Raw genomic sequence first — 42530 nt, 5'->3', positions numbered from 1 at the left:
AATCAAGATGTCGTCAGTTCGAGTCTGACAGCCGGAGCGAGCAGAGAGGAAAGAGAACCTGCGGGTTCTCTTTTTTTTTCTATTTATTAAGCATAAAGTGTTAGTCTTAGTATATTAGAAAAATGTTAGGCAATGGTTAGAAAATGTGACACAGAGCCTGTTTCACGGTACAATATTAACGGATACATTTTATCTAAAGGAGGAAATCTCATGGTAGGAATTGTTTTAGCCAGCCATGGTGGATTTGCCGATGGAATTGCGCAGTCTGCGCAAATGCTGTTTGGCGAACAAGACAATTTTGCTCATGTCATTTTGAAGCCCGATGAAGGGCCTGATGATATAAGAAGCAAAATGGAAACAGCAATTACTTCATTTGGAAATCAAGATGAAGTTCTGTTAATAGTTGATTTATGGGGAGGTACGCCATTTAATCAAGCAAATGCTTTGCTTGAAAAACATCCAAATTGGGCGGTTGTTACTGGTATGAATTTACCAATGGTTGTAGAAGCACTAACTCAGAGGATGACAAATCCTGACATTACCGCTCATCAAATTGCCACGGCGATTGTTGAGCCAGCTAAGGCTGGAATTAAAACTAAACCTGCAGAATTAATGCCAAAAGATTCTACAGAAACAAAAAAGGAATCAAATTCCGAAAATAAAGAGAGTAAGAAATCTATTCCTGAAGGTACTGTTGTTGGTGATGGTCATATTAAGTTTGTTTTAGCTCGGATTGATTCCCGATTGCTACACGGACAAGTGGCAACTGGCTGGATACCAACCATGCACCCTGACCGAGTTATCGTTGTTTCTGACAGTGTAGCAAAAGACGAAATGCGTAAAAGCATGATTCGTGAAGCTGCTCCTGCTGGTGTCAAAGCGCATACTGTTCCGTTGAAAAAGATGGTAGAGATCGCTAAGGATCCCCGTTTTGGTAACACCCATGCCTTACTGCTTTTTGAAAATCCAGAAGATGTTTTAAAAGTCATAAAAGCAGGCGTTGACATTAAGACAGTCAATGTTGGCTCAATGTCCTATAAAGTAGGCGATGTCAATGCTAACAATGTATTGTCCATGAATCAAGAAGATGTTGATACTTTCCACGAACTTGCAAAAATGGGAATCAAGTATGATGTGCGTAAAGTTCCAACTGATAAAGAGGGCAATATGGAAGCTATTTTAAATAAAGCTCAAAGTTTGCTTGATGAACAAAACAAGTAAGAGAATAGGAGTAAAAAATGAACGCTATTCAAATGATTTTAGTTGTCATAGTTGCCTTTCTTGCAGGTATGGAGGGCATCTTGGACCAATGGGAATTCCACCAACCATTGGTTGCTTGTACACTAATCGGCCTGGTAACCGGTAATCTGGTTTTAGGTGTTATCTTAGGTGGATATTTACAAATGATTGCCTTAGGCTGGGCTAACATTGGTGCTGCTGTTGCTCCTGATGCCGCTTTAGCTTCAGTAGCTTCGGCTATTATTTTGGTGCAAAGTGGACAAGGAACAAAGGGTATTGGTATGGCTACAGGTATTGCGATGCCATTAGCTGTTGCCGGACTCTTTTTGACCATGATTGTGCGGACTATTTCTACTGGTATTGTGCACATTATGGACGCAGATGCCAAAAAAGGTAATTGGCGTAAAATTAATATGTGGCAATGGATTGATGTTTGCCTGCAAGGATTGAGAATCGCTATTCCGGCTGCCTTGCTGTTAGCTATTCCAGCATCGACTGTTAAATATTGGCTGGGCTTAATGCCGGCATGGCTTAGTGATGGTATGTCAATAGGTGGTGCCATGGTTGTTGCCGTTGGTTACGCAATGGTAATCAACATGATGGCTAGTCGTGAAGTTTGGCCGTTCTTTGCTATCGGTTTTGCTTTGGCAGCTATTAAAGATCTAACTTTGATTGCTTTGGGTGCAATTGGTTTAGCAATGGCTCTCATGTACTTAGCTTTAGAGTCAAAAGGTGGCAATAACGGCAGTTCAAGTTCTGATAATGAGGGTACCGGCGATCCACTCGGCGATATCATAGATGACTATTAGAGTGATATTTAAGAGGAGGATTTTATAATGGCTAATAAAAAAATAAAATTAACTAAAGCCGACCGCTTCAAAGTTATGTGGCACTCACAATTTTTGCAAGCTTCATGGAACTACGAAAGAATGCAGAACGGTGGGTACGCATATTCACTTATTCCTGCTTTGAGAAAACTTTATCCTAAAAAAGAAGATATGGCAGCTGCTTTGCAGAGACACCTGGTCTTCTTTAACGTTCACCCTTATCTAGTATCACCAATTCTAGGTGTTACTTTAGCCTTAGAAGAGGATAAGGCTAACGGAGCTAAAATTGAAGATGAAGCTATTCAAGGTGTTAAGGTTGGAATGATGGGACCTTTAGCAGGTGTCGGTGACCCTGTATTCTGGTACACTGTACGACCAATTGTTGGTGCCTTAGGTGCCTCAATGGCTATTCAAGGCAACATTTTAGGACCAATTTTGTTCTTCGTTATTTGGAACGTAATTAGGTTAGCTTTCATGTGGTACACACAAGAATTTGGCTACAAAGCCGGTTCTGCAATTACTAATGATATGTCTGGTGGTCTGTTGCAAAAGGTAACCCGTGGAGCTTCCATGATGGGTATGTTTGTTTTAGGTTCCTTGATTGAGCGCTGGGTTAACATTAAGTTCACTCCGATTGTTTCAAAGACACCTGTGCAAAAGGGTGGCTATATTGATTGGGGTTCACTTCCAGCCGGTGCTAAAGGGATTCAGCAGGCACTAATTGACCAAGCTAATGGCTTATCTTTAACCAAGTTTAAAATTACTACTTTGCAAAACAACTTGGATAGTTTAATCCCTGGTTTAGCTGGACTGCTTTTGACTTTCCTATGTATGTGGCTGTTAAAGAAGAAAGTTTCACCAATTGTAATTATTATTGCCATCTTCGTTGTTGGTGTAGTTTTGCATGTTCTGCATGTGCTTTAATCTAAAATGGTTGAATCAAGAAATACTAAAGTTGATTTAACGGCAAATGCGACTTGGTTTCGTTCGTTTTCAACATATGGTAAAGTAATGGTCGGAGATAAAGCATTTGAATTTTATAATGATCGCAATATCTCTGATTATGTCCAAATCCCGTGGCAAGAAGTTACCTATGTAGTTGCGGATGTTTATTTTCACGGACGTTATATACCACGTTTTGAAATTCGCACCCGTGCAAATGGAAAATTTATTTTCACAACACGAAATAATAAAAAAACTTTGCGCGCTATTCGTGAATATGTTCCTGCTAATAGAATGCGGCAGGCGCTGGGATTATGGCAAAAAATTAAAAGAAGAACAATGCATAAATAAAAAAGTTCCTAGACAAAATTAATTGTCTAGGAATTTTTTTACTTAATTCTGGGTTTTAATACTTATTTCTCCGACAACACCTAATTCACCAGCAACTTTCTTTTGTAAAGCTTGAATTGCTTGATCAGCTCGTTCTTTTTGATCATCAGTTACTGCTTCCATGATTAAAATCGCATTAGTAGTATCTTCGGTCAACATGGTTCTCTTGCCATCGCGCCAGTTAAGTGAACGGCACACTGCACCACTATCATCATAATAAATCACTTCGCCTGGTCTAGGAGGATCGCTTTTTTCAGCACCAAGTGGGTAAAAGTCTTCATTTCCTGTTGCTACGCCCAGGTGCATTTGACCTGCAATTTGATCAAGATCTTCACCACCACACGGAACAGCATATTCTAAAGAGACACTATTATAAATATCAACCAAAGGATTTATAGGATCAAAAGTCTTGCCCTGAGAAACTCGCTTCAAAAGAGCCTCAATTGATGCTCGTGCACCTTTTTTCTTCTTAAATTTGGTGAGCACATCTCGCCATTCGGCAACAACAGTATTGTCTTTAAATTCTTTTTCTGTTAAATATTGTTTAGCTTCTTCTTCAGCTTGATTGAGCATTATTTGATACTTTTCCGATTTGTCAGGGATGTGGTTATTAATGCCACTAACAACTAATGTGTAAATTTTTGCCTGTGGAAAAATTGACCAAAAATAGTTATCAATAATTAGTTCCTGCATGAGTTATCTCCAAAAATAAAAACACCTAGCAAACTCTACTAAGACCTAAAGAGTTCGCTAAGTGCTCTCGCCCGGTGGCGATATTTCTTAATTTTTTAAAATTTTAATATAAAAAGCCAGCAAATGCAAATACAATTATGCCATTTTTTCCTTGTGCCAAATTTTAGACAAGGTTGACAAGACTATAAAGATTAACAGTGCTGAAATCATAGAAATCCTGTTTTCAGGTAAGATTAACAACAATATGATCATTAAAATAAAAAAGATCAGTGTTATGTAGTCCAAAAAAGGGAAACCAGGCATTTTAAAATCTGTTAATTCTTGTGCTGGCGTTTTTTTGCGGTAGGAAATGTGGGTTAAAAGCATCAGACACCAGATAATTAAAAACATACTGGTAGATGTAGATGAAATAAAATTAAATGCCTCATTCCCAATAATTATAATAACTAAGGGAGCCAAAGCCATTAGGCAAGCGGATAAAGTCAAGGCATTCTGTGGCAGCTGTCTTCTCAGGTGACCAAATGTCTGGTTAAATTTTCCCTTACCGTTAAAAGTAACAGAAAATAGCAATCTGCCTGCACTGTATAAAATACTGTTAGTCGAGGAAACAGCAGCAGAAATAACCACAAAATTGATAATTGAGCCGGCATTGCGGATGCCAGTTGCAGCTAATGTCTGTACAAAAGGACTAGAGTTAGTTGCTACCTTATTCCATGGAATCACCACTAAAATAGCGATGATAGCAAGCACATAAAATAAAATTATTCGTAGTGGAACCTCATTAATAGCCTTTCTAATTGTTACCTTGGGGTTTTGCGCCTCTGCAGCAGTTAATCCGACTAGTTCAACTCCAACAAAGCTAAAGATAACCATCTGAAAACCGGAAAAGAACCCGGTGCTGCCTTTAGCAAAAAAGCCGCCATGTGTGGATAAGTTAGCAAGAGTAACGGGTCCAAAAGAGGTTTTTCCACCAGTTATTAACAAATAGGCTACTAAAATCACGAATGCAATAACGGTCACAATTTTAATTATGGCAAAACTAAACTCCAGATTGCCAAAAAGCCGTGCAGAAAGCAAATTGATAAATAATAGAATTGCTATGGTGACTAAGCCAGGTACCCATGTAGGCAAATGGGGAAACCAGTATTGAAAATATATTCCCAAGGCTGTCATTTCTGCCATACCCAGAGTTACCCAGCTGATCCAGTAGAGATAACCTGAAATAAATCCAGTGTTTTTACCCAAGTACTTTTCAATAAAATCAATATAGGTATGCTTGGATAAGTCAGAAACTATGAGCTCACCTAAAGCCCGCATTAGTAGAAATAAGAAAATACCGACAACGACATAAATTAAAATGACACTGGGACCGGCTCGTCTAATACTATTACCTACGCCTAGAAATAAACCAGTACCAATTGTCCCACCCAGGGCAATCAATTGAATATGCGCGTTAGTCAAGGTTCGTTCGTAACCAGAACCGTTATTTTCCTCTTCTTCGCTCATTAAATCACTCCAAATACTTAAAAATTAGTTACATTATTAAATTATAGCATTATACATAAGCGTATGTTTTTAACAAAACCAAAATTTCGCTAAATTGTAAATTTTGTTATGTTAAAAAGGGCTTTATTTAAAGACAAATTGTAGTATCATATATTTTATTAAAAATAAATTAAGGAGGAAGATTTAATGTTTACCATTGGCCAATTTACTGTTAATAACTTGGATATTAGTTTGGTATTACCGGAAGTCAGTCATGCGGAAGCTTTATACAAAATTATTGTCCATGACCGTGATCAGCTGGCACATTTTTTACCTTGGGCAGGTAAGATTGCGAATGTCAAAGATGAAGTTGATTTTATTAAGGCAATGCGAGTTGACACCGCTAATTATAAGAAACTGGTACTAGTTATTCTTGTCAATGGCAAACCAGCGGGAATGGTTGACCTGCACAATATTAAGTTAAAAAATGAAAGCGGCGAAATTGGCTATTGGCTGGGGCAAAAATATCAGGGTAACGGAATTATGACTCAGGCCGTTAAAAAGTTAGTAGACGTATCATTCAACCAGTTTGGATTACACAGTATTAAATTACTGGCAGATCATAATAATAAACCTAGTAGAGCCATTGCAGAGAGGCTACACTTTGAATATGTGGCCAGGCTTAAAGATGAAGTTAAGTATCACGGTAAGTTCTGTGATATGGAGTTATATATCACATTTAATTCTAAAAACTAATCAAAAAAATTGCTGGTAAAATTTACCAGCAATTTTGTTATTTGTCTTCGTATCCTTGAGGATGAGTTTGGTGCCATTTCCATGCACTTGCCATTACATCTTCAGCGCTCTCGTGTTGTGGCTGCCAGCCTAAAATAGTTCTGGCTTTGGTTGAATCGGCAACTAAACTGTCAGGGTCACCTGCACGGCGTGGTCCCATAGTATATGGAATTTCAATATTGGTAACTTTACGAGCCGCCTGTAAGATCTCTAAGTTGGAGTAGCCGTGAGCAGTTCCGAGGTTGAACACATCGGATTTATTGGTTTTAACTAAGTACTCTAAAGACAGCAAGTGCGAGTCGATGAGATCTTCGATTTGAACGTAATCTCTGACATTAGTGCCATCTTTAGTGTCGTAGTCATTACCAAAAATGGTAAATCTACCATCACCACTGACAGCACTTTTTAAAATATTAGGAATTAAATGCGTTTCCGGAGAATGATCTTCTCCGATTGACCCATCACTTGCAGCACCAGCAACGTTGAAATAGCGCAGAGCAATTGATTTGATACCATCAGCTTTATCTGCCCAACGCATGATTTCTTCCATCATTACTTTGGTTTCGCCATAAGGGCTGATCGGATTAAGCGGTGAATCTTCAGTAATTGGCAATTTCTTAGGAATGCCGTATGTGGCAGCGCTGGAAGAAAAGACGAGGTATTTTACATCGGCATCTTTCATGGCCTCTAGGAGTGCGATCATACCCGAAACGTTATTATCATAGTATTTCAGTGGTTTTTCCACAGATTCAGGCACTAAAGAATATGCAGCAAAGTGCATAACTGCCTCAATTTTTTCTTGACGCAATATTTGGCTAACTAAAAACTTGTTCTCAATATCTCCTTGGTAAAACTTGGCTTTAGAGTTGACTGCTTTTCTGTGTCCAGTGTACAAAGCGTCAAGGACAACAACATCATTATTTTGTTCAATTAATTTTTTAACAGCTACCGAGCCAATATACCCAGCACCGCCGATAACTAAAACGCGCATAAATTCCTCCAATTATTATATGGTAATGATCTTCTGTCTAAATTTTAGCACAGTCTGTTAATTTAAAAGACAATTATTGACAGTAAAATCATTTTGCAATACAGTTACTTTTAGTAAGATAGTTAGAAAGAAGTATCAAAATGATTCATAATTCCACAATTAACCAGCAAATTAATCATCGCTCTATCAGAAAATTTAAAGATCAAACACTAAGTGCAGAACAATTAAATACTTTGTACACCGTTTTTCAACATACAGCGACCAGCATGTTTATGCAAAATGCGACAATGCTTCATATTACTGATGAAAGTAAAAGGGCAAAAATCAGGGAATTGTGCGGACAAAAATATGTTGGTGCTGAAGGAGATTTGTTTATCTTTGTAGTGGATTTATACCGCAACCAACAAATTCGCCGCCAGTTAGGTAAAGATAACGGACGTGTTCATACCACTGACATTTTCTTTCAGGGGATGGATGACACATTACTTGCTTGGCAAAATGTGGCTAATGCTGTTGAAAGCATGGATCTAGGCTATGTGCCTTTAGGCACCATTAATGATCACCCGTTAAAAATGCTAGACGTATTAGACTTGCCTAAGCTGACATTTCCAGCGTTAGGGATGCAAGTGGGTATTCCTGATCAAGAGCCGCAATTGAAACCGCGCTTGCCACTAGCATTTACAACTTTTGAAAATGAGTATCCGCGTGATTTTAAAGTGGTAAACTTGAAAGACTATGACCAAGTCGTTACCACTTACTATGACTTGCGGGATGCTAATAGACGTATTGATTCTTTTACCAAGCAAATAACTGGTGACAAGTTAAACGATAAGAGAATTGATCGTGACGAGTTGCCAGAATTGTTGCACAAGCAAGAGCTTTGCCTAGATTGGAAATAAAATAAAAGTCGCGCATTCGATTGCACGACTTTTTTTGTTTTGGTATAATTTAAACGTTGTGAAAGTTGCTGATTTAGCTCAGTTGGTAGAGCGTTTCCCTCGTAAAGAAAAGGTCGCCAGTTCGATTCTGGCAATCAGCATAACAAAGGCAAATATAGCATTAAAGCCCGTTGTATCAATCTTGATATGACGGGCTTTTGCTTGTTATGAAGTGTTTTAAATAGTTGTAAATTAATGTGAAATGTTGTGGTCAGTCACACTGCTAGTCACACAATGTGAAATAAGTTGAAAATTTGTCGTTATTAATTTTTCAGGAATGAACATAACTCTTGATGTAGCAGGCTTAATTGCTTGCTTTTTTGTGTGACTGAGTGTGACTAAGGAGATATATTACTTTTTCTTTAATAATTTATCTGTTTTAGCTCGATCGCAATTTTATGTTTCTCACAAAATTAGCAGCAATTAAAGTTGTTGTAGTAATAACTAAGTAAAAAATTATTAAATCGCTAAGAATAAGGATCGCTGCTTTCCAAATATTTTTTATTTATTATGGATTCCACTAGCCTTATTTTTTGACTAAGTTATAGAGTTATACCCATGTTATGTTTATTTAATAGATTTTGATGAGCATCGTGTTCAACAATATTAAGTTAGTTATGCAACAAGTTGCTAATGAGGCTGAATTAAGTTCTAAGATAAATAGTTGGAAGAGATTTACGGAATCTCTCTAAAGATTCTTAATGTATAAACAAAATAAAAAGAGAGAGCATCATAATAAATGAATTAGTTTGATATAAAATAAAATTATAGTTTTAGCTATCTCTTAGTTCCTATGAGTAATATGAGTGTATAAAATAAATTTTGTATTTTGACCATATCAGTGAATTCTAGATCACTATTCAATGTGATAGTTTTTATACTGTCTTGATTTTTATCAATTTATTTGTGAAATTTTTTAAACAATAGCACAGTAGTTGCTAACATATTTGTACTTTTTATGATTATAAAAGCAGGCAAGTATTCCGTACTCATAGAATAGGTATATGTCACCAAAATGTTTCATTCAAATCTAAGATATATCTTTATTTTTTTGAAAATAGTTTTAGATGTTACCAGTATTTAAATTAAGCTTTATAAAATTTGTTTTCTGAAATATTAGCAATTGAGCTTCGTATGTGTTATCAGTTGTTAATAATTTCATTACAAATAATTATAAAAATGGTAAATTATATTTTATAAAAATATGAAAGTTATCATTTACTTTTTAATTAATTTAATTTATACTCTGTTAAGTATTTACTAAGGAGAAATAGATGAAAAAGAAAACAAATATAGAAAAAGCAAACATAATAAACTTATTGATAAGTGGACAAACAAATAGTTTTGGTACACAAATTTTTGATTACGCTAATCAACTTGTAATTTCAGGATTAAGTAATAACACAAATCTTTATATGGGATTGTATCAAGGGGGGGGAAGCAATAGCTGGTCTGCTATTCAATTTAGTGGGTGGCGTTTTTGCAGATAAAAAAAACAGAAAGAAATTATTAATTTATACAGATATCCTTTCAGGAATTGTAACATTGATAGTCTACTTAAACTATTCATCTAAAAAAGCTTGGAATTTAATAGTTGTAAACATAATTCTTGCAATTCTTTATTCTTTTAACAGTCCTGCATATAAAGCAATTATTAAAGATCTATTATCCAAAAAAAACATTTATAAATATAATTCGTATTCTTAATCAGTTTCTGAAGTAATAAATGTCTTGTCTCCTATACTAGGAATGATAATTATTAATGGATTTGGCTTTAAAATTGGAATGCTTATAAATTCGCTTAGTTTTTTTGTGTCAGCTTTAATTGAATGTAGATTAACACTTATAGTAAATGATAGAGCTATTGATTTAAAAAAACGAGATAACTTAATAGGTTCTTTTATAGAAGGAAGCCAATATATATGGAACAATAAAAAGTTACTGATTATCATAATTTCCAGTAGCTTAATAAATTTTTTCTTGGCAGGTTATAACTTTACATTGCCTTTTATTAATAAAATAAGTAACAGCAAAAATTTATACGCTTATGTATTGGTTGCCTCTTCAGTAGGTAATATCTTGGGTGCTTTATTGAATGGTATATCTAAAAAAAGTCTGACACCTGAAAGATATAGTAATTTCCTATTAGGTATGTCGTTAGCAACTTTACTTGTATCTATTTTCAAATTTAGTAATATATTAATTTTACTACTGATTTCATTAGCTATGCTTTGCCTTACATTTTTTAATATTCAAATGATTTCAGGTATTCAATCTGAAATACCTGATGAATTTATGGGTAGGGTTTTTGGTGCTGTTTTTACAATATCCACACTTTTTGCACCAATAGGTACATATACTTTTTCAATTTTAAATATTTTAGATTGGTCGGCTTTTATTATAATCGGTTTTGGAGAGTTTATTGTTTTTGTGCTGATGAAGTTTGGTCTTATATTTTTTAACTCACATCATTTAGATTAAGTGAAAGGATAAATAATGTTATTTTCAAATACAGTAAATGATAATTATAAAATTATTAATCACAGAAATGTGGACAAAATGATAGATGTGGAATTTTTACAAGATCTGTACAGTCAAGTTGATTTAGAAATTAATCCAGTACGGTTTAGAAATACTATTTCAATTTACAGAGATGGAATTTTTCAAGCTTATGCACCGGAAAAAGAGTGGAACTTTCTCCAGGAATATGTAGGTAATAAATTTCTTGAAAAAGATAGATCTTTTTTAATACGAAAAAATTTATTGATAAGATAACTTTTGTGGAAATTGGGCATACGGTTAGAGAAAGTCTTGATATTGAAACAATGCACAAAATAGAAGGATTTTTGAGAGTTGTTTTCAATAGACTTGGAATTGAAAGTGGAATTACACATACCGAATTTAAATTGGTAAACGATAAAATATTTCTAATTGAAACTCATATTCGTATGGGAGGAGATAATATTTCTGAAGCAATTAGTCTTGCAACTGGTGTAAATGTTGATGATTTAATTATAGATGAAAGTATTGATAAGCAATTGCCTAATTTCTGTCCTCAAAAAAATATACCAGTTTCGATTTGGTTTGCTCTACCCAAAAAAGTCGGTTATCTTAAGAAAGCAGAGTTTAAATGTTCTAAAACTGCTAATATACTGGATGAAGATATATTAATCTCTTCGGGCACCTTTTTACCTAAATTGCATAGTTCTTTTGAAAGAGTAGCTGTAGTACTAGCTACCGGAACTAATAGAGAAGATTCGTTAGACAATGCCCGAAAAAGAGTTAAAGAGTTAGTAACGACTATTGAAAAGAAATAGTATGAAAGTTTTAGAAAAAATATGCATTAAATCTATAATTTGTATAGGAATAATTATTTGTCTTGTATGTATGAAACAAGGGGATTACTTAAAGAAAGAGCAAAAAGTTATCACTATAGGTTATCAGATACCAACATCTGTAACTTGGGGTGCAACTATTATGAAAAGAAAATATTTGGTAGAAAAAGAATTAGAGAAGGAGGGGTTTAAGAATTATAAAGTTGAGTGGAAAAGTACACAAAGTGGTTCCCCATTAGTTAATCTAATGAAATCAGGTAAATTGGATATTGCTTTTTTGGGAGATATGCCAGCAATAATAGCTTTGAGTAAAAGCCAAAAGACAAAGTCGTATGATCCAAAGCTAATTGGGATAGATGGCTTTGGCAAAAACGGGGTTGGTCAATGTATAGTTGTAAGAAAAAAAGATAAAATAAACTCAGTAAAACAGCTTGGAAATAAAAGAGTAGCAACATCGTTTGGTTCAAGTGCAGATAGATTGTTGAGAGAAGCATTTACTTTTTCGAAAATTAAGCATAAAAAGCCAATAGAATATATGGACTTAAATGTTGCAAAATTATCTTTGGACAAAGGTAATGTTGATGCAATTTCTGTTTGGGCTCCATATACGGTTTTAACAGCGTCAAGAGAATATAAAGATATTTTTGATGGCAAAAAAACTAAAAGAAACTATATAAGTTTAGTTGTAGCTAATAAGAGTACGTTACAAAATTATCGAGTCTTAAATGCCGTTAAAAAGGCATTAATGAGGTCTCATAAAATTATTAATAAGAAAAAAAGCAATGCAATTAAATGTAGTGCATATGAAACGGGATTTAACAGAAAAATTGTGAATAAGGTTTTTAAGATAATATCATATAAAAGTATAAAGCCCGAAGACTATATCAATACTATAAAGTCAGACTTTATGTTTATAAATCGAACAAAACTTGTTAAGCAAAATTATACATGGGAAGAATTTAAAAATGAAAAAATTATATTTTAAAGTTATTGATTTAATTCTTACTGTTTTAATTTGCTATTTAATTATTTATTTTATGGCGAAATATTTATTTAATTTTTTTTGTTTGAATAATTTTCCAAATTTTATGAGAATAATTGAAGCATTTAAAGAACTTAGTTTTCATAATTCTTTGTATAAAGATCTTTTAAGTACGTTTACAAGAATTTTAATTGGTGGTAGCGTTGGCGAAATATTTAGCATTTTTTTTCATTATTAGCAGTTAAATTAAAGGCTTTTGGAAAGGTATTAAAAGGAATCGTAGGAATCTTTGCACATGCTCCAATTATTGCTTTAATTCCTTTAGTAATCTTAATTACTCCTGATACAGAATCGAGTATTTTATTGATAATATCTATATCTAGCTTTCTTGGAACGTTTGATTATAATATATCAATTATCCGAAAAATATCTTCTTGGAATAAATATTATATTGCATTATTTTATAAAAGAAATATAATAAGCGATTTTGTAGTTTCGATACCTTATTTTTTACATTATCTCCCGACTTCAATATCGTATAGCTTTTCATCTAGTTGGACTACTGTTGTAACTGCTGAGGTTCTGTCAGGAACAACTGGTGTTGGATTCAGATTGTGGCAATCCTTTTCAATTTTAGACTTTCCCCAAATGATTGTTTATTTGATAATAATAATAGGTTGCGGTGAAATAGGAAGAGCTTTCATAGACAGTATTGGATATTTAGTAAAGAAATTAAAAAATGTATAAATATAAGAAAAAAGAGATAATAATAAACGACTTAAAAAAATATGTGGGTAATGAAGTTTTATTTGAATGCGAGCAATTTCGTATTAAGTATAGGGACAGAATGGGTATTGTAGGAAACTCTGGAATTGGCAAAACGACGTTCTTAAATATGCTAGCTGGTTTAGATAAAAAATTCGATGGAATAATAGAAAACAATTTTAATAGAACGTTTTTTGTTCCACAATTTGATGAATTCCCAAATTGGCTTGGGGTTAATTATATAATTAGAAGAGCTAAACATTTATCTAAAATCAGTGATATACAAGGAAATTTCATAATTGATCAATTAGGTTTAAACAGTTTATTCCAGCAGAAATATGGCACTCTTTCGGGAGGACAAAGAAAAGTAGTTTTAGTAGGTGTCGCATTACTAAGTTTACCAGATCTTTTAATATTAGATGAAGCTTTTAATGGAATAGATGACAATAAGAGAAGAGAACTGTTTACTTTTCTTAATAAATGGATAGAAAATAATAAAATTACACTTATATTTGTTAGTCATAATAAAAACGATTTGGCATTGCTAACAAATAAAGTTATAAAAATTAAAAATAAGAGGATAACTTTCTAATATGAAAATAAAAATCGGTCAATATGATATACCTGAGATAAAATTTTGTGATCTAAATAAAGAAAATGAAATTAAAGATGAAATGTTCCTTGGTGGACGACTAGGAATAATTAAGTTAGGAAATCAAAAACACAGAGGAATTATTGCAATAGACAAGCTGCATCCCCATACTTTATTTGATATTATGTTAGCCTTTTCAAGCTTAGATGGGATTGATGAAATTATTAATAATAAAAAAGAATTTAAAACTATTTTGCAGACAGGGATTGATATTCAAAAAAAAATAGAGAATTTTAAGTTAGAAAAGAAATTTAAAATATATCCTGAAACCACAAAACTAATTTATAATATTTCATCAAATATTTCTAATAAATCAGCAATGTCGCTACCAGCTTTTCACCTACATATTAACACTTTTTCTAGCTATGAACTGAATAAATTGAAAATTAAAGAGATTAATCTAAGTGAATTTGATAAAAAACTAGAGGAGGCGTGTGTTTATTTCAAATATTTGTTTAATAAACGATCTATAGGAATCAAAAAAAGCAAAAAATATGGCTTAGGGGTTGGTATTAATGTAATTACAGAATGGAAGCAGTTTTGTGAAATTGATTTAGAAAAATTAGTTTTTATTCTTCAAGAAATTCATTTTGCAATGCTTGATGTAGCAAATAAGTATTACAATTGCTTCTGCAATTATGGTGTAAGCATTTATAAGCAAAAAAAGATAATTATTTTAATTCAACCTAAGTATGGGACCTCTATTGGAGCAGCTGGAGCAATGCAATGGAAAGGAAAAGTAGATTTTTCTATTCCTCAGAGAAGCTCAGGTGTATTTGATAAAGAGACTTTACAGCGAAGAAAAAGATTTCAAGACTATGTACTTTCGAATTTTTAAGGAGAAAAAATGATAATATTAATTCATGAATTTGGCTATCAAAGTGTTAAGACGTTTGTAGAAACTATACGAAAAAATGAGAATCTTAAGGTTATAATTCATACATATAAGAAAAAAACTTTTCCAAGTTATATCGACACAATTGAACTTGATGATTTTTCTATAGAAAATATTGTTGAAGCGGTTGAAAATATTTCGAAAAATATAAGTAATGAGAATGTTGGATGTGTGACCTTTGACGAAAATTTAGTAGAATTATGTGGCATACTAAATGACAGAAATTCTAGATCAAATAAAAAATGTTTGTCTGCAGTTACTTCATATTTGTTGACAGACAAACTATTAATGAGGTCATTTCTTGGAAATATTGTACCAGAACCTAATTTTTCAGAATATACAGGAAAAGAAAATGCAAAGAAGTTTTTAAAAACAAACCCGAATGGTATAGTGTTAAAGCCGAGAGCCTTATATTCAAGCCGTGGGCAATACTATGTCAATAAAGAGTCAGATCTTAATCATATTCCAATCTCGTTAAATAATTATTTGATGGAGGAAAAAGTAAATTATACCAGCATGTATACAAGCGACGGCTTGTATACTAATGGCAATATTTTTGTTACTATTCATCAGTATGGTGAAAAAATCTCTGATTCTGAAAAAAATACTGCTCCTTTAAAAGTTAAAACAGCTGATTTGTATGAGAAAGATCCAAAATTAATAAAAAAAATAGAAAAGATGGCAAAAAACATTTTAATCAATGTTTCAACTAATGCAGAGGTTATTCCTTTTCACTTTGAATGGTTTGTTGATACTAAAAAACGAACAATTAAATTTTGTGAGGGAGCAGCAAGATTTGGAGGAGCATATATTCCTGAACTGATTATGGCAGAATATAATGTAGATGTTAAACAAATGTATGCTAAATTGTTGACTAGTTCAACAGACGCTATAATATTGGGTAATTTAAAACTACGTAATAGACTGACTTCAATTTCGTTTTCACCACGTTTTTCTTCACTAAATCAAAAAAAATTAATAAATAATATGTTAGATTTTCCTAATTGGATACTATTTAAAAAATCCTATCTCGATAATCGGAAAGTAATCATAACAGAAGAAAATTGGATGACTATTCAGGCTTATACTGTTGTTTTTAATTATTCTTCTCAATTAGATCTTGAAAAGAAAGAAAAAATATTGTTGAATTTGTTAAAGCCAAATAAGATATAACGATTTAAATAAAAAGGCGATGTTTTAATTTTAGTAATGTCGTTAAGTTAAGAAATACTTTTTCTTATAGAGTTACAATTTTGATCAATTGTAACTCTTTTTAATTGAAGCTTGTTAAATTCAAATAGTTATTTAGCTTTTAGGCAGTTTAGCGTACAGCCTAAAAAAGTATACATTTCTATAATTACATTGTTATTAATACACTATTATAGTATTTTGATCTGAACCCTAAAATTAGGACAAATTAATTTCAGGGTTCAGATCATTTTTTATTGGGGTAGTGCATTTTATTTTATGTGTGTTGGGTTTGTGTATTAAAAAAAGAATTTTGGAATTTATTTATCAGAATTATAATTTCTTCATCTGTCTCTTTAATTGAGGAATTTAAGAGTGTTTTTCCTACAATGATATGTGCAGATGTGATTGAAGTAATTGGTGGAATAGCGTAGCCAGAATTGTTTATTATTTCCATATTTTCAACCCCAATTTTAGCTATTTTACTTATTAAGGATTTAATTAGTCCGATAACAGAATTAATGATTGCTTTAGTTTCTTTTCTAGGCATCGTGTTTAACTGATTTATTTCTTTACTTAAACTTTTGTATAAGTTCTTGTATCTTAAGAATTTAAAGTTTTTGTCCAGTGAATTGGATTGGTTTTCGTCAAAGATATTTCTTAATAGAAGAGATTCAATTTTTTTGATTGCTAATATTAAGAAATTATATATTGACTCATTGTCTATGTAACTTTTGTTTAGTAACTCTATTGGTACTTTTGTGTTAAAAGCATAGAATTTTGGAAAAATTGCTTCCCCACTATTGATTGTGTTAAATAATTCAGGTGTTAGTAATCCAGCTCTACCTATAGAAGTGTCATAATTGATTTTTAGCCACGTCACAACTGAAGTTAATTGAATGTTACTTAATATCCTGTCTGTTTCAAACATTATAAAATTTCTTGCTATTTCATAAGTACATATTGGATCAATTAGCGTAGCTATCTGTTCATAACCGCGTCTAATTAAATCTTCTTTTAAAGTCTCTTGGTTAAGAGATTTAAACTCTGGAAATTTACGTTTTTTTGGTGTATCGCGAATTTTTGTCAAAACATCGCAGATATATGAAAAGACTTTATCCATAAATGGAATAATTTCTGCTCCATTAGCGAAAATTGTTTCAATATAATCTTTGTTTAATAAATTTGCGATAGCTTGTCGCTGAACACCATTTATAGGACGTTTAGGATTTTTGGAGGTTAAATTAGTCCAATCTGAAAAAGTTGAAGGAATCAATATCTTTGCTTTTCCCAATTTTTGAAATCTATCTACTTTGTATTGAATCTTATCATTTTCGTTTTCAATTAGACTGTTGATTTTTTTAATAACTTGAATATCACTAATATGTTTTTCTTTTTTATAACTATTGATTAATTCGGCTAATGTACTTGGAATTCTTGGTAGTTTAGGCATTTTTTACTCCGTTTTTTTCTGAATTTTTTCGGGAACCTTTTTCTTGATTAAAAGGCATATACTCAATTGTGAAGATTAAATCTGATTGCAATCAAAGACATCTTCAGTATTTGATATGGGTGTAAATAAAATTTTACACCTAATTATGTAAGCGCATGTAAAAAAGCGATTAGATTGGAGATAAGTATGACAATCAAAATAAATTTAACAGCAAAACAAGTATTAACTGGTATCACCGCAATTATTACAGGTATAAGCGAACGTAAAGCCAGTGAAAAGTATGATAATGCCAAAGATGTTGCTGAATATCCTTATCTAGTAAGAATGGCAATCACGGTTGATAAAAATAATGTTAATAATGGCCAAATGCTAAACTTTAAGCTTAAAAAAGTTGGTGATTTGAAAGCTGGTAAAATGATCGATTTTGATAAGAGTTCTATTAAGAATGATCAAGTCAATCTGTGGGCTAATCAACGGGGCTATGTTCAGGTTTCCATTAAAGGAGATGAGATCATTGCAGGGTAAGCATACAACTATCTGTAATTACATTGAAAATGTGCTTGATAGTGTCTTATCTGATGAAGCAAGTACAATTAAGCAATCTTATCTGGTCTTAGAAGTAATTAAGGAGCCGTATGGTTTCTTGTTTATTCCGCGCTACCCAACAAATTTGGTATTAAATACTGATACTTATTATCGTATTTACGATATTATTTCGGCAGCTGTTTTCCCTGAATATACCTGTGTTAGACCTACTTCCATGCAATTAGTAGAAGTGGACGGTGAACAATTAGCAACAGCTAGGGGTTTTTATTTTCCAGGTTACAAGGGTAAGAAACAACGTTTCGTCGGCACAATTACTAAAATTGTGGCTGACTATGATTTAAATAAGGAAATACCGTTGATGCGGGGATTAACTGTTGGCAGGAATGCCACCACTTGGATTATTAGCGGTAATACAGGTAGCGGTAAAAGCTATGCCTTACGTTATTTAGAAGAAATAATTAGTCGTTTAACTAATCAAAATGGTGATGAACCAGCACAAGTTATTATGATTGATCCCAAAAAGTCTGATGGTGCGAGATATGCTAAAAAACACTCTGAAATTAAATTATTAATTCCAGAAGATAGCGATCGACCAGAAGATTTTCTAACTAGGGTGAATGCGGAATTGGCTGCTGTGGTTAATGAAATGCAGTTAAGGCAAAGTAAGCTTTATGAAGTTTCAAATAAGATTAGCACTGACGCTAACGAAATCAATGTGCCACCAATTTTTGTTGTTTTGGAAGAAATGGCCAGCTTAACTTTGGGTTTAGCGTCAACTTCAAGACAAGTTAAAGATTTATACCGCGAATTAGAATTAATTGCCTTACTTGGCAGAGAAAGCTTAATTAATTTAATTATTACTAGTCAAATTGCTAGAAATGATATTGTGCCTATTCCAATTCGCTCACAGATGAACGTTAGAATTTTGCTAGGACGAATAGATAAGGCAACCGTTCAGTATTTGTTCCCGTCAATGATTGATGGCTTGTCTATCCCTATTGGCGGCTTAGGAACGGGAATAATTGAGATTAATGATGGTAAACATTACGGGATTGAACCACTTGCCATGCCGACAATAACCAAAGGAGAAGAATCATGAAGGGAATAGACTTAATTAATAAGTTATTTGATAAATTAATTGCTTTGCTTGGCAAGATCAGCGTAATTTTGCTGATTATTCTAGTAATTCTGTTAATCGTACATTATTTTCTGAAATTTTATGGTAAATCAATTTCTAAAACCATTGCTTTAGAACAAACATTGAAGCTCATGGAACCAGAAAAACCAGATAAAATAATTTCTGCTGTTAACAAAGTGGTTTGTTGGGCTAGTGTTAAATACCTTGATAATAAGGGGCGTGTGCAGATAATAGTTCCAACTAAACGCTGGTTTCAATTATCATCACAATTAGAAGTTAAAAAGCGAATTAGGGAAATGCTTAGTTCAGAAGATTTTAGATTATTTTTAATGGATAATTTAGACAATTATCGTTTTGTAAGTAGACCAGACTATTATCATGATCAGTTTGTTTTAACCGGTACAAGAATTTAATAGAAGCAAGGTGCCAGCTTTGTCCTCAAGACAAAAAGAATGGCACCTTGCATAATTTATAAATATTCTACTGTGTAAGTGTGCTAAGCACTGATGTGACAACATTTGCTGGGCTTGTTATGGCAAATGTTAAAAGTGTGCAAACTGTGCAGAAGGGAATTATATGGCAGAGATTAGAGCTAGACAGTTTATGTATATGCAAGATTTTGCCCATTTAAAGATAGATTTTACTGAACTAACCAATATTTTAACTAAGGCTAATATTCAAGAGTGGGCTTATATCATTCATGACCAAGATTTGGATCAAGGTAATAGGCTAATTAGGAAACATCTACATGTGGTCTTAAAATATGCTAATCCGCAAATACTTTCTCATGTTGTAAGGCTTTTTAATGATAAACCGCAATATTTAGAAGTTTGGCAAGGAAGAATCAGTAATGCTTATAGCTATCTAATTCATGCAACATTGGAAGCTAAAGATAAGTATCAATACGATCCTAATAGTGTGGTGGCTTCATTTGATTTTCCCGCAAGGATTACTGAAATACAAAGCAGTGTTAACCAAAGCAGGTTAAATTCTAAAGTAGTGGCTAATTTCTTAACGCAATATGCTAATGAAGAAATTGATTATCAAGAATTAGCGGATATTATTGGTTTAGCTGAAGTTGCTAAAAGAAAAAGCGTGATTGACAATATTACTAAATTAATTGCGGATAAAAAGCATGAGGAATGGTTACATGAATATCATGATCGCAAAGCAGAAACAATTTGGTTATGGGGCGAAGCTGGAGTTGGTAAAACACGTTATGCAAATAAGCTAGTTCGTGGTGAAAAAGTTGCTATCTTAGGCAGCAGTCGGGATTACTTTCAAGATTATCATGGTGAACATTATGTAATTCTGAATGATTTGCGTCCCAATGATTTTAGATATGCCGACTTATTAAGGCTACTAGATCCTTATGAGCATGATAAAGTAGCACCAAGACGCTACCATGATGTGAAATTAAATGTTGAAATGTTGATTATTACTACTCCTTATAGTCCGTTTGAATTTTATCAACATGTGAAAATTGCTGATGAAAAAACAGATACCTTTGAACAGCTTAAAAGGCGGGTTCATGCAATTCATATTACACCAAAATTTATTGCGGAAGTTTTTCAAGATAATGAATCTGAATTTGAAGAGTTATTTGGTGGTAGATAAAACAATGAAAGAAGATGTAAAAATGTTTGGCAATGAGTTATTAAATGCCCGACAAATAGCAAAAAAGTTAGAAATTTCTAATACTTATTTTTTCAAATTAACTAAATTAGGTATGCCGTTTCACCGCATAACGCCAGGGGGTAGGAAATTTTATAACTATGATGAAGTAGTAAATTGGATCAGAAAGCGGTGATTATTGTGGTAAAATTTAAAGTAATCAAGGGTATGTTCTTCCTAAAAGTAAAAGGAGAATAAACATGCCAATTAGTAAAATTAATAAAGGAAAGAAAGCTGGTAAGTATCGAGTAAGAATACAACCAAGAGATGAGCATACTGGGAAAGTTATTCCTGTTCCTAGTCAAGTTGCCGACAATTATCGGGCAGCTAAGGCTTTATATGAAAAAATGTGGGTAGATTTCCGTTCTAATCCGCACGGCAATTACCAAGAACTGAGTCAACCGCTAGTGCAATCATATAAAAGTTTTATCGAAAGCGAGCATAAGTTAGGTAGATGGCAATCGGCAACTACTTATAAAGCATGGACTTATACAATTAGGCTATTAAAAGACTATTTTGGTGATAAAAAAGTAAAAGATATTACTGAAACTGATATTCGACAGTTTGCCCGTAATTATGTGCAAAAACATCATGCCAGTGTAGCACCACATACAACAATTGACCGCCAATTACAAAATATTAGATGTTACTTTAGTTCACTGGACAAGATAGTAAAAAATCCTGTTCCTATAAAAGCCTTGTATAAATTCTTTCGTAATGATGAAATGACTGTACCAGATGAAAAATATGTTTTTTCTGATAAAGAAATTATTGCCATTATCACTGATATTAAGGAGCGGTTGAAGTCAATAAAACCTAATTATTGGTGTAGTCGCTTGGCAATCTGGATTGCTTTAGAGACAGGAATGCGACCGCAAGAAATTCAAGCTTTGAAATGGGCTAATTTGACTAAAGATCATGGTAAAGTAGTGTTTGAAATTAACGATTCTTGGAATAGCAAGGCAAAGAAGCTAAATGGTCATTTGAAAACTAGACCTAAAGGGGCTAAAAGATTAACTTTGCCAATATCTGAAAACTTATATCAAATATTAATGATTTTTAAAGAAAAGCAAACAGATGTATTGCAAGAATATGGTTTAGATAATGAACAGGATTATATTTTATTAGCATTAACTACTTATAATTTATGTTCGTTAGGGATGCCAATAGATCAACGTGGCTTAAATGACATGATGCGTAAAATCTGTAAAAAGATAGGCGTTAATAATCGTGGCTTGCGTGTTAGTATGTATACTTGTCGTCATACTATAGCAACTAAATTAGCTAATATTCCAAGTATGAGTTACCCTTGGGCAGCTTATCGGTTAGGACATTCACTAAAAACGTTTATGAAAGTTTATGTTCATGTTGACCAAGATAAGAACGAAGATATGTTAAATGTCGTTAGCTCACAGTTAGTCACACAAAATTAGATACAATAGTTGTAAATGCTAGATTAGCAAGGCTTAAAAGGTTAATGCTACACTGGCAATCAGCATTCAGAAGTTTATGTTAGATTAAATATCCTTGATATATCAGCGTTTTCTGTTGGTAAGTTAAGGTGATTTTTTGTTTATTAAAGATAATTATGCACACAATACGGAACACGATTTTGAAATGAAATTGCAAAGTATTTCCCTGTTATGCCAAAAGAATGTTTAGATCACTTACTTTAAAAAATTAATTGAGCAAGAAAGAAAGTCGGAGTTATTAGCTTTGACTTTTTTGATTTTTATGAGAATTATTTCTGGAATTGTCTCAACTGTTGCTAATATAACAACTTTAGTATCTTACCAAACTTTGTTAATAGCGAACGTAACCAATAGAGCTGCATTAATTTTCACTGACTCTAACATACTTTTAACTTTTGATAAAAAACAAAAACCATTGGCAAGAGTTCATTACATCCCAATGTTGGTTACAGGTTTAGAACTTAGTCCAAAAGCGTAGGACCAATCCTTTATTTTAATTCAAAATCTTAAAAAAATTAGCATTGCTACGAACGTATGTACTATAATTTGCTTATATAATTATGTAACTTTATATGATAGCAGGCATTTATGAAACAAAAACAAACTTTTTCAGATAAAGTTTTTCAATTTGATCAGGAATTAGGTAATATAAAATTTAATTTACCTGAACCATATAAAATAATTAATCCTTATAGTGGCAGAAATAAAAAACAAGTTTTACCAATGATTCAAATTTTCTATCACAAATATTTCAATGACACTAGCAAGCGATGCTTAATACTGGGCAGTTCTCCAGCGAGAAGAGGATCGGCAATAACAGGAGTTCCCTTTGAAGATGCTTCCAATCTCCTAAAAGAAACAGGAATTTCAATAGCAAATTTTCATGTTAATAATGCAGCTTCTAATTTTTTAAATGAAGTCATAGATAAATACGGTGGAAGGGTCAAGTTTTATCATAATTTTTATCTCAATTTTGTTTGTCCCGTGGGTATTTGCAAGACCAATTCCAAAGGTAACCAAGTAAATTGCAATTATTATGAAAACAAACAAGTTGAAGAAATGTTAACTCCTCTTATAATTTCTGCACTTAAAACGCAAATTAGCTTTGGAATTGATACTTCCGTTTGTTACTGCATAGGCAGTGGTCAAAATTATCAAGAACTAAGCAAAATTAATAAAAAATGGGGGTTTTTTCAAAAAATAGTTCCGCTTGAACATCCACGTTTTATTACACAATATCATCCAGAAGATGAAAAGAAATATTTGCATAAATATCTGAATGCTTTGATGGGTAAATAATAAGCGTTAGTCCGAAAAATAAGTGAGGTTATCAATTTATGTCCGAAGTAATTCTTAAAAAAGCAAGAAAAATTTATCAAATGTACCAAAATGGTGATTTAGGTGATACTACTTTACCTGAAGATAGCAACCCGCACCTAGATCCAAGTACCAATGAAAATGCGCTCTATTTCACGTTGCCAATGGCTTTAAATTATCAGAGAAATTCCTATACTTTGTGGGAAAGTGCCTTGAAGACATATGGAGATCCCGAAACTAGTTTTGTTTTTATACCGGCAAAAGCGATCACTGCTGGGTATGAATCAGTACAAAAAGCTTTGACTAAGTATCGGCTTGCTTTGCAAAAGAACAAGCAAACAGATATTTGGCTTAAATTATGTCAAACGTTTATAGAGCTTTCTGATGGTAGTGTTATTAAATTCACTAACAGCTTGGATAATGATGTGAATAAAATAAGGCATTTTATGCAAAAAGATGCCAAGAAAAAGTTCCCGTATTTGTCTGGTAATAAGCTTTGTAACTATTGGCTGTATGTCCTCAGTAAATACACTGCAATTCCCTTAAAAAACACTAATAATATTTATATTGCTGCAGACAGGCATGTAATCAGAGCAAGTTACAAATTAGGCTTAATTACTAAAGAACAAATGGAAAGTTCTAAAGTGCAGACCTTTGTGATTAGTGCTTGGGCAAAAGAACTGCAGGGCACTGAATTTGTGCCAACCGACCTGCAAAATCCATTGTGGTTATGGAGCCGGAATGATTTTAAAGATTTGGATTCTTGCAATTTAGAGTAAAACTAGATACGAAATAATTGGCTTTATGTCTTTTCTTATTGAAAATAAATGCATAAAAGATCTAAAATTAGTTATGGTTAAAGAAATAGTTTTTTATGAAGGAAAGAAAAAATGAAAGTTAATCATAATATCAAAAAATTCACCAGTAAGTTGCTAGTTAGTTCTGTAATTGCAGGCATTTTGGGTGGAGTTTCTATTAATGTGATTCCTGAAAAGACAGATCTTGTCCAAAATGTTCAAGCCAAAAAGAAGAAACGCGCAAAAGCAAAGAAGAAGGTCAAGAAGGCGGTAACTAGCCATAAAACTGCCAATGTTAACAAAAAAGTTGATATTAGTAATTATTCATATGGTAATGATTGTATTTTGAAGTTTGATCCTAGTACTAAAACTTTGCATATTAAAGAAGGTGTAAATAGTAATAAATTAGGTAGTACTCCGATTTATGATGCCGTTTATAATGCTAAGAAACATGTTTCAAAGAAAAATATGTTTAAACCTTCTGATATTGAACACATAAGTATTGATAGCAACATTTCTTTATCTGATGACAGCTCTTATTTATTTGCCAGGTTGTATAATTTACAGGATATTACTGGCCTTGATAAGGTAGATACGGGTAAAACTGAATATGTGGATCATATGTTTTTTAAGGATAAAAAACTGATTCAACTTGACTTAAGTCAGTGGGACGCAAGTTCTTTTGCTTATTATAGTATGGAAAATATGTTTTCAGGTGATACATCTTTAAAAGAAATTAATCTGACAGGCTGGGGAATAAAACTATCTGATGATATCTTTAATGGCCTTGACACTACAAAAGTCAAAATTATTGGTTTTGATGATGAAGATGAAGATGACGATTAAATCGCAGGTAAAGTTGTTTTACATATAAATAAATTACTAAAACAAAAACCTTTCAAAACAATTCTTAACGAATCTGTATTTGAAAGGTTTTATTTTGCAACTAGTTTTATATAAATTAAAGACCTTCACGCATAGTAGTCAATGATTGCTTTCAATATTCTCGCAGCGTCAGGGTTGTCTGTGGCTTCTTCATAATATTTGCTAAAACGTAGGTCACACACATACATTTGGGCGAGATTCTTGTGCGCCACTGCCGAATATTGGCCTTTAGGCCAAATTGTCAGTAAATATTCTTTATGTAAGTCGAAAAGGTGCTTGGCAGCATCTTGTTTGACACCAGCAGTATTATCAAAGTTCTTTAGTTCAGTTAAAATTTCAGCACTTAGTTTTTTGAAATGTGATAATTCATCTGCAGATAAAGAATTGAACTTTTCATTACTAAGATCTATTTGAGCGTCACCATATTTTTTCCTAATTTCCCTACCGTATTGTTTTTCATTTTTGCTAATTATTTCTGTTTTTAATGTGGCAAATTTTTCCGTATCAGTCATTTGTGCTTCTCCCTTCATTGTTGCAAGTGTCTTGTCTAAATTCCTAATCAAATTATCTAGATATTGTTGCTGAGCGACTATTTTGTCCCGCTGGTTTCGTAAAACTTGATATTGAGTTTCCGGTGAAGTCTGCATCACCTGTTTTATTTGTTCCAGTGGCAAGTCAAATAGCTTTAAAAATAGAATTTTTTGCAATTGGTCAACTTCGCTTTTCTCATAATAGCGATAATTGTTTTCGGGATTCCTACGCGCTTTTAAAAGTCCCTGTTTATCGTAATATCTTAAAGTTCGTGATGAAATGCCAGCTAGTTTTGCTAGTTCATTGATAGAATACGACATGTTTAAAATCTCCTCACTTGCAAAATTAAGTATATTGGTTGACGCAGCGTTAAGGTCAAGCACGGAAAATGATTTTTGAGAATAAAAAAGCCAGTAACTCAATCAAGATTACTGGCTTTTGACTATGATATTTAATTTACGACATTTAATTTTTCACCATTTAGAAAAGCCTGCAGATTTTCAACAACAATTCCTAGCAAACGATTGCGGGTTTCGCGTGGTGCCCAGGCAATATGAGGAGTAATGTAACAGTTCTTAGCAGAAAGAAGTGGACTGTCAGCAGGAATTGGCTCTTTTTGTGCAACATCAATTCCGGCTGCAGCAATCTTTCCTTCATTTAAAGCATCGGCAACATCTTTTTCATTAATTAAACCACCGCGAGCCGTATTAATTAAAATGACGCCATCTTTCATTTGACTAATCGCTTCTTGGTTTATCATTTCAGTTGTTGCCGGTGTTTGTGGTACATGTAGACTAATAATATCTGCTTCCTGATAAAGTTGATCAAGTTCAACCTGTTTAACGTAATCAGGTAAATCTGATTTAGGACGATGGTTCCAAAAAATCACATTCATAGAAAAGGCATGACCAATTTCTGCCATTTTTTTTGCTATATGACCGAAACCAATAAGTCCTAATGTTTTACCCTTCAATTCCATTAACGGTTTTGCCCAAAAAGTAAAATCAGGATTGCTGTTCCAGCGACCTTCATGGACTAATTTGTTATGTAAGCCAACTTGACTGGTAATTTCAAGTAGCAATGCAAAAGTAAATTGGGCAACTGCATCAGTACCATAAGTAGGAATATTAGTGACAGGGATGCCAGCTTCACGAGCTGCAGTCGTATCGACAATATTGTAACCGGTAGCAGTCACGCCAATATATTTGATGTTGGGCACAGTCTTAAGGACTTTTTCGTCAAGGGGCGTTTTGTTAGTCAAAACAATTTCAGCATCCCCAATCCGCTTTAAAATTTCATCATCATCGTCCACTGGGGTACGGTCGTAAAACGTGCATTCACCTAATTTTTCAAGCGCTGACCAATCTAAATCACCAGGATTTAGAGCATAACTATCTAAATTAACAATTTTCATAATTTAACCTCACATACAATATATCTATACCTTATAGTTTACTACATATTACTGGCGTAACTATATATTATAAGATTGCAATAAGATGGTGATTAAAAGAGTATTTGACAGTGTTTATAAATAATTCTAAAATTCCTCTGTATTATGCGTTTTAGTAAAATCTCACTATTACTATCAATGAACAAATTTAATAGTGGGAGTATGTTATTTCTTTATGGATTTTATGCTATGCAATAATCCATAAATAGTGGTATAAAATTAAAGTAGTAAATAAATATATAAAAATAGTGGAATTAAGAAGGAGTTATCAATGAAAAAATGTCCTCAATGTGGCGCCATAATGGGAAAAGACGTCAATTTTTGTACGTCTTGCGGTTATGATTTGCGTAATGTTAGTATACAAAAAGTAGAAGAGGCGCCTACTAATCCAGTTGAAAATACTGCCCAAGTAGAGCCAAAACAGACCGAACCTCAGCCTCCAGCTGCCAGTGAGCCAGTTAATTACGGAGATCAATTTCAAAATTACTGGCAATGGTGTGTTGATTCCTGGCGCAATCCAGGTACTAGTAGTCCTAATGTGGCAAGTTGGTACGGTTGGTTGACCATTTTGATTGAAGATGCCTTTGTGGAGTTGGGTCTATATTATTGTGCCAATACTATTGTTAGTACTTTGATTAACTGGGCTAACCGCATGGGAGCCAACATTAATAGCTGGGAGAATTTTCATGTTCCCTTTAACATTATGCTGGAAATATTTGTGGTGCTGGTGATATTTGAAGCAATAGTCATTGGCGGCTTTTATGCTGGTTATCGGTATGTCTATGACAGACAGCTGGGCTTTTTTGAGTTTATTAATCGTGGTGCTCATGCGTTCAACTTCAATCTGCTTATTTCTGCCGCATTCTTTTTACTAATGCTTTTAGGACTAAATAGTATTAAATTCGTAATTGCCGTATTTATCATAATGCTAGCTTTATTCTTTGCAAGCCAGCATATTATATTATTTGGCGATCAGGGAGCAGTGCATGATAAGATTTTTGGCTTCTTAATTGCTTTTGCCATTATCTTTGTATGTCTGATGATTTTAGATTCAATTATTTATAGTTCCATGGTCCATTCAATCATCAATCAAATTATGTCAATGCAAAATGGTTCAATGTAGATAGAGTGAAGGAAATGAATGATAAAAAATTTTGTCCTAATTGTGGTAAAGAGGTAAAACCGAATGCGGAATTTTGCCCTAACTGTGGTCAAAAATTACCTCAGACCCTGCATAGTAGAAAAGAATATCGCAGTCAGCGGAAAAATACTGCCGCGCAGCCAGTTGTCAATCAGCCACAAGCCACGGCGAGCTCAGTCCATCATCCCATGAAAAAAAGAAATAAGGTCTTGCTAATCTGCTTGGGAGTTTTGATTGTCGCATTTGCGGCATTTTATGCTTGGGGTTCTAATCATTATCAAAGAAATAATCAGATTAATCAGATTGCAGCCAGTTTGAAAAATCCTCATTCTGATTTATCCCAATTCGTAGTTTCTGAAAATCCTAATGCTCGTGTGACAACGGCAGCTCTAAAGCCAACTCAGGAATATTATGCGGAACACTACGTTGAAGCAGATAAAATGGCTGATGCTTTTAAATACGGTAATGAATATGAAAATGTCAGCTTGGTTCAAAGCGGCCGTTACTTACTTTTATTCCCCAAATATTGTTTGCAATTAAAGACTTATACACCGCAGATTAAAACCAATCACGCCAATTCTACTATTTATGTCAACAATAAAAAATTTGGTGGTGTTGACGGAAGTGGTGAGGACTATTATAAAAAAATTGCTCCTTTATTTCCGGGTAAATACCACATTGAAGTAAAATCAGTTGCGTCTGGCCACCAGTTGTCTGCCGATAAAAGTACCACTATTTTTTCTAATAAAGAAATTAACATGAATATTAAAACTGTTAATTTCATGATTAAAAGTATCCCTTCTGCCACGATTTACATTAATGATAAAAAAGTGGGCAATCTTGATAAAAAGGGCACGAAAGTGTTTAAAGATTACCCTGTAACTGATGATATGAAGATCTATGTGGTTACTAAAGTTGATGGTAAATCTATCAAATCAGAAACTGTTGATTATGATGAAATGGGCTTTGAAGATGACGATGATAGCAGCAGTAATGTCATTAAGCCCGAATGGCCTGGCTTAATTAGTAAAGATGATGCTGAAGAGCTTTTAGAAAATGATTTTACTTCCCCAGATGAAGATGACTTTGTTGGTGGTGCTGAAAATAAAGGCTATCAGGAACTACATTCTCAAAATTCCGGTTTTGATAAGGATGACGATATCAATGAATATAATATGGAATGCTCTGTAGTTTCGATTACTCCAGCGCCAAATAATTGTAGCAGCGTAACTTACAAGATTACTTACACTTTTGAACACGATGATTTTGAACATAAGCAAGTGATGCTATACACTGGCGGACTTTTCAAACAAACTGGCGACAGCGATGACAGCAGTCAAAAGATTAAATCAATTGGCAACGGCAAAATAATTAGTGATAAAAAATACGATAATTAACGGTTTATAAAAAGTAAATACTTTAAGCTTGTTTTTTTATTGGATAAGAGAAATATATTAATATTTTATTAATCTTTATTATAAACGGAAGGTGACATTTTTATAAGCACTGCGAATTAAAGTATAGCTGGAATGGCATATCACGATGATAGCGGAACAATTTCAAGAATTTAGGATCTTAACTGTAAAGTTGAATTAAATTATTAACAATTATAAAAGCGCTTTCTAAATTAAAATGAATAAAAGAACAATTTTTGATAATGAAACTACTGTAATAACTCTCAATATTGTGCTATTATTTTCTTAGACTAAGAAAGAGAGGCAGATTTCTCCATATGCATGTATTAACTCAAAATTATGAGCAACTTGTTATGGGGAAAGTGCGGCTTTCTTATCTAAACAACAAGTTGTTGCTGTTTTTTAATATGATCATGAACAGACCTGGCATTATCACCTTATGTGAAATGCCGGGTCTTTTTGATTGCAATATTTCCAGTTTAGGAGGAAATCATGCCAAAATTTAAAAAGTTTTTAGTAGGCGCTATTGCAGTTTTGGGTACTGCTTTTCTTGCTGGGTGCTCTAACTCAACTAAAAAGCAGGCTGATAGCGGAACGCCAAAGTCTCTCAATGTGCAGTTCGTACCTAGCGTTTCTGCCAATACGCTCGAAACCAAGGCCAAGCCATTAGAAAAAATGCTGTCAAAACGGCTGGGTATTCCAGTTCACGTTTCAGTTTCAACAAGTGGCAATGCATTGGTAGAAGCAATGAAATCTAAAAAAGTCGATGTCGGTTTTTTGCCGGGTGATGACTACGTGCAAGCACATAAACAGCATGCAGCTGATGTTTTATTACAGTCAGAGCGGTTTGGTTTGACTAGACCAGATGGCAACTGGACTAAAAAATTAGTTCATACTTTCCATTCTGAAATCTTAGTCAGAAAAGATTCTGGTATTAAGAGCTGGAAGGATCTTAAAGGTAAGAAAATTTCCATTCAAAGCCCAACCTCAACGTCTGGTTATATTTTTCCAGTAGCTGAATTAAAGGAAAAAGGACTAGATGTCCCTCGTAGCTGTAAACTAGTTACTACAACTGGACACGATCAAGCAGTTTTAAACGTTTTAAATAAAGATACAGATGCAGCTTTTGTCTTTGAAGATGCCCGTAATAACGTTATTAAGGACAACCCTAAGATTAAGTCCCAAGTAGTACCAATTTATTACACAACTGAAATTCCTAATGATACTATTTCTGTCATTCCAAGTTTGTCTAAATCATTCCGGGAAAAGTTAGCTAATGCGTTTATTGCAATTGGTAAATCTAAAGAAGGTAAAAAAGTTATAGAGCGGGTTTATTCTCATGAAGGATATGTCAAAGCCAAAGATAGTGACTATGACACTGTTCGCAAGTATGAAAAAATCGCTGAGTCAATTAAAAAGTAATTAAGCTTATAAATAATTACTAAAAAGTGCATCTTTTGTTGTTTGAACAGGAAAAGATGCATTTTTTGTACTTAAAATATAGAATTAATATGGTTAATAATAAGTTTTTATAATAATTTGCAATTATTGCTTTAGCAAATAAAAAAAGATTGTTTTAATGATTTTAATTAAAAAGCAACTTTTTAAGTTTATATCAAGTTATCGAACAGTTTCAAACATTGACAAACAAAAAGGAACAGCTATAATTAAAATGAACTAAGTTAGTTGCTTAATCTAGTTTAAGAAGTAGGGTACTAATGTTAAAAAGTGAAAGACTGAAAACTATTTTACAAGTAGTAAAAACCCAGAAATTTGTCACAGTTGATGAATTGGCACAGGCTTTAAAAGTGTCTGACATGACAATTAGACGAGATCTTAATGAACTGCATAAAGCAAATAAAATTTTGCGTATTCACGGTGGTGCACAGTTATTGTCTGATCAAATCAGGACTGAAAAAAGTTATCAGCAAAAACGTGAAATTCATAGTAAAGAAAAATATGAAGTAGCAAAAAGGGCTTGTAATTTGATTCATGAAAATGATTCAATTTACGTTGGTCCTGGAACAACTTTAGAACTGTTGGTTGCTAATTTAAAAGTTAAGCATCTTAGGATTGTTACTAATTCATTGCCTGTATTTGAAGCTGCCAAAAATAATATGAATGATTACGATTTAATTATGGTTGGTGGCTCATACCGAAGAATTAGTGGTGCTTTTGTAGGTGCTTTGGCCAAGAATGAACTGAAAACTATGTCATTTTCTGTGGGTTTTGTTGGTGTTAATGGCATTAAAGATACTTCCTTGACAACTGCTAACTTAGAGGAGGGTCAAACCGAAGGTATTGGATTAGATCATTCACAAATAAAATTTGTGGCGGCTGATTATACTAAATTGGATCATAGTGATTTTCACCAATTTTATGATTTGCGTAACGTGGATGGTTTAATTACTAATCGGGGAATTGAGCCCGAGTTGGAAAAGCATTACAGTCAATTAACGACTATTTATAAATAGTTTTGTTTGAGAGGAGATTTGACTATGAAGGTTGTCATTGGTAGTGACGAGGCAGGTTTTACCTTAAAAGAAAAAGTAAAAGATTACCTGAAGGCACATCACTATGATGTTTTGGATGTTACTCCGGAACCCGCTGAGGATTTTGTTGAATCTAGTTTAAAGGTAACTCATGAAGTATTAGACAATGGCATTAAAAAAGCCATTATGTTTGACGAATACGGCGTAGGGTCTGCCATGGCGTCAAATAAGGTTAAAGGCATGGTTACCGCAAATGTTAATGAAGAAAGAACTGCACATATGACTGCTATGCACAATGGTGCAAAAGCTATTGCTTTAGGTAGCGGTATTGTAGGTGAAAAACTGGCTTATTCAATCGTGCAACATTATTTGGATACTGAATATGCTGGCGGTCGCCATCAAGTGCGTTTGAATATGCTCGAAGAAATGATTTAAGGGGGGCTTAGTAATGTTAGATAATGATAGACCACAGCCAGAATTTGTTGATCCTAAAAATGATAAGCATATGGTCATTGCTTTAGGAAATGATCATATCGTTACTTCTGTCAAAATGGCTATTTCTGATCATTTAAAAGAAGAGGGATATCAGGTCATTGATGAAGGTACTCATGATAATACCAGAACCCATTATCCAATTTACGGTAAACGTGTTGCTGAAGATGTTGCCGATGGTCGTGCCGATTTGGGTATTGTCCTTTGTGGTACTGGTATCGGTATCTCAACTGCTGCAGATAAAAATGAGGGAATTCGTGCAGCTATGGTTGGTGATGTTGCTCAAGCTGAATATGCTCGACGTGAATTGAATGCCAATGTTTTAGGCTTTGGTGGTATAGTTTTAGGACGTGACTTTATTTTCGACATTGTCGACTCATTCTTAAATGCAAAATATGAGTCTACTCCGGAAAGACAAAATTTAATTGCCAAAATTGATGGTATTGCCAAACCAAATCCAGACCAAAAGGATAACGTACACTTCTTTGATGAAGAAAATAAGAAGTGGGCTGAAGGCATATACCACGACTAATATGTTAAATAGTATAAAGATATAGAATTATAATTTAATCGCACATAAAGCCATGATTCGAAGGTCATGGCTTTTTCTTGCTTGAAAATAAGGGAAAAAATTATGAGAAATAAATTGATGATTATGACAAAACATCGCTCGAATAACTACCTGAAGTCAAATAGTCCATTTAAACTGGTTAAAAATAGATAATCTGTTTGTTTTTTATCATATTTTTTAAAAAAGCGTTTGCATTTTTCTTTACCATTAAATATAATAGCAATAGACAAGCGAACAAAAACTAACATATTCAAACAAAAGCGAAAAACTTGTCTATTGTTAAGGAGGCCTAATTTGTGAAAGAAAATAACTTGTTCTCTGCGAATGCAGTATTTGTAAGTGATGCGTCGGATCCAACCACAATTTTTAAAGAAGTTTCAGATAAATTACTTGCTCTTAATTTGGTCAAAGACGGCTTTTTCAATGGAATTAGCCAGCGTGAACAACAATATCCGACTGGCATAGATACTTCGCCAATTGCAAAGGAATTGCCAAATATTGCTGTACCGCATACTGAAGGTGAGTTTGTTAATACATGTTTGATAGTACCTGTTGCTTTAAAAGCACCAGTACCCTTTAAAAATATGATTGTACCTGATCAAAGTTTGCCAGTAAAATTTCTGTTTATGATCTTGAATAATAATCCAGAAGGACAAGCAAACATTTTAGCACAAATTATGGACTTTCTTAGACTCACACCAGTTTCAAAGTTACAAACATTATTCAATCTTACCAAAACTGATAAAATTTATCAGTTCTTAAGTAAGAATTTTAGTCAACAGTAGGAGGGCTTTTTATGAGCAGAGAAGTAAAATTTATAGCTGCATGTGGTGCTGGGGTAAACTCATCCCACCAAATTAAGGATGCAGTTGAAGAAGAAATGAGAAAGCGTGGTTATAACGTTAAAGTTGATGCCTATATGATTAAAGATGTCAATGAAGATCTTTTATCACATTATGATGGCTATTTAACAATTGCCAAAACTGATCTTTCCTTTAAACCAAAAATTCCGTTAATTGATGCAGGAGCAATTTTGTATCGTATACCAGCTATGGCTAAACCAGTTTATGACAATGTAGAAAAAGTTGTTAAAGAAATTAATGCTGAATAAGATTTCAAGAGGAAATAAAAATGAATGGGATAATTAGTTTCGCTAACTCACTTTTTAAACCTTTAATTGATATGGGTGCTGCCACAATAATGTTAATTGTTTTAACATTAATTGCAGTACTCTTTCGTGTCAAGTTTACTAAGGCCTTAGAAGGTGGCTTGAAATTAGCTATTGCTATCACAGCGATAGGTAATGTTATGAATATGTTGACTACAGCATTTCAAAAACCAATGCTGCAATTTGTTAAGCACACTGGCATTCACATGGATATGCAAGATATGGGTTGGGCACCACTTGCTACTATAACTTGGGGTTCACCATATACCTTGTTTTATCTGTTAGTTTTAATTATTTTGAATGTTGTTCTGTTGGTATTAAACAAGACAAACACTCTTGACGTAGATATCTTTGATGTTTGGCATCTGGCATTTGATGGCTTATTCTGTGTTTATGTTGGTGCCCCTCTTTGGTTATCAACATTATTGGTACTTTTCATTGGTACAATGAAAATCATTAACTCCGACTTAATGAAGCCAACATTTAATGACTTATTAGATGCCCCTGAAGGCAACCCAATGACTACTACGCACATGAACTATATGATGAATCCTATCATAATGGTATTCAATAAGTTCTTTGACAAATGTCTGCCTTGGCTAGACAAATTTGACTTTGACTCTACTAAATTGAACGAAAAAATCGGTTTCTGGGGCAGTAGATTTGCTATTGGTGTTTACCTTGGTGTGTTCGTTTCCTTGCTAGCAGGTAATAACTTTGCAACTGAGCAGGGGTGGAAAGATATGTTCACACTATCATTTATTGGTGGTTCATGTATTGAATTATTCTCTGTAATTGGTTCGTGGTTCATCGCTTCCGTTGAGCCTTTGTCTCAGGGTATTGCTGATTTTGCCACTAAGAAGTTCTCCGGTCGTACCTTTAATATTGGACTTGACTGGCCATTCTTAGCTGGTCGTTCTGAAATTTGGGCTGCCGCAAATGTATTGGCTCCAATTATGATGCTTGAAGCAATGGTTTTGCCAGGTAACAGATTAATGCCTTTAGGTGGTATCATCGCTATGGGTGTTACTCCTGCTTTGCTAGTTGTTACTCGTGGTAAAATTATTCGGATGATTATTATTGGAACAATTGAATTACCTATCTTCCTTTGGGCTGGTACTATGGTTGGTCCATTTGTTACTAACATGGCCCACTCAGTAGGTGCCGCCATTCCTGCACATACATTGGTTTCAGACACTACTATGGAAGGTCCAGTTGAAAAATTCTTAGCTTACTTAGTAGGAAATGCTTGGAAACAACAAGGAATGTTTATTGTTTATGCCTTAATTGCTTTAGCTTTATATCTTCTTTTATTCATTTGGTACGCAAAGCAAATGAAGAGGAGAAATGCAGAATATGCCGCAGCTAAAAAGGCTAAATAATCATTAATATGTTTTGGCTTAAGGGTGATCAAATTGAAAAAAACAAAAGTATCGGCTAATGAAAAGGCGAGAAGAAATCGTATTCTTTTTTGGGCATTTGTTGTAATTGTGATTAACTTGCTACAGATTTTATTTAAGAATTGGATAACAAGTCTAATTGCCATGGTTGGTACAATCTATGCCTTATATCGTATTGTTGTTTTTGATAATCCTAAAAATCGCCTTAGTCAAAAATACTATGATTGGAAAGGCAATAAGCTAAGTAAATAAATAACGCTAAATGCCATTAGGAAATTTTGTCCTGACGGCATTGTTATTCCTTAAGATTATGTTTTTTAGTAAATTAAGGAGTTAAGAAATGAAAAAAGCAAAAAAGCTTATTAATCTAATAGCTGCCTCAGTGACACTGTTTCTTGTGAGTGTTTCAACAAAGAATACTGTTTTGGCTGCAGAAAACGATTTGCCCGAAATGGGTCAAAAGGCAAATGTTACTTTTGATAAGTATTCACTGATGATTAATGGAGTAAGGACTCCAATATACTCAGGAGAATTTGAATATTGGCGTTTGCCAAGTCAATCTCTATGGCTTGATGTCCTGGAAAAAATGAAATCAGAAGGGTTCAATGCAGTAACAATTTACTTTAATTGGGGTTTTCATTCACCAAAACAGGGTGTATATGATTTTTCCGGGATTCGAAATGTTGATAAGCTATTAAAAATGGCACAAGATGTTGGATTATATGTTATAGCTCGTCCAGGACCTTATATTAATGCTGAAACAGACGCAGGAGGCTTTCCAGGGTGGCTGCTAACACAAAAAGGAAGAGCCAGATCTTCAGATGCTGACTATACCCAAAGCTATAATGAATGGCTAGATCATATAGATCCCATTATTGCTAAACATCAAATTACTAATGGTGGCAATGTTATATTGTATCAAATTGAAAATGAATATACTGGTTGGAAACGTGATTCACAATACATGGAAGACTTGAAAAATAAAGTCAAAAAAGATGGCATAACCGTTCCAACATTTCATAATGACAAAAGTGGACCGCAGGGTACATGGGCTAGTGGTAAAGGAGCACCAGATATGTATGCTTTTGATCGGTATCCGGGTTTAGGTAATGTTGGAGCACTACCAAATACCTTTGAGGATCCACATACTAAAGGCTGGGGAATTAAATCACCAATCTTTTTAGCTGAATTAGGAAATGGCTGGTTTGATCCCTGGGCAGGAAAGGGTTACAGTTATTGGCGTGAACAACGTGGCACGGCTGCAGAAAATATTATTAATAAGCATATTATAGGTGAAGGTGGTACCATAATAAGTTCCTATATGACTTATGGGGGGACATCTTGGGGCTACTTGCCCTTCCCTGGCGGTTATACTTCATATGATTATGGCGCGGCAATTAATGAATATCGGCAGTTAGATGATAAAACAGCTCAACAAAAGAAAATTGGATTAATGCTACAAAGTGTTAAACCAATTGCAAAAACTGATCTGGTTTCTGAAAATACATCTTCAGACAATACATTTTATTTGATCCAAAGAGAAAATCCAGATACAAAAACAAAATTTTATTTTGTCCGGCATAATAAAACCAATTCTAACAATGATGATACTTATAATTTGCCAATAAAAACAGGAGAAATTGATACTACAGAGCCAATAAGAATAAATGGACAAAATTCTAAAGTTATAATTGCCAATTATAACTTTGGTAAACAGCATTTAGTATATTCTACTAATGAAATTTTTACTAACTTTTCTAATGGTAGTGATGATGTGGCTGTAGTATATAGTGGCAATGGTGATCAAAATAAAACAGTACTTAAATATGATTCAGAGCCAGATGTGAAAGTTAAGACAGGAAAAGTAGATGTAAAATGGGATGATAATAATAAAACTTTAAGTTTATCTAATCAATTTGATGGTCTCGCAAATGTTCAAATAACCAGCAATGAAAAATCATTACGTTTGATCATGGGATCTTATGATCAAATGAATAACTTATGGGAGAAAAAAACTGATCAAGGAACTGTTTTAATTGATGGACCTTATTTAGTTAGAACTGCCAAATCGGAAAATAAAACGCTGAATTTGAGTGGTGATAGTTCAAAAGCGGTTGAAATGAAAGTTTTTTGTCCTAAAGATATCAATGAAATAACTTGGAATGGCCAACCACTTAATACGAAAAGTAGCTCTGAATGGGAAGTTGGATCCATTCCTGGAATCGATCAAGATAAAGTTGTTTTACCAGAACTGAATAATTGGCGATATCATGATGCGACTTTCGAAGCTGATCCTAAATTTGACGACTCAAATTGGCAGACTGCCAACAAAGACAGTTCTAATAGTATAACTAATTTTACAGGTAAACATGTTTTATTTTCAGATGATTATGGCTTTCACCATGGTAATGTCTGGTATCGGGGTCACTTTAATTCAGATGGCAAAGAAAAAACTATTAAATTAAATGCAATTACGGGCAATTATGGTGCATACTCAGTTTGGCTTAATGGTCATTTTATGGGTAGCTGTGAAATGGAAAAAGACGAAAGTAAGCAAAAAGATTTTACGATTGACTCTTCATGGCTTGAAAAGGGCAAAGACAATATAATTTCTGTTTTAGTTGCAAATATGGGTCACGATGAAGACGGCAATAATAAGGATACCCAAAAAACTGCTAGAGGCCTTATAGACGCCAGCGTAGAAAGAGAAGGGGAAAATGGAGCTGACGTTACATGGAAACTTCAAGGCAATATAAATGGAGAAAATATAACTGATACAGTTAGAGGATCTTACAACCTTGGCGGACTTTATGGTGAACGTCATGGCTGGTATTTACCCGGGTTTGATTCTTCATCTTGGAAGAAAATAACTTTACCTGATCAGGTATCTTCGCCTGGAGTTGCTTGGTATAATACAGATTTTGATCTAAATATTCCCCAAAATTATGACGTACCTATTTCTTTAAAAATAAGTGATGATACTTTTGGCCCTAACGGGGCAAAATATCGAGCATATATATATATTAACGGCTGGCTTTACGGCCAATATATTAATAATGCTGGACCACAACAAGAATTTTATTTGCCTTCAGGTTTATTAAATGAACAAGGGCATAATGAAATTTCAATTGCAGTTTGGAGTCTTGATGCTCAAAGTGCAAAATTAGGTAAAGTAAGTCTCGAGGCAAAGGGGGCGTATAATACACCACATACTGTAAATGTTGAAAAGTCACCTACATATCAAGAGCTTTTCAAGAATTACGAAAATTCTGATCATAAAACAAGTAACGAAAATATTATTAGTTTACCGACGAGTAACAGTAAGGATAACAGTAATCAGTCTGCAACTGACGAAACTGTGGTAGAAAATAAGAAGCATGCAGTAAAAAAGAAAGTTATGCATAATGCATATGTGTATGATGAAAATGGTAAAAAAACCAAGGTAAAGATGATTCGCTCTGGCAAAGTAATTTTGACTTATGGGAAAATTTCCATTAAAGGTAGGAAATTTTATGTTATAAATAACAATAAGTATATTGCCGCGGGTAATATTGATGGTAGTAAAAAAGTTCTTATTCATAATGCGTATATTTATAATGAGCAGGGCAAACGAAGAAATAAAAAAGTTTTAAAAAAGAATTGTAAAATTTTGACTTTTGGCTCTCCTCGTCAGATAAGAAATAAAAAATATTATATTATTGGAATTAACAAGTATATTAAGATGAGCAATTTTGTCAAAAGGAAATAAGTTCATTAAATAATGATTCTTAAGGAGTAGCCTTTGAATAAGAAAAAAGCATTGGAATATTTTCCAATGCTTTTTATGTTCCATTAATTGCTAATATTGTTGACTAGTGTATATAAATTCAATTTTAATCAAAAGAAATTAAGTTGAATTTTCTAAAAAATCAAATTGCAATGAAACGCTTTCTTTGATAAACTTTAAGTGGTATCAACCAGTTTAATAAGGAGGGGGAATTAATGGGAAAACCACTTTATCGGCAAGTTATTTTAGACTTGGAAAAACAAATAAAAGATATGAAGCCAAATGCTAAATTACCAAGTGAGAGGCAATTACTAGTTAAATATGGTGTTAGTCGTAATACTATTAGATTGGCGTTGCAAGATCTTGAAGAAAGGGGATTAATATATCGCCTTCATGGTAAAGGTACTTTTGTTTCAAGTACTTTTCTTAATCAACCTAATATTGGTGGGATGTATTCTTTCTCAGAAGAATTAAAGCGAACAGGACAAAAAGCGTCAACCAAAAATCAAAGTCTAGAACTGATAATTCCAAATAATAATATTGCAGCACAATTAAATCTAACTTCAAATGAAAAAGCATATAAGCTTATTCGTTTGCGTCTTGCTGACAATGAGCCGCGCATTTTTAGCACCTCTTATTTACCGGAGAAATTATTTTCCGAACTTAGTTTAAACGATTTAAATGCTAAGCCACTTTATGATGTCATGAAAGAAAAATATGACCAAATTAGTGTAATGGCGTTTGAGGATGTTGAAGCTGTTTGTCTTAATCAAGAAGAAAGCAGAAATCTGGCGGAGAAGGTCGGCTCACCAAGTTTAAAGATTTTTCGCAAGACTATTAATGATAAAAATATACCAATTGAGTTTACGATTTCTTTAGCTAGAGGCGATAAGTTTGTTTATCGTTCACGTCAATATAATGATTTATTTTAGATATTATAAAGGAAGGTAAAAATAAATGTTTTCAAAAACAGATGCAGAATTAGAAAAATTGGGTGCAAAAATTACTACCCGTGAAATTGAGCAGCAACCTGAATTATGGCAGCAAACCTGGTCTATTTATCAGAATAACAAAACTAAAATCACTGATTTTTTGAACCAAATAAATCAAAAATGGGGTAAAGTCAGAGTTGTTTTTACAGGCGCCGGAACTAGTGCATATGTCGGCAATACAATCATGCCCTATTTACAAAAAAATGGCGATAGAAAAAAATACGATTTTGAAGCAATTGATACCACGAAAATTGTCTCTACTCCTGAAGATTATTTAGAAAAAGATACTCCGACAATTCTGGTTTCATTTGCACGTAGTGGCAATTCACCTGAATCCGTAGCTACTGTTGAATTAGCTAAAAAATTAGTCACGAATTTATATCAAATAGCAATTACTTGTGCTCCGGAAGGACATTTGGCGCAGGATCTAGAAGGTGATCCTACCGGCCTTGTCTTATTGATGCCTGAAAAGTCTCTAGATCAGGGCTTTGCAATGACTGGTTCGTTTTCTTGCATGAGCCTGATGGCACTACTTGTGTTTGATACTTTGACTGACGAAAAGAAAGAACATATTGTTAATCAAATTGCCCAAATGGGTAAAAGCGTCATTGACAGAGAGGAAGAAATTCAATCTTTAGTTGACATTGACTTTAATCGAATTACTTATATAGGTAGTGGTAGCTTAGGCGGTTTGGCTGAAGAAACTCGACTTAAAATTTTGGAATTAACTGCAGGGGAAGTAGCGGCTTTATTTGATACATCAATGGGATTGCGCCATGGTCCTAAGTCATTCTTAGATAAAAAGACAATTGTTTTTGATTTTGTTTCTAATAATACTTATACCAGACAATACGATTTAGATATTTTGAATGAAATTAAAGATGATCAAATTGTACCGTTGGTGATGGCTGTCGGTCAGGAAAAGGAGGGTCAGGATTTCTCAGGAAAATCTTTCATGTTTGCTGAGAAAGAATTGTTGCCTGATGCTTACTTGGCATTACCTGACGTAATGTTTGGTCAAACAATTGCTCTATTAACTTCTATTAAAGTTAATAATAAGCCCGACACGCCATCACCAACTGGTACAGTTAATCGTGTAGTTAAGGGTGTTACAATTCACGAATTCAATTAATGTGCTTTTGTTATGGGTACTAAAGGTAAAAATATGTTTTTAATAATAACCGTTTTAAATATAAAAATACATGTTGACAAAAATTGGTTGGTACCTTATCATAAAGTGTGAAAGCGTTTTATGTAATATTTAGATTTCCTTGAAAGATAAGGAGGAATAAAACATGAATATTGTGGGAGCAAGAGTTGATGAACGCTTGGTTCATGGGCAAGTGGCTAATTTATGGACACCCCAGTTGCAAGTAGAACGGATTATTGTTCTGGACGAAAAAGCAGCTAAAGATGATATTCAAAAGAGTGGTCTTAGAATGGCTACCCCAATGTCTACCAGATTGAGCGTTTTACCAACAGAAGTTGCTGCAGATCATTTAAAGAAAAACCGTTACGGTAAGCAAAGACTGTTTCTGGTAGCAAAAAAACCTGATAAATTTCTCGATTTGCTTAATATGGGTATCAAGCTTGACACCATCAATGTTGGTAATATGTCCAAACAAGATGACACTACTGAATTGACTAAGCAAGTTAATATCAATGAGCATGAAGCCGATGTTTTTAGAGAGATTTCTGGCAAAGGCGTTA

Annotated in this window: 47 protein-coding genes and 1 tRNA gene (1 of these 48 only partly in view); 42 read left to right on the top strand and 6 right to left on the bottom strand. The window is 33.5% G+C overall.

Annotated features, from left to right (window positions below):
* Positions 1-210: 210 nt before the first annotated feature.
* Genes LDM90_RS07970 through LDM90_RS07955 form a run of 4 tightly spaced genes read left to right on the top strand, consistent with a single transcriptional unit; the run spans position 211 to position 3359 of the window.
* On the top strand, positions 211-1221 hold the full coding sequence (locus tag LDM90_RS07970) for a PTS sugar transporter subunit IIB (RefSeq protein WP_223897423.1): 1011 nt from the start codon (positions 211-213) through the stop codon (positions 1219-1221).
* A 17-nt stretch (positions 1222-1238) separates the two neighbouring features.
* Positions 1239-2048: a PTS mannose/fructose/sorbose transporter subunit IIC gene (locus LDM90_RS07965; RefSeq protein WP_034980532.1), complete on the top strand. Its 810-nt coding sequence runs from the start codon at positions 1239-1241 to the stop codon at positions 2046-2048.
* 27 nt (positions 2049-2075) lie between these two features.
* Positions 2076-2990, top strand: coding sequence for a PTS system mannose/fructose/sorbose family transporter subunit IID (locus tag LDM90_RS07960; RefSeq protein ID WP_223897425.1), 915 nt, complete (start codon positions 2076-2078; stop codon positions 2988-2990).
* Positions 2991-2996: 6 nt separating this feature from the next.
* Positions 2997-3359 (top strand): DUF956 family protein, encoded by a 363-nt coding sequence (locus LDM90_RS07955; RefSeq protein WP_223897427.1) that lies wholly within the window; start codon positions 2997-2999, stop codon positions 3357-3359.
* Between the two features lie 42 nt (positions 3360-3401).
* Here LDM90_RS07955 and LDM90_RS07950 read toward each other — a convergent pair whose 3' ends face one another.
* Both LDM90_RS07950 and LDM90_RS07945 read right to left on the bottom strand, forming a co-directional pair.
* Complete coding sequence (locus LDM90_RS07950) at positions 3402-4091, bottom strand: B3/B4 domain-containing protein (protein ID WP_223897429.1); 690 nt, start codon at positions 4089-4091, stop codon at positions 3402-3404.
* A 135-nt stretch (positions 4092-4226) separates the two neighbouring features.
* Complete coding sequence (locus tag LDM90_RS07945; protein ID WP_034980552.1) at positions 4227-5597, bottom strand: amino acid permease; 1371 nt, start codon at positions 5595-5597, stop codon at positions 4227-4229.
* Between the two features lie 186 nt (positions 5598-5783).
* Here LDM90_RS07945 and LDM90_RS07940 point away from each other — a divergent pair, with 186 nt between their 5' ends.
* A complete protein-coding gene (locus tag LDM90_RS07940; protein WP_223897430.1) occupies positions 5784-6332 on the top strand; it encodes a GNAT family N-acetyltransferase in 549 nt (182 codons plus the stop codon).
* Between the two features lie 37 nt (positions 6333-6369).
* Here LDM90_RS07940 and galE read toward each other — a convergent pair whose 3' ends face one another.
* The gene (gene galE, locus LDM90_RS07935; RefSeq protein ID WP_223897437.1) at positions 6370-7362 is read right to left on the bottom strand and encodes a UDP-glucose 4-epimerase GalE; all 993 of its coding nucleotides are present in this window, start codon (positions 7360-7362) and stop codon (positions 6370-6372) included.
* A gap of 140 nt (positions 7363-7502) precedes the next feature.
* On the opposite strand from galE, the gene LDM90_RS07930 reads away from it, so the two are divergent.
* The 12 genes from LDM90_RS07930 (at position 7503) to LDM90_RS07875 (ending at position 16102) form a co-directional block, all read left to right on the top strand.
* Positions 7503-8261, top strand: a complete 759-nt coding sequence (locus LDM90_RS07930) for an NADPH-dependent oxidoreductase (protein WP_223897439.1) — start codon at positions 7503-7505, stop codon at positions 8259-8261.
* A 67-nt stretch (positions 8262-8328) separates the two neighbouring features.
* Positions 8329-8401, top strand: a tRNA-Thr gene (locus LDM90_RS07925).
* 1173 nt (positions 8402-9574) lie between these two features.
* Positions 9575-9790: a hypothetical protein gene (locus LDM90_RS07920; protein ID WP_122025688.1), complete on the top strand. Its 216-nt coding sequence runs from the start codon at positions 9575-9577 to the stop codon at positions 9788-9790.
* On the top strand, positions 9768-10007 hold the full coding sequence (locus LDM90_RS09515) for an MFS transporter (RefSeq protein WP_223898773.1): 240 nt from the start codon (positions 9768-9770) through the stop codon (positions 10005-10007). Before LDM90_RS07920 ends, LDM90_RS09515 begins: the two co-directional genes overlap by 23 nt.
* A gap of 24 nt (positions 10008-10031) precedes the next feature.
* Positions 10032-10781: an MFS transporter gene (locus LDM90_RS07910; protein WP_223898771.1), complete on the top strand. Its 750-nt coding sequence runs from the start codon at positions 10032-10034 to the stop codon at positions 10779-10781.
* 78 nt (positions 10782-10859) lie between these two features.
* Positions 10860-11075, top strand: coding sequence for a hypothetical protein (locus LDM90_RS07905; protein WP_223898769.1), 216 nt, complete (start codon positions 10860-10862; stop codon positions 11073-11075).
* A 5-nt stretch (positions 11076-11080) separates the two neighbouring features.
* Entirely contained in the window at positions 11081-11617 is a 537-nt protein-coding gene (locus LDM90_RS07900) for an ATP-grasp domain-containing protein (RefSeq protein ID WP_223898767.1), read from the top strand.
* Between the two features lies 1 nt (position 11618).
* On the top strand, positions 11619-12620 hold the full coding sequence (locus LDM90_RS07895; protein WP_052724622.1) for an ABC transporter substrate-binding protein: 1002 nt from the start codon (positions 11619-11621) through the stop codon (positions 12618-12620).
* Positions 12601-12855, top strand: coding sequence for a hypothetical protein (locus tag LDM90_RS07890; RefSeq protein WP_223898765.1), 255 nt, complete (start codon positions 12601-12603; stop codon positions 12853-12855). The genes LDM90_RS07895 and LDM90_RS07890 overlap by 20 nt, the downstream gene beginning before the upstream one ends.
* A gap of 501 nt (positions 12856-13356) precedes the next feature.
* Positions 13357-13974: an ATP-binding cassette domain-containing protein gene (locus tag LDM90_RS07885; RefSeq protein WP_046324369.1), complete on the top strand. Its 618-nt coding sequence runs from the start codon at positions 13357-13359 to the stop codon at positions 13972-13974.
* A gap of 1 nt (position 13975) precedes the next feature.
* Positions 13976-14872 carry a hypothetical protein gene (locus tag LDM90_RS07880; protein WP_046324370.1) on the top strand — a complete coding sequence of 299 codons (897 nt, stop codon included), beginning with the start codon at positions 13976-13978 and terminating at the stop codon, positions 14870-14872.
* Positions 14873-14881: 9 nt separating this feature from the next.
* On the top strand, positions 14882-16102 hold the full coding sequence (locus tag LDM90_RS07875; RefSeq protein WP_046324371.1) for an ATP-grasp domain-containing protein: 1221 nt from the start codon (positions 14882-14884) through the stop codon (positions 16100-16102).
* A gap of 292 nt (positions 16103-16394) precedes the next feature.
* Here the strand turns inward: LDM90_RS07875 and LDM90_RS07870 are convergent, their stop codons facing one another.
* Positions 16395-17570, bottom strand: coding sequence for a hypothetical protein (locus LDM90_RS07870; protein ID WP_046324372.1), 1176 nt, complete (start codon positions 17568-17570; stop codon positions 16395-16397).
* A 186-nt stretch (positions 17571-17756) separates the two neighbouring features.
* On the opposite strand from LDM90_RS07870, the gene LDM90_RS07865 reads away from it, so the two are divergent.
* The 10 genes from LDM90_RS07865 to LDM90_RS07820 all read left to right on the top strand — a co-directional run bounded on the left by LDM90_RS07865 (position 17757) and on the right by LDM90_RS07820 (position 25360).
* Positions 17757-18095 (top strand): hypothetical protein, encoded by a 339-nt coding sequence (locus LDM90_RS07865; RefSeq protein WP_046324373.1) that lies wholly within the window; start codon positions 17757-17759, stop codon positions 18093-18095.
* A complete protein-coding gene (locus LDM90_RS07860) occupies positions 18076-19215 on the top strand; it encodes a P-loop NTPase family protein (RefSeq protein WP_052724623.1) in 1140 nt (379 codons plus the stop codon). The genes LDM90_RS07865 and LDM90_RS07860 overlap by 20 nt, the downstream gene beginning before the upstream one ends.
* Positions 19212-19667, top strand: a complete 456-nt coding sequence (locus tag LDM90_RS07855; RefSeq protein WP_046324375.1) for a hypothetical protein — start codon at positions 19212-19214, stop codon at positions 19665-19667. Before LDM90_RS07860 ends, LDM90_RS07855 begins: the two co-directional genes overlap by 4 nt.
* A gap of 163 nt (positions 19668-19830) precedes the next feature.
* Positions 19831-20871, top strand: coding sequence for a Rep family protein (locus tag LDM90_RS07850; protein WP_046324376.1), 1041 nt, complete (start codon positions 19831-19833; stop codon positions 20869-20871).
* Complete coding sequence (locus tag LDM90_RS07845; protein WP_046324377.1) at positions 20861-21064, top strand: hypothetical protein; 204 nt, start codon at positions 20861-20863, stop codon at positions 21062-21064. Before LDM90_RS07850 ends, LDM90_RS07845 begins: the two co-directional genes overlap by 11 nt.
* 64 nt (positions 21065-21128) lie before the next feature.
* On the top strand, positions 21129-22361 hold the full coding sequence (locus LDM90_RS07840; RefSeq protein ID WP_046324378.1) for a tyrosine-type recombinase/integrase: 1233 nt from the start codon (positions 21129-21131) through the stop codon (positions 22359-22361).
* Positions 22362-22662: 301 nt separating this feature from the next.
* Positions 22663-22878 (top strand): hypothetical protein, encoded by a 216-nt coding sequence (locus tag LDM90_RS07835; RefSeq protein WP_223898762.1) that lies wholly within the window; start codon positions 22663-22665, stop codon positions 22876-22878.
* A 110-nt stretch (positions 22879-22988) separates the two neighbouring features.
* Positions 22989-23699: a uracil-DNA glycosylase family protein gene (locus tag LDM90_RS07830; protein WP_223897441.1), complete on the top strand. Its 711-nt coding sequence runs from the start codon at positions 22989-22991 to the stop codon at positions 23697-23699.
* A gap of 38 nt (positions 23700-23737) precedes the next feature.
* Positions 23738-24496, top strand: coding sequence for a hypothetical protein (locus tag LDM90_RS07825; protein WP_223897443.1), 759 nt, complete (start codon positions 23738-23740; stop codon positions 24494-24496).
* Positions 24497-24607: 111 nt separating this feature from the next.
* Positions 24608-25360: a BspA family leucine-rich repeat surface protein gene (locus tag LDM90_RS07820; RefSeq protein ID WP_223897446.1), complete on the top strand. Its 753-nt coding sequence runs from the start codon at positions 24608-24610 to the stop codon at positions 25358-25360.
* Positions 25361-25485: 125 nt separating this feature from the next.
* Here LDM90_RS07820 and LDM90_RS07815 read toward each other — a convergent pair whose 3' ends face one another.
* Positions 25486-26250 carry a MerR family transcriptional regulator gene (locus LDM90_RS07815; RefSeq protein WP_223897448.1) on the bottom strand — a complete coding sequence of 255 codons (765 nt, stop codon included), beginning with the start codon at positions 26248-26250 and terminating at the stop codon, positions 25486-25488.
* Positions 26251-26381: 131 nt separating this feature from the next.
* Entirely contained in the window at positions 26382-27344 is a 963-nt protein-coding gene (locus tag LDM90_RS07810) for a D-2-hydroxyacid dehydrogenase (protein ID WP_223897450.1), read from the bottom strand.
* 310 nt (positions 27345-27654) lie between these two features.
* Between LDM90_RS07810 and LDM90_RS07805 the strand changes: the two genes are divergently transcribed.
* From LDM90_RS07805 to LDM90_RS07735, 15 genes are all read left to right on the top strand, one after another.
* The gene (locus LDM90_RS07805) at positions 27655-28506 is read left to right on the top strand and encodes a zinc ribbon domain-containing protein (protein WP_223897452.1); all 852 of its coding nucleotides are present in this window, start codon (positions 27655-27657) and stop codon (positions 28504-28506) included.
* A gap of 14 nt (positions 28507-28520) precedes the next feature.
* Entirely contained in the window at positions 28521-29921 is a 1401-nt protein-coding gene (locus tag LDM90_RS07800; protein WP_223897454.1) for a zinc ribbon domain-containing protein, read from the top strand.
* A gap of 335 nt (positions 29922-30256) precedes the next feature.
* On the top strand, positions 30257-30445 hold the full coding sequence (locus LDM90_RS07795; RefSeq protein WP_223898755.1) for a hypothetical protein: 189 nt from the start codon (positions 30257-30259) through the stop codon (positions 30443-30445).
* Positions 30432-31361 carry a phosphate/phosphite/phosphonate ABC transporter substrate-binding protein gene (locus LDM90_RS07790; protein ID WP_198213892.1) on the top strand — a complete coding sequence of 310 codons (930 nt, stop codon included), beginning with the start codon at positions 30432-30434 and terminating at the stop codon, positions 31359-31361. The genes LDM90_RS07795 and LDM90_RS07790 overlap by 14 nt, the downstream gene beginning before the upstream one ends.
* A 296-nt stretch (positions 31362-31657) precedes the next feature.
* The gene (locus tag LDM90_RS07785) at positions 31658-32413 is read left to right on the top strand and encodes a DeoR/GlpR family DNA-binding transcription regulator (protein WP_223898753.1); all 756 of its coding nucleotides are present in this window, start codon (positions 31658-31660) and stop codon (positions 32411-32413) included.
* A gap of 24 nt (positions 32414-32437) precedes the next feature.
* The gene (gene lacA, locus LDM90_RS07780) at positions 32438-32866 is read left to right on the top strand and encodes a galactose-6-phosphate isomerase subunit LacA (RefSeq protein WP_223897458.1); all 429 of its coding nucleotides are present in this window, start codon (positions 32438-32440) and stop codon (positions 32864-32866) included.
* A gap of 70 nt (positions 32867-32936) precedes the next feature.
* Positions 32937-33455: a galactose-6-phosphate isomerase subunit LacB gene (lacB, locus tag LDM90_RS07775; RefSeq protein WP_223897526.1), complete on the top strand. Its 519-nt coding sequence runs from the start codon at positions 32937-32939 to the stop codon at positions 33453-33455.
* A 335-nt stretch (positions 33456-33790) separates the two neighbouring features.
* Positions 33791-34279 carry a PTS sugar transporter subunit IIA gene (locus tag LDM90_RS07770; protein WP_187155061.1) on the top strand — a complete coding sequence of 163 codons (489 nt, stop codon included), beginning with the start codon at positions 33791-33793 and terminating at the stop codon, positions 34277-34279.
* Between the two features lie 11 nt (positions 34280-34290).
* Positions 34291-34605: a PTS sugar transporter subunit IIB gene (locus LDM90_RS07765; RefSeq protein WP_034980623.1), complete on the top strand. Its 315-nt coding sequence runs from the start codon at positions 34291-34293 to the stop codon at positions 34603-34605.
* Positions 34606-34625: 20 nt separating this feature from the next.
* Entirely contained in the window at positions 34626-36044 is a 1419-nt protein-coding gene (locus LDM90_RS07760; protein WP_223897459.1) for a PTS transporter subunit IIC, read from the top strand.
* A gap of 24 nt (positions 36045-36068) precedes the next feature.
* Positions 36069-36314 carry a hypothetical protein gene (locus LDM90_RS07755; RefSeq protein WP_223897461.1) on the top strand — a complete coding sequence of 82 codons (246 nt, stop codon included), beginning with the start codon at positions 36069-36071 and terminating at the stop codon, positions 36312-36314.
* Between the two features lie 88 nt (positions 36315-36402).
* On the top strand, positions 36403-39810 hold the full coding sequence (locus LDM90_RS07750; protein ID WP_223897463.1) for a beta-galactosidase: 3408 nt from the start codon (positions 36403-36405) through the stop codon (positions 39808-39810).
* Between the two features lie 233 nt (positions 39811-40043).
* Entirely contained in the window at positions 40044-40760 is a 717-nt protein-coding gene (locus tag LDM90_RS07745) for a GntR family transcriptional regulator (protein WP_223897466.1), read from the top strand.
* A gap of 25 nt (positions 40761-40785) precedes the next feature.
* Positions 40786-41952 carry an SIS domain-containing protein gene (locus LDM90_RS07740; RefSeq protein ID WP_223897468.1) on the top strand — a complete coding sequence of 389 codons (1167 nt, stop codon included), beginning with the start codon at positions 40786-40788 and terminating at the stop codon, positions 41950-41952.
* Positions 41953-42115: 163 nt separating this feature from the next.
* On the top strand, positions 42116-42530 hold the 5' portion of the coding sequence (locus tag LDM90_RS07735) for a PTS sugar transporter subunit IIB (RefSeq protein ID WP_223897469.1). The gene runs 74 nt beyond the window's last position; only the first 415 of its 489 coding nucleotides appear in the window; the start codon lies at positions 42116-42118; its stop codon lies beyond the right edge, outside the window.

The organism is Lactobacillus huangpiensis (assembly GCF_019972815.1).
Lineage (GTDB): Bacteria > Bacillota > Bacilli > Lactobacillales > Lactobacillaceae > Lactobacillus > Lactobacillus huangpiensis.
Note: the sequence above shows the minus strand (reverse complement) of the source record. Positions and strands in the feature narration are given on the sequence as shown.

Excerpts from the sequence above, each read along its gene's own strand:
- LDM90_RS07970 (WP_223897423.1), top strand. The coding sequence starts at position 211 with ATGGTAGGAATTGTTTTAGCCAGCCATGGTGGATTTGCCGATGGAATT.
- LDM90_RS07965 (WP_034980532.1), top strand. The coding sequence starts at position 1,239 with ATGAACGCTATTCAAATGATTTTAGTTGTCATAGTTGCCTTTCTTGCA.
- LDM90_RS07960 (WP_223897425.1), top strand. The coding sequence starts at position 2,076 with ATGGCTAATAAAAAAATAAAATTAACTAAAGCCGACCGCTTCAAAGTT.
- LDM90_RS07955 (WP_223897427.1), top strand. The coding sequence starts at position 2,997 with ATGGTTGAATCAAGAAATACTAAAGTTGATTTAACGGCAAATGCGACT.
- LDM90_RS07950 (WP_223897429.1), bottom strand. The coding sequence starts at position 4,091 with ATGCAGGAACTAATTATTGATAACTATTTTTGGTCAATTTTTCCACAG.
- LDM90_RS07945 (WP_034980552.1), bottom strand. The coding sequence starts at position 5,597 with ATGAGCGAAGAAGAGGAAAATAACGGTTCTGGTTACGAACGAACCTTG.
- LDM90_RS07940 (WP_223897430.1), top strand. The coding sequence starts at position 5,784 with ATGTTTACCATTGGCCAATTTACTGTTAATAACTTGGATATTAGTTTG.
- galE (WP_223897437.1), bottom strand. The coding sequence starts at position 7,362 with ATGCGCGTTTTAGTTATCGGCGGTGCTGGGTATATTGGCTCGGTAGCT.
- LDM90_RS07930 (WP_223897439.1), top strand. The coding sequence starts at position 7,503 with ATGATTCATAATTCCACAATTAACCAGCAAATTAATCATCGCTCTATC.
- LDM90_RS07920 (WP_122025688.1), top strand. The coding sequence starts at position 9,575 with ATGAAAAAGAAAACAAATATAGAAAAAGCAAACATAATAAACTTATTG.
- LDM90_RS07905 (WP_223898769.1), top strand. The coding sequence starts at position 10,860 with ATGATAGATGTGGAATTTTTACAAGATCTGTACAGTCAAGTTGATTTA.
- LDM90_RS07895 (WP_052724622.1), top strand. The coding sequence starts at position 11,619 with ATGAAAGTTTTAGAAAAAATATGCATTAAATCTATAATTTGTATAGGA.
- LDM90_RS07890 (WP_223898765.1), top strand. The coding sequence starts at position 12,601 with ATGAAAAAATTATATTTTAAAGTTATTGATTTAATTCTTACTGTTTTA.
- LDM90_RS07885 (WP_046324369.1), top strand. The coding sequence starts at position 13,357 with ATGTATAAATATAAGAAAAAAGAGATAATAATAAACGACTTAAAAAAA.
- LDM90_RS07880 (WP_046324370.1), top strand. The coding sequence starts at position 13,976 with ATGAAAATAAAAATCGGTCAATATGATATACCTGAGATAAAATTTTGT.
- LDM90_RS07875 (WP_046324371.1), top strand. The coding sequence starts at position 14,882 with ATGATAATATTAATTCATGAATTTGGCTATCAAAGTGTTAAGACGTTT.
- LDM90_RS07870 (WP_046324372.1), bottom strand. The coding sequence starts at position 17,570 with ATGCCTAAACTACCAAGAATTCCAAGTACATTAGCCGAATTAATCAAT.
- LDM90_RS07865 (WP_046324373.1), top strand. The coding sequence starts at position 17,757 with ATGACAATCAAAATAAATTTAACAGCAAAACAAGTATTAACTGGTATC.
- LDM90_RS07860 (WP_052724623.1), top strand. The coding sequence starts at position 18,076 with ATGAGATCATTGCAGGGTAAGCATACAACTATCTGTAATTACATTGAA.
- LDM90_RS07855 (WP_046324375.1), top strand. The coding sequence starts at position 19,212 with ATGAAGGGAATAGACTTAATTAATAAGTTATTTGATAAATTAATTGCT.
- LDM90_RS07850 (WP_046324376.1), top strand. The coding sequence starts at position 19,831 with ATGGCAGAGATTAGAGCTAGACAGTTTATGTATATGCAAGATTTTGCC.
- LDM90_RS07840 (WP_046324378.1), top strand. The coding sequence starts at position 21,129 with ATGCCAATTAGTAAAATTAATAAAGGAAAGAAAGCTGGTAAGTATCGA.
- LDM90_RS07835 (WP_223898762.1), top strand. The coding sequence starts at position 22,663 with ATGAGAATTATTTCTGGAATTGTCTCAACTGTTGCTAATATAACAACT.
- LDM90_RS07830 (WP_223897441.1), top strand. The coding sequence starts at position 22,989 with ATGAAACAAAAACAAACTTTTTCAGATAAAGTTTTTCAATTTGATCAG.
- LDM90_RS07825 (WP_223897443.1), top strand. The coding sequence starts at position 23,738 with ATGTCCGAAGTAATTCTTAAAAAAGCAAGAAAAATTTATCAAATGTAC.
- LDM90_RS07820 (WP_223897446.1), top strand. The coding sequence starts at position 24,608 with ATGAAAGTTAATCATAATATCAAAAAATTCACCAGTAAGTTGCTAGTT.
- LDM90_RS07815 (WP_223897448.1), bottom strand. The coding sequence starts at position 26,250 with ATGTCGTATTCTATCAATGAACTAGCAAAACTAGCTGGCATTTCATCA.
- LDM90_RS07810 (WP_223897450.1), bottom strand. The coding sequence starts at position 27,344 with ATGAAAATTGTTAATTTAGATAGTTATGCTCTAAATCCTGGTGATTTA.
- LDM90_RS07805 (WP_223897452.1), top strand. The coding sequence starts at position 27,655 with ATGAAAAAATGTCCTCAATGTGGCGCCATAATGGGAAAAGACGTCAAT.
- LDM90_RS07800 (WP_223897454.1), top strand. The coding sequence starts at position 28,521 with ATGAATGATAAAAAATTTTGTCCTAATTGTGGTAAAGAGGTAAAACCG.
- LDM90_RS07795 (WP_223898755.1), top strand. The coding sequence starts at position 30,257 with ATGCATGTATTAACTCAAAATTATGAGCAACTTGTTATGGGGAAAGTG.
- LDM90_RS07790 (WP_198213892.1), top strand. The coding sequence starts at position 30,432 with ATGCCAAAATTTAAAAAGTTTTTAGTAGGCGCTATTGCAGTTTTGGGT.
- LDM90_RS07785 (WP_223898753.1), top strand. The coding sequence starts at position 31,658 with ATGTTAAAAAGTGAAAGACTGAAAACTATTTTACAAGTAGTAAAAACC.
- lacA (WP_223897458.1), top strand. The coding sequence starts at position 32,438 with ATGAAGGTTGTCATTGGTAGTGACGAGGCAGGTTTTACCTTAAAAGAA.
- lacB (WP_223897526.1), top strand. The coding sequence starts at position 32,937 with ATGGTCATTGCTTTAGGAAATGATCATATCGTTACTTCTGTCAAAATG.
- LDM90_RS07765 (WP_034980623.1), top strand. The coding sequence starts at position 34,291 with ATGAGCAGAGAAGTAAAATTTATAGCTGCATGTGGTGCTGGGGTAAAC.
- LDM90_RS07760 (WP_223897459.1), top strand. The coding sequence starts at position 34,626 with ATGAATGGGATAATTAGTTTCGCTAACTCACTTTTTAAACCTTTAATT.
- LDM90_RS07750 (WP_223897463.1), top strand. The coding sequence starts at position 36,403 with ATGAAAAAAGCAAAAAAGCTTATTAATCTAATAGCTGCCTCAGTGACA.
- LDM90_RS07745 (WP_223897466.1), top strand. The coding sequence starts at position 40,044 with ATGGGAAAACCACTTTATCGGCAAGTTATTTTAGACTTGGAAAAACAA.
- LDM90_RS07740 (WP_223897468.1), top strand. The coding sequence starts at position 40,786 with ATGTTTTCAAAAACAGATGCAGAATTAGAAAAATTGGGTGCAAAAATT.